Below are 56312 nucleotides of genomic sequence, written 5' to 3'. Positions count from 1 at the left end.
CTCCAGCAGATGAGCGTCAGCCTGGTCATTGCCTACCTCTTCTCCAAGAGTCCCTTGCTGCGCCCCCTGGCCAACTACTCGGTCAGACTTCCGCACAAGATACTGATATACGTCATCTTCTCCTGCTTCTGCATACTGGGCACCTATGTGGGGCTGGACATAGACGACGCCATCGCCAATACCCGCGCCGTCGGCGCCGTGCTGGGAGGGCTGCTGGGAGGCCCCCTGGTGGGCTTTCTGGTAGGGCTGACCGGGGGACTGCATCGCTATACCCTGGGGGGCTTTACCGATCTCGCCTGCGCCATCTCCACCACCTGCGAGGGGCTGCTGGGGGGCCTGGTGCACTGGCGGCTGATGCGAACGAACCGGGTGGATGCCCTGTTCACTCCCCGGATTGCCTTCTTCACCACCCTCTACGCCGAGATCCTGCAGATGGTGATCATACTGCTGGTCGCCACCCCGTTCGATCAGGCCCTGCAGCTGGTGCGCACCATAGCCACCCCCATGATCCTCGCCAACTCCTGCGGGGCGGCGCTCTTCATCAGCATGATCCGCGACCAGCAGCGGATGTACGAGAAGTTCTCCCGGGTCTTCTCCGCCAAGGCGCTCACCATAGCCAACCGCACCCTGGGGATCATGGCCCAGGGCTTCACTCCGGAGGCGAGCCGCAAGATAGCCCACATAGTGCAGGAGGAGACCGGGGTCGGCGCCGTCGCCATCACGGACACCGACAAGATCCTCGCCTTCACCGGCACCGGGGAGGATCACCACAAGCCGGGCACCCCCATCACCTCCGCCATCACCCTGCAGGCCATAGCCCAAAACAAGGTGCTGTTTGCCGACGGCAACAGCCAGCCCTATCGCTGCAGCCTCTCCCCCCAGTGCCAGCTCGGCTCCGTGCTGGTGATCCCGCTGCAGGGAGACAGAGGAGTAATAGGCACCATCAAGCTCTACGAGCCCAAGAAGCGGCTCTTCCTCAAGATCAATCACACCCTGGGGGAAGGGATCGCCAACCTGTTGTCGCAACAGCTGCTGGCCGGCCGGCTGGAGCAGCAGCAGCGCCTGCTGGTGCAGTCCGAGCTCAAGCTGGTGCAGGCACAGATCAATCCCCATTTTCTGTTCAACACCCTCAATACCATCAGTGCCATCACCCGCCGTGATCCAGGCCGGGCGCGGGAGCTGCTGCTGCACCTCTCCCGCTTCTTTCGCAACAACCTCAAGCGTCAGAGCGGCTTGACCACGCTGCGGGAGGAGCAGGAGCACTGCCAGTCCTATCTGGAGATAGAGCAGGCTCGCTTTGGCGAGCGCCTGACCGTCATCAACGAGATACCGCCACACCTGGCCGACATGCAACTGCCAAGCTTCACCCTGCAGCCCCTCATCGAGAATGCCATCAAGCACGGGATCTGCTCCCTGCTGGAGCAGGGGCGGATCCGGCTCTTCGCCGAGGAGGGGCAAGAGAGTGTCACCCTCTGCGTGGAGGACAATGCCGGAGCCTGGCAGCCGGGCCCCCAGGGGGACGGCCTTGGCATGAGCATTGTGGACAGGCGGCTCAAGAGTGCCTTCGGCGAGCGCTTTGGCATCCAGGTGCAGTGTGAGCCGGAGCACTGGACCCGGGTCTCTTTCACCCTGCCCAGACAGCCGGATTCCCCTTCCAAGGAGATGACATGATCCGCACCCTGATAGTCGACGACGAACCCTATGCCCGCGAGGAGCTAGCCGAGCTGCTCGGCAGCGACCCCGACATCGAGATCCTCGGCTCGGCCGCCAATGCCATAGAGGCGCTCTCCCTCATTGCACGACTCAAGCCGGAGGTGGTGTTTCTCGACATCCAGATGCCCAAGCTCAGCGGCATGGAGCTGGTGGCCATGCTGGACCCCCTGCCCCGCATCGTCTTTGTCACGGCGTTTGATGACTATGCCATCCAGGCCTTCGAGGAGAACGCCTTCGACTACCTGCTCAAACCGGTGGAACCTGCCCGCCTCGCCAAGACGCTGGCGCGCCTCAAGCAGGATCTCAGCCCTCAGCCGGTGGCGGCGCTGACACCGGCCATTCGCCACATTCCCGGCTATCTGCACAACCGGGTGCGGCTGCTGCCCATAGAGCAGGTGGAGTATGCCTTCTCGGATCTCGGCGGGGTGCACGTCGCCTGCCAGGGGGAGCTGTTTCACACCCAGCTCACCTTGAAATCCCTGGAGGAGAAGACCCCGCTGCTGCGCTGCCACCGCCAGTACCTGGTGGCCCCGACCGCCATCTTCGAGATCCAGTTGCTGGAAAACCAGCTGGCCCAGATAGTCACCCCGAGCGGTGCCCGGGTGCCGGTCAGCCGACGCTATCTCAAGGAGCTGAAAGACGAGCTGGGGCTGGAATAAGGTCGCCCGCTGTGCGCCGGATCACAACGGGCGACCGCTCGGGTCGCCATGTCGCCGCTCACCCTCATTTACCTGCCGTTAACAGAAGCCCCCACCTAGACTGGCTGCGCACACCAAACAATAACAAAGCAGGAGCGTAGCAATGATCTGGTTCTTCCTCTGTGTCGGCTTACTTGTCGCCGGCTACTTCATCTATGGCAAATTCGTCGAGCGCATATTCGGGCCCAAACCCGAATTGAAGACCCCCGCCATCACCATGGCGGACGGGGTGGACTATGTCCCCATGTCGGACAAGAAGGTCTACCTGGTGCAACTGCTCAACATCGCCGGCGTCGGCCCCATCTTCGGCCCCATACTTGGTGCCCTCTATGGCCCGGTCGCCATGCTCTGGATAGTGTTCGGCTGCATCTTCGCCGGCGCGGTCCACGACTACTTCTCCGGCATGCTGTCGGTACGCGCCAAGGGTGCCTCGGTGCCAACCGTGGTGGGTGAGCATCTGGGCACCGCCGCCAAGCACTTCATGAACCTGTTTGCCGTGGTGCTGCTGATGCTGGTAGGTGTGGTCTTCGTGCTGAGCCCGGCGGGTCTGCTGGCCAACCTCACCTCCACCGATCTGGTCTACTGGATAGTGGCGATCTTCGCCTACTACATCCTCGCCACCATAGTCCCCATCGACAAGATCATCGGCCGCTTCTACCCCATCTTCGGCGCCCTGCTGGTGTTCATGTCGGTCGGCCTCATCATCGGCCTCATCGTCTCAGGCAAGGGCTTCTACAACACCGGGATGGATTTTTCCAACCTGCACCCGACCGAGCTGCCGCTCTGGCCGCTGCTGTTCATCACCATCGCCTGCGGCGCGGTATCGGGCTTCCACGCCACCCAGTCACCGCTGATGGCGCGCTGCATGCAGAACGAAAAATCCGGCCGCTTCATCTTCTACGGCGCCATGATAGGTGAAGGGATCATCGCCCTCATCTGGTGCACCCTGGGTCTCTCCTTCTACGACAGCACGGAGGCGCTCAACGCCACCATGGCCAACGGCGGCCCGGCGGCCGTGGTACACGAGGTCTCCACCAGCCTGCTCGGCACAGTGGGCGGCATCCTGGCCATCCTCGGCGTGGTGATCCTGCCCATCACCTCCGGTGACACCGCGTTTCGCAGCGCTCGCCTCATAGTGGCGGACTTCCTGAAGATGACCCAGAAGCCGCTGGCCAAGCGTCTGCTGATCGCCATCCCCATGTTCATCCTCGGTTTCATCATCTCCAAGGCCGAGTTCGGGGTGATCTGGCGCTACTTCGGCTGGGCCAACCAGACCACAGCCGTCATCATGCTGTGGGCCGCTGCCGCCTACCTCATCAAGGAGGGCAAGCTGCACTGGATCTGCACCATACCCGCCATCTTCATGACCGCCGTGGTGATCACCTACCTGGCCAACGCCCCCATCGGCTTCGGGCTGGCGATGAACGTCTCCACCATCATAGGCCTGGTGAGCACCGCCCTCATCACCCTGGCCTTCCTGGTGAAGTTCAGACCCTCCCAGCTGAGGGAAGCCAAGGAGGGCTGAGTCCCGAGACTGCATTTTCCCCATGACAAGAGGCCCGGCATTGCTGCCGGGCCTCTTCATTTTCCGGGGAGCTACCCTTTGCTGGTCGTCCCTGGCGCCTCGGCGGGCGCCTGGTACCAATGTTCCCTCGCCACCAGTACCGCCTGCTCCGGCTGGGCGATGAAGTTGGGGGACATGATCTGCACCCCGAACTCGTTGAACACGTCCTGGATATGGCCGTGAAGCTCGGTCTTGACCACGGCGGGGAGCAGGTCCGCCTTCATCCGTACCTGCAGCTCGTATTCCACATACCAGTCCTGCAGATTCAGCTGGCGCACCAGGGGCGGCTCGGACTGGTTGAGCAGGGTGCAGCGCCGAGCCGCCAGCTCCAGCATGGCGTGCACCTGACGCCAGGGCGCATCGTAGCCGATAGTCACCTTGGTCAGCAGTGCGACCCCCTTCTCCCCCGCCAGCCGCGTCAGGTTCACCACCTTGCCCCCCACCACCACGGCATTGGGCAGGGTCACCTCGTGATCCTGGCGGGTCACCAGCTTGGTGGAGAGGGCATTGAGCTCGCTCACCATCCCCTCAACTTCACCAATCTGCACCAGATCGCCGGGCCGCAGGGCGCGGGAGTAGATGAGCACCAGGCCGCTCATGGCATGGTTCATGATGCCCGCCGACCCCAGGGTCACCATGAGGCCGAAGAAGACGCTGATCCCCTTGAAGGCGTCGGAGTTGGCACCGGGCAGATAGGGGTAGGCCACGGTCAGGGCAAACAGCCAGATCACCACCGAGAGCAGCCGCCGGGTGGCCCCTATGGTCTCGGCATGCAGCCCCTGCACGCGAAACTGTCCCCGCTCGATGCGATCGAAGAGGATGGCCAGCATCCGGATGAAGAAGCGGGTGATGATGGCGATCAGCAGCACTGTCACCAGGCCCGGCATGGCCGCAATCATGCCCTCCAGCATGTCGCCGCACAGGGCAAACAGGGAGTCTCCCAGCCGCTCGCTCCAGGCACGGGTCTGGGGGAAGAGGCCAAGCACAAAGGTGAGCCAGCCATAGGTGAGCATGAAGACCAGCAACAGGGTCAGCAGGCCGAGCAAGCGGACTTCCACGTTGCCCGCCACCTGACGCCACTGGTGGGGGATCAATCCCTTCTGCAGCAGGAGGCGATTGGCGAGCCACTTCCTGAGCCGTCTATGTCCCCATTGCAGAACCCATATGAGGCCGAAGAAGGTCAGGCTGGCCAGGATCGCCATGCCGCTGGCCTTGACCAGATAGGGGGTAGAGTGCAGCTCAAGATACTTGAGCCGTACCTTGTCGAGCCGCTGGCGGACCCGCTCGCTCGCCTGATCCAGGCTCAGCTCGTCGAGGGCTTCCAGATCCCCCTCCACCAGCACCAGGATCCGCTTGCCATTGACCAGAAACTCCCGGCTGTCCTGCCCGAAGCGCCTGGCGCCCACCAGGGTCACCGGCTGTTCAAGGTCGGAGGCCTGCATCTGCTTGATCCGCTCCTGCACCAGCCGGACCCTGCCCGCCCCGTCCAGACTGCCAAACTTGGCCTGGAGCATGACGATGGGTTCATGGAGCAGCACCAGGGTCTGCGCCTGCTCCTGCACGGTCGGCTCCAGCCTGGGTTCGGCGGCCCATGCCATCGTGGTCTGGGCAAGCATGAGCAGCAGCCCCAGCCAGAGGTTCATCCTGTATCGCCTTTCCATCGCGCATCCTTTCTGTTACGAGACATACGAATCTCTTTCCTGCTTGATTTTATAGAAATAATTAGACGGTGCATGTTAAATAACCAACCGGTTAACCTAGCCTGTACTGACAAGCTAACTCCCCGATTGCACTCTTGCGATCTGCTAATATGCTGTCATCATGAGCCGATTATTGTGAATGCCAGGCTCCGGGTATGGCCTCGCGACTTAGATGGGAGAAATCGATGGTACTTGACTACATTGCCCTGGGAATATTGGTGTTCGTCGTCTTGATCATGTTCTATGGAGTCATCGTCATCCACGACATTCCGTATGAAATCGCCAAGCATCGCAATCACCCCCACCAGGATGCCATTCATGTGGCCGGCTGGGTCAGCCTGTTCACCCTGCACGTACTCTGGCCTTTCCTCTGGATCTGGGCCACGCTCTATCGCCCCGATCGCGGCTGGGGGTTCAGTCAGCGTCTTGAAAAAGACGAAGACGAAATCAACGCTCTCAAGCAGGAACTTGCCGCCCTGCAGGCCCGTATGACCACGCTCGAACAGACTGAAAAATAGGTAACCCTCCATGGATTTGCTACTTATTCTCACCTATACGGCCATCTGTGTAGGGATTTTCAAGATCTTCAAGATCCCGCTCAACAAGTGGACCGTACCGACCGCCGTGCTGGGTGGCGTCATCATCATAGGGGCCCTGATCACCCTGATGAACTACAACCACCCCTATGCCCAGACGGCCCGGAATTACTACGTTTCCACCCCCGTCGTGCCCCTGGTGAAGGGACGAGTGACCGAGGTCCCCGTCCAGCCCAACCAGGCAGTGAAGCAAGGCGACGTGCTGTTCAAGATAGATCCGGTGCGCTTCGAGCAGAAGGTCAACAGTCTGGCCGCACGTCTCACCGCCAGCAAGGAGAGCCTCAACTCCATCAACGCCAGGCTGCGCTCTGCGGTGCTTGACCGGGATCGGGCGAAAGAGCTGATGCGCCGTGGTATCGGCAAGCAGCGCGATCTGGATGTGACACAGGCCAACGTCGATGACATCACGGCGCAGATAGATCAGCAGAAGGCGGCCATCGACGATCTGCAGGCCCAACTGGGCGAAGCGCAGTACAACCTGGAGCAGACAGTGGTCTATGCCCCCTCGGATGGCTATGTGCTGCAAATGGCCCTGCGCCCCGGCATGGTGGCCACCCCCTACCTCTATCGCCCCGTGATGACCTTCGTTCACAAGGACGAGAACTTCTATGTGGGCTGGTTCTGGCAGAACAGCATGCAACGCCTCAAGGCGGGTGACGAAGCGGAAGTGGTCATCGATGGTGCCCCGGGCCGCATCTTCAAGGGCAAGGTCGAGGCCATCATCCCGGCCATGGCACCCGGCAACATACAGGCCAACGCCCCCTTGCTGGACCAGAACTCGGCGCAGCAACCGGGTCGCCTGCCGGTGCTCATCCGCATCACGGATCCGGACTGGGCCCAGTATCAGGTGATCGCCGGCTCCAGCGGCCAGGCCGCCATCTATACCGAATACATGCACCACGTGGCCATCATGCGCAAGATCCTGCTGCGCATGGGCAGCTGGCTCAACTACCTGTTCCCCTTCCACTAAGCACCTTGGTGGTACCTGCGGGCCGGCATCATGCCGGCCCGCTGTTTTTGTGGCCCCAAGATCCCTATAATGGCGCCATCCTGCGCCGCACCATGTCCACACGCCACGCCCTCATGTTCGTTCTCAGACCCTATCAAACCGACGCCGTCAACGCCGTGATCAGCCACTTTCGCAAGCACCCGGATCCCGCCGTGGTGGTGCTGCCCACAGGGGCGGGCAAGAGCCTGGTGATCGCCGAACTGGCCCGCAAGGCCCGCGGCCGGGTGCTGGTGCTGGCCCATGTCAAGGAGCTGGTGGAGCAGAACCACGCCAAGTACGAGGCCTGGGGACTCAAGGCCGACATCTTTGCCGCCGGGCTCGCACGCAAGGAGGCGAGCGCCCAGGTGGTGTTCGGCTCGGTGCAGTCGGTGGCGCGCAATCTGGATGCCTTCGACGGCGCCTTCTCGCTGCTCATCATCGACGAGTGTCACCGGGTCTCGCTCGATGACGACAGCCAGTACCATCAGGTGTTAGGCCACCTCAAGGCCGCCAATCCCGCCCTCAAGATCCTTGGCCTCACCGCCACGCCTTATCGGCTGGGGCTGGGCTGGATCTACCGGCGCCACTACCACGGCATGGTGAAGAGCCACGGGGAGCGGCTGTTCGGTGACTGCGTGTTCGAGCTGCCCCTGCGCTTCATGGTGAAAAACGGCTACCTGACGCCGCCGCGCATGATCGATGCCCCCATAGTCCATTACGACTTCAGCAAGCTGGTAGCGCGGGAGAACGGCCTTTTCAGCGAGGCGGATCTCAACGGCGAGCTCAAGCGCCAGCAGCGGGTCACCCCCCATATCCTGAACCAGGTGCTGGAGTATGCGGCCGAGCGCCAGGGGGTGATGATCTTCGCCGCCACCGTCGAGCACGCCCGGGAAATTCAAGGACTGCTGCTCGCCAAATCCCAGAGCGCGGCCCTCGTCACCGGCGAGACGCCGGGGCCGGAGCGCGACGCCCTCATCAACGCCTTCAAGGGGCGGGAGATCAAGTTTCTGGTCAACGTGGCGGTGCTCACCACCGGCTTCGATGCCCCCCACGTGGATCTCATCGTGATGCTGCGGCCGACAGAGTCGGTGTCGCTCTATCAGCAGATTGTGGGCAGGGGCCTGCGGCTCTCGCCGGGCAAGGAGGATTGCCTGGTGCTCGACTATGCCGGCAACAACTTCAACCTGTTTGCCCCCGAGGTGGGAGAGCCTCGCCCCCACGCCGGCACGGAGCCGGTGCAGGTGCCCTGCCCCGCCTGCGGTTTTGCCAACACCTTCTGGGGCAAGACAGACGAGGAGGGCAAGGTAGTCGAGCACTACGGCCGCCGCTGTCAGGGTCTGTTTGAAGATGACGAGGGCCACCGCGAGGAGTGCGACTACCGCTTTCGCGCCAAGATCTGTCCCGGTTGCGGCGCCGAAAACGACATCGCCGCCCGCCGCTGCCAGAGCTGCGATCAGCTGCTGGTAGATCCTGACGACAAGCTCAAGGAGGCGCTCAATCTCAAGGACTGCATGGTGATCCGCTGCGCGGGGCTGACCCTCACCGCAGGGTGCGGCAAACAGGGGGAGCGGCTGGAGGTGACCTATCACGATGAGGACGGCCTCACCCTGACGGAGTACTTCGCCTTTCACACCAGCGGTGCACGGCGCTTGTTTCAACAACGCTTTGTGCGTCATCATTGGCCCGCCCCGGGCCTGGAGCCCGAATTCACCACCATGGCGAGCGTGCTGGCTGCGCAAAGCCAGTTCCGTCACCCGGATTTCGTCATCGCCCGCAAGTCGGGGCGTTTCTGGCAGGTGAAGGAGAAAATTTTTGATTATGAAGGGCGGTACCGGACTGCCAACGCCTTTGCCTAGCCACGCCGTCTGGCGGGCAAATGACAGACACCAGGTTTGATTATCAGGGGCGCATCGCACTGCCGGCGCCCTTCGTTCAGTTAGAGGATCTTATGCAGCGGTTGTTGATTGGTTTTTGTGCTCTCTTTTCCCTGGTGGCCCAGGCCACCCCGCTGACCCCGCCCAAGGGGGGCCAGTACGCCGTCATCGTCCAGGGCAACAACGGGGTGGAGTTTGCCCGTCACGCCGACGACATGATAGCCCCCGCCTCCACCATGAAGGTGCTGACCGCCCTGGCCGCCCGCCTCGAGCTCGGCGCCGACTTCCGTTTCGCCACCGATATCCAGGCCCAGGCTGGCGCCAGGCAGGGCAACACCATCAACGGCGACATCTGGATCAACTTCGTCGGCGACCCCACGTTGTCGCGGATGGATCTGGTGGCCCTGTTCAAGCAGCTCGGGGTCACCCGCATTCAGGGCAATGTCTATGTCAACACCGGCGCCTACAACGGCTATGAGCGCGGCAATGGCTGGTCCTGGGGGGATCAGACCCTCTGCTTCGCGGCCCCCGTCTCCTCCGTCATCATCGACAAGAACTGTGCCTACGGCACCATCACCGCCACCCAGATTGGCAAACCCGCCACCGGCAACGTCGCCACCGGCGTCCCCATCGGCATAGGTGCCGACAACGTGGAGGTGATGAGCTATGGCGACATGGCGCGTCAGTTCTGCGCCCTGGAAGTGGACATGGCCAAGGGCAACTTCTACGAGCTCAAGGGCTGCATCACCCCGAACAAGGAGCCGCAGGGGCTGCGCTTCGCCATCCACGACGTGGAGGCCTGGGGCTGGGACAACATCCGCTGGGCCATGAACCGAGCCGGCATCAGCCACGACGGCCTGCTGCGTGTCACCCATCAGGCCCCTGTGGGTGCACAGACCCTGGCCACCCACTACTCCGTCTCCCTGCCGGTGATGCTCTCCAAGATGCTGAAGAAATCCGACAACCTCTACGCCGACACCTTCCTCAAAACCGTGGGTCGTCACTACTACAACAAGCCGGGCAGCTATCGCAGCGGCACCATGGCGGTGCGCGCCATCCTGACCAAGAACGGCATCGATCTGGGTAACGCCACCCTGGCCGACGGCTCCGGTCTCTCCGCCCACAATCTCATCAGCGCCCGCCAGATGCTGTCGGTGCTGAACTTCATCCAGAAAAATGATGCCCAGCTCGACTTCATCAAGCTGCTGCCGAGCTCACAGGTGGACGGCACCCTGGCCTGGCGACGCAGCGTCACCGCCCCCATGATGAAGAACAAGGTGCACGCCAAGACGGGCACCATCACCGGCACCTCCAACCTGGCTGGCTTCATCGACACCGCCGGTGGCCAGCGCAAGGCCTTCGTGATGTTCCAGCGCGGCCTCTCCCAGGATCCGGCGACCCACGAGCGCTATCGCGCCAGCAAGGCCGCCTGGCCCTGGACCGTCTTCGAGAAGGGGGTGCTGGAGAGCATCTATCAGCAGCAACCCATCCAGATTGCCGAGCAGTAAGGCTGGCTTGAGTGGCGTGGCGCGGAGCGCATCGCTCGGCAGCCACGAATCCAGAGTGCCGAGATTGCCGAGTTATCGGGCTGGAATAGTTCGCCGCCGCCAATCCAGAATGCCGCGCCAGGTGCCGACCCCTTTCCGGGGTGCAATCGAGCACGGCGAATGGGCGTATCGGAATTTTCAGCTTTGACTGGCCAGGAGCCGAGGCTATGCTGTCGCCAGCCTCGTCTCAACGGCCTTATCTAACGGAGAGAAAAGATGTTTGTAGAAATTTTTGGTCGCCCGGGTTGCCCCTATTGCGTTCGTGCCAAGCAGATTGCCGAGCAGCTGACCGAGGATCGCGATGACTTCGAGTTCCGCTATGTGGACATCAACGTCGCCGGGCTCACCAAGGACGATCTCGCCGCCAAGGCGGGCAAGCCCGTCACCACGGTGCCGCAGATCTTCCTGGACGAGCAGCACATCGGTGGTTGCACCGATTTCGAAGCCTATGCCAGAGCCAATCTGGGTCTGTAAGACAGATTACCAATGCAAAAGGCGCCTCAGGCGCCTTTTTTCATGTCGCTTTACCAGGCTCATGCCACCGGCGTGAAGCGGCTCACCACCTGCCCCTGATGCTCAATCCACTCCATGAACATGGCGACGGGGCGGGCATAGACCTGTCCATCCTGCTCGGATTGGTAGATAACCAGCTGTTCCTGGGTTTCGGTGTGCAGGGCCAGGGCAAGCACTTGGTAGTAACCCCCCTTGAAGTGGCGGTAGCGACCGGTGGCGGGTGCGTGCATGAAGAGCCTCGACGACAGGATGAAAGGACGCCCTGGGCTGCGCGCGCCCTTGGTCGGCAGCAGGGGTTGGAGCAGATTTTTACCCCAGCCAATCGTGCCAGATGGGGTGGATAATTCAATACACTCTTGCTGCTTTATGAACCTCCCCCTCATCTTTCACTAGTCTCTCGCGAGAGAGGCAAACGATCCTGCTGAATTTAACAGACTGGCAACCCTGTTTCAGGGGTAAATATCAGGGATTTATTCCATAAATTAGATTGTTCTAGCATTCAATTCTGTGAAGAATAGGGGTAGAGAAATTTGATACTAAAAAAAGCTTTTCTGCCAACGCGCCCCCAGGGGAAGGAATCACGCTCACCATGTTCACTATCGACAAGTCGCACAAGCTCGACGATGTCTGCTATGACATTCGCGGCCCGGTGCATAAAGAGGCCCGCCGTCTCGAGGACGAAGGCCACCGCATCATCAAGCTCAACATCGGCAATCCGGCCCCGTTCGGCTTCGATGCGCCTGAAGAGATCATCAAGGATGTGATCCTCAACATGCCCCAGAGCCAGGGCTACTGCGACTCCAAGGGGCTCTTCTCGGCCCGCAAGGCGGTGATGCAGTACTACCAGCAAAAGGGGATGCGCAAGGTCGACATCGACGACATCTACATCGGCAACGGCGCCAGCGAGCTCATCGTGATGGCGATGCAGGCGCTGCTCAACAACGGCGACGAGATGCTGGTGCCCTCCCCCGACTACCCGCTCTGGACCGCCGCCGTCACCCTCTCCGGTGGTCATGCGGTGCACTACCGCTGCGATGAAGGGGCCGACTGGTATCCGGATCTGGACGACATCCGCGCCCGCATCACCCCGCGCACCCGCGGCTTGGTGCTGATCAACCCCAACAACCCGACCGGCGCCGTCTACGGCAGCGAGTTCCTGCTGGAGGTGATCGAGATCGCCCGCCAGCACAACCTCATCATCTTCGCCGACGAGATCTACGACAAGATCCTCTACGACGACATCTCCCACACCAGCGTCTGCACCCTGTGCGACGACGTCATGGTGGTAACCTTCAACGGCCTCTCCAAGGCCTACCGTGCCTGCGGCTTCCGTCAGGGCTGGATGGTCATCACAGGGCCCAAGGGCCGTGCCAAGGGCTACATCGAGGGGCTGGAGATGCTGGCCTCCATGCGCCTCTGTGCCAACGTGCCCATGCAGCACGCCATCCAGACTGCGCTTGGTGGCTATCAGAGCATCAACGAGCTGATCCTGCCGGGCGGCCGCCTGCGCCGCCAGCGGGACAAGGCCTGGGAGCTTTTGAACGAGATCCCCGGGGTCTCCTGCGTCAAGCCCAAGGGGGCGCTCTACATGTTCCCGCGCCTCGACCCCAAGGTGTACGACATCCGCGACGACCAGAAGATGGTGTTCGATCTGCTGCAGCAGGAAAAATTGCTGCTGGTGCAGGGCACCGGCTTCAACTGGCCCGCACCGGATCACTTCCGCCTGGTGTTCCTGCCCCGGGAAGAGGAGCTGGAAGAGGCCATCGGCCGCCTCGCCCGCTTCCTCAAGGGCTACAAGCAGTAAGCTCCGCCCATGATAAAGGCTCCCTCGGGAGCCTTTTTGTTATCTGTCGTCTTTATCCGTGCCATCAGCCGTGGAGCAGGGCCCCGGCCACCAGCACCCCCATGGTGATGAGGGCAACGCCGATGATGAAGGGCAGCACCCAGCGCACGAAGCGATCGTAGGGGATCCTGGCGAGCGCCAGACCGGCCACCAGGTGGGCGGCGGTGGGGGCGAACAAGTTGATCCAGCCGGAGGCGGACTGATAGGCGGTGATCACCAGATCCCGGGAGATACCTGAGAAGTCCGCGAGCGGCCCCATCAGCGGCATGGAGACGGTCGCCAGCCCCGAGGTGGAGGGAATGAAGAAGCTCAGGATGATGTGCACCAGATAGGCCATCAGGATGAAGACCGACGAGGAGAGTCCGGTCACCAGCCCTTCGGCCCAGTGCAGAATGGTGTCGATGATGACGCCCTGCTCCATCACCACATAGATGCCCCGCGCCACCGCGACCACCAGGGCCACCCCGATGAGATCCCGCGCGCCGTTGAGGAAGGTCGCCACATAGTTGGATTCGGGCATCCGATTGATCAGCGCAATCAGGATGGAGGCGCTGAAGAACAGGGTGGAGAGCTCGTCGAACCACCAGCCAAGGGTGGGCAATAGATCGATCCCCAGATCGGACCAGGGCACCACCGCATAGATCATCAGCAGGAAGGTGCCGAAGAAGACCAGCATGGTGAGCTTCTGCTTGCCGCTGAAGGCGAGGTTGCCGCTCTTCATCTGGGAGAACTCGTCGTCATAGGCGATGTCGGCCAGCACGGAGCGGGACTTGTCCTGCTGCACCTGTTTGGCGTAGCGCATCACGAACCAGGAGGCGAAGATCACCAGCAGCAGCCACTGGATGACCCGCAAACCAATCCCCTCACCGATGGGTATGCCGGCAAAACCGGAGGCGATGCCGGTGGCAAAGGGGTTGACGGTGGAGGCCAGCACCCCGACCCCGGAGCCGAGCAAGATGATCCCCGCCGCCACCATACGATCGAAGCCAGCGGCCATCATCACAGGCACGATGAGCGCCCAGAAGGCCACCGTCTCCTCCGCCATACCGAAGGTGGAGCCGCCAAGGGCAAAGAGCGCGATCAGCACCGGGATCAGCAGCCGCTCGCGGCCGGCGAAGGCGCGCACTATGGCCCCCACCCCGGCATCGAGCGCCCCGCTCTGCATGGTCACCGCCAGAAAGCCGCCGATGATGAGCACGAAGAGCGCCACGTCGGCCGCCTTGTGAAAGCCCTGGATCGGCGCCTTGAGCACCTCGAACACCCCCTGCGGGTGGGCGGGCAGCTCGGTGTAGCTGCCGGGCACCGGCAGCAGCCGCTCGTCGCCGCTGTAGTCGGCCACGGCCGCCGCCGCAACCGGCTGCTGGGTCTTGGCGGTCACATAGTTGTACTTGCCCGCCGGCAGCACCCAGGTGAGGGCCGCCATCAGGGCGATGATGATGAAAAGCAGGGTATAAACGGTGGGGAGTTGGCGCTTCTTGGGCGCCTCGGTTGATGTGGTCATGGCTTCCGTTCCTCGGCAATGCCGTCATGTGATCCAAACAGCGCAAGACTAGCGGGTTTGTTCGGGGAAAAAGGTGATCACGGATAATAAACCTGCGGCAACCGCTTGAATGAGCGGCAAAAAAACAGGGCCCCGCAGGGCCCTGTCGTCACATGGTCAGGCTCAGAGCTCGACCACGTCGAATGTCACGTCCGGATTCACATCCGCATCGTAATCCACCTCGTCCAGACCGAAACCGAACAGGCGCAGGAACTCCTGCTTGTAGCCGGCGTAGTCGGTGAGCTCACAGAGGTTCTCGGTGGTGATGGAGGGCCAGAGATCGCGGCAGGTCTGCTGCACGTCTTCACGCAGCTCCCAGTCATCCATGCGGATGCGGGCCTGCTCGTCCAGTGCCAGCTCCTCGCCATAGAGACGGGTGCGCAGCATGCGATCCACCTGCTCCATGCAACCCTCGTGAATGCCCTTCTCCTTCATGATCTTGAAGGCCATGGAGATATAGAGCGGCATCACTGGAATGGCGGAGGAGGCCTGGGTCACCACGGATTTGAGCACGGCCACGTGGGCGGTGCCGCCCTTGGCGGCCAGATCGCCACGGATGGCGGCGGCGGCGCGGTCCAGATCTTCCTTGGCGCGGCCCAGGGTGCCATGCCAGTAGATGGGCCAGGTCAGATCGGTGCCGATGTAGGAGTAGGCCACGGACTTGGCACCGTCGGCCAGCACGCCCGCATCACGCAGGGCAGCCATCCACAGCTCCCAGTCCTGACCGCCCATGACGGTGATGGTGCTCTGGATCTCTTCCTCGTTCGCCGGCTCGACGGTGGCGGTGATGATCTGATCCTTGTTGGTGTCGATGGCGGTGGAGGTGTAGACCTCGCCGATGGGCTTGAGGGCGGAGCGCACCACTTCGCCGGTGTCCGGCATCTTGCGCACCGGGGAAGCCAGGGAGTAGACCACCAGATCGATTTGACCCAGATCCTGCTTGATGAGCTCGATCACCTTGGCACGGCACTCGTGGGAGAAGGCATCGCCGTTGACGCTCTTGGCGTAGAGGCCGGCCTCTTTGGCGGCCTTGTCGAAGGCGGCGGAGTTGTACCAGCCGGCGGAGCCCGTCTTGGTCTCGGAGCTCGGCTTTTCGAAGAAGACGCCAATGGTGGCGGCGCCGCTACCGAAGGCAGTGGCAATCCGGGAGGCCAGACCATAACCGGTGGAGGCGCCGATCACCAGTACCTTCTTGGGACCATTCTCGATGGTGCCCTTGGCCTGGGTGTAAGCGATCTGGCGACGAACATTGGCTTCACAACCGACCGGGTGAGTGGTGGTGCAGATAAAGCCGCGAACCTTGGGTTTGATAATCATAGGGGTCTCGGATCCGTTAAATGGATGAAATCGGGGCATAAGATACCTCATTGTGGCCCGCTATGGTGCTCTGATGTGTTGAACTGCCGGGAAAACCGGCCAACATCCCGCCGTTTGGCACGACAACCGAGCACCCAGCGTGCAGGAAATGAGGACAGGGCGACACGGGCAACCCCTCGCTTTCATTGCGGGTGTCGGGGCGATTGTCTGACCCGGCGCCATGTACTAGTGTGCAAGGGGAGGATTCAAGGAGGAGCCTATGTCACGCACCCTGGTCATCTGCCTCACCCTGCTGGTGGCAGCCACCCCGCTCTCTGCCGAGGTCTACAAATGCACCGTCAACGGCAACATCACCTTCAGCGACATTCCCTGTACCGGTGACAGCGAGCCGGTACGGATGAACATCTTCACCCCCTCGCCCGAAGAGGTCGAGCGGGCGAACAAGCGAACCCGGGATATAGAGGAGAACCTGGCCAGCGGTCGGAAGCAACGCCAGCTTGAGGCCCTGCGCACCGGGATGGGCGCCAGGGATCAGAAGATGCCCCCTGAGATAGCCGGTGAGCGCAATGACCAGAGGGCGACGACCGAGACAAGCGATCTTGAGGACAGAGTACGCTCTTCCGGGATGCAGGGCGTGGCGCACCAATACCAGGACGAGATGGAGACGCTGAACAAGCAGATCTCGACCCTGCAGCAGAAGAAATAGACTCAGGTTCCTGGCTGACCAGAGTACCGGGACGGTGAAGCGGACATGAAAAGGGGGAGCCAAGACTCCCCCACACTTTTTCGCTCAATACTGCGTTTCGAAAGAGGCCTCCGTCACCCCGGCCGGCAAGGCCAGAGCCCCCGGCGTGGTCTTGCTGACCACCAGTTTGCTGCTCACCGTGAAGGTCTGCGGCGTGACGCTCCCCACCTCGGAGGAGGGTGCGACATAGACCTTGTAGACCCCGGGTTCGATGATCCACTCGCTGTTGGCGTTGTCGAAGCTGGCGAGCCAGCTGGCCGGGATCTCGAAGTTCAGGGTTTCGCTCGCCCCCGCGGCCAACAGCTGGGTCTTGGCAAACGCCTTGAGCTCGATGGCCGGCTTGCTGAGGGTCCCAGCCGGGGCTGCCACATAGACTTGAGCCACCTCCCGACCAGAGACACTGCCGCTGTTGTAGACGGTAGTGGTCAGGGTCACCTTGCCACCGGCCTCGGATAGAGAATTGCTCTGTACAGATGTATTTTTGTAGTTGAATTGCGTGTAAGAAAGACCGTGGCCGAAGGGATAATTCACCTCCTTGCCGAAGGTCGCGTAATAGCGATACCCCACATAGATGCCTTCGTTGTAGTAGTGGGTGTCGATCTTGCCATCCCCGTCGGTATCCGTGCCCGGGAAGCCCCCAGACGAAGGCACATCCTGATAGCGCATGGGGAAGGTCTGGGTCAGCTTGCCGCTCGGATTGACAGTCCCCGACAACAGGTCGGCGATGGCATTGCCCGCCTCCTGCCCCGGCATGTAAGCCAGCAGGATGGCATCGACCTTGTCCTGCCAGGCGCTGGTGTCCATGACGCCGCCGATGTTGAGCAACACCACTACCTTCTTGCCAAGGCTGTGGAAAGCACTGCTGACGTCGTCGATGAGCGTCTGTTCCACATCGGAGAGCAGATAATCCCCCTTCCCGCTCAGGCGATCCTCCCCTTGCGCCGAGTTGCGACCAAGGGTGATGACGGCGACATCATTGCTGGCGGCATAAATCGCTATCTCGGCCTGGCTCAGGGATGGCTCAGGGCAGCTAACTATGGTCGAGATGCCGCCAAAGTCGCTCGTGCTCTTGTTCTGCTCGAAAAAGGTGCGATAGAAGTCCGCGAGCCCGGTGTCGACGCTGAACTGCCGGGCCAGCCCGTCCACCACATTGACGGTATAGGCCGCGTTCACGTCGCCGCTGCCGGCGCCGCCCTTGAGAGTATTGACCTGAGTGATCCCGAAGGAGGCCAACTTGATCCCCTTCGCCAGGGGCAGGCTGCCCAGCTCGTTTTTCAGCAACACCATGCCATCACTGGCAGCCTGGCGCGATAACCTGGCATGGCCAGCCAGATCCGGCGCATTGCTGGCGATAACCCCCTGGTTCGATGGCATCTTCAGTACCTGGGTCAGGATTCGCACCGCCCCCTGCCTGATGTCATCCGCGCTCAGATCGCCGGCGGCATAGGCCTCCTGCAAGCCGGTCAGGGCATCGCCGTAGCCATAGGGCAGCGCCGGGCCACCGGGTTCGATAAGATCGTTGCCGGACTTGATCATGTCCGCATAGTGGCCATCACCCGACCACCAGTCACTCACGACGAAGCCTTCAAACCCCCATTCATCCCGCAGCACCCGGGTATTGAGATCCGCCCACTGGCCCGTGTAGGTGCCATTGACCTTGTTCATGGCGGTCATCACGGCCCAGGGATTGGCGTGCTCCTCGGCGTACTGGAAGCCCCGCAGGTAGATCTCCCGGATGGCCCTTGGGGAGATGATATTGTCGACGATGGATCGGGAGGTCTCGGCGTTGTTGGCGATGAAGTGCTTGATGGTGGTGCCCACCCCCTGGGCCTGGGCTCCGTTCACCTCGGCAGCCCCCATCACCCCGGACACCAGGGGATCTTCGGAGAAGTATTCGAAGCTGCGCCCATTGAGAGGGTCACGCTGAATGTTCATACCGGGGGCAAGCCAGACATCCAGCCCGTACTCTTTGACCTCGTTGCCGATGGCGGCCCCCACCTGCTTGACCAGGCTCGCATCCCAGGTCGACGCCAACAGAGTGCCCACCGGGAAGGCGGTGCCGTAGAAGGTACCGGTTTCCCCCTCCCGGGTCGGCGTGATGCGCACCCCGGCGGCGCCATCGGCCAGCTTGCTGGCGGCGATGTCGAGCCCGGAGTCGGCGTTGAACACGCCGCTGATGTAGCCCACGCTGCCCGGCACGTCACCCTTGAGGTTGTTGATCGCCTCCTTGTTCACCTCAAGGCCGCGGCTGGTAAACACGTAACCCGGTCCCACCAGCATGCCCAGCTGTTCGTCGTGGGTCATTTTGGCCACCATGCCTTCCGCCAGGGTCCGATAATAGGCATTGTCCTTGACCACCTCTTGCGGCGCCGACGAGCTGTTGTCGTTGCACCCCTGAGCCCCAAGGATCAGCGCGACGGCGATGGCAAGGGCGCTCCATTGATACCCTTTATTGTTATGCTGCATATAATTCCCTTTCATTCCATTATTCAGGTGAATAAACAAACCGAACTAGCCAGCGCAGCTTAACGCGAGGGCCAGGGTGCCTGCTTTGCATGGGGGAGCAGCCATTTTGCATTGGGGAGTGGGACGCCAATATCACCACGGCGGTCACAACGTTACCTTTGGTTACAGTTACCGACACTCGGTTGCACTGCATTTGATCTGACTCTCAGTTATCCCTTGCATAACATGCCTTAATTTTCCCGAACAGCAGGATGCTGCGGGGCCACGACAGGCATGTTTCCGGCATGAGGAAATAAAGATGGGAAAGAGCGTTTCAAATATCATCGCCAGATCGACGCTCTATCTATTAGAAGAGGGTGGCGTCAATACCGACGCCATAAAAACACTGTGCCAACTCAGCCAATATGAGCTGGATAGAGCGGATGGCCGGCTCTCACAAAGGCAGCATCTGCGTTTTATCAAGGCGACATCGGCATATGACTTCTTATGGCAGGAGCGCCTGTCGCAAAGCCATTCCCCCGCATCGCTCATCGACGGTGCCTATGAGATGTTTCCCGATCTCGTCGGTTATTGCCTCAACCAGCCGACGGCCGAGGAGGCTGTGCTCGGTTATATCCACAACCGGATCATCATCGGCAATTGCGACCATTTCACCATCGCCCAAGCGGACGACCAACTCGCCATAACCTATGTCGAAGACCAGGAGCTGGTGCAGCGCAACCACTCCGCCATCGGTAATTTCATGTTGCTGAAGGAGTTGGTGCGCCTCTATGCTCCCGGGGTGGAGACCACCGTCAGCTTGCGCGGGGCAGCGGAGCCCGGCCGCAAGCAACTCGACGAGGGCTTCGGCTGCCATTGCCAGTTTGATCAGACGGCCAACGTCATCCACTTCAAGAGCGCCGCCCTGACGAGCCGGGCCGAGCACTATCTTCCGCTGCTCAACCGGAATCAGCACCAGCAGATCAGCCGCAGAGTCGCTGCGCTGGAATATGAGCAAGGATTCTCGACCCTTGTCATGTCATTGCTAGAAAAGGCCATCGAAAATAACTGTCTCAATGATGAAGCCAGCTTCATGGAATATATTTGTGGCCTGATCGGCATGAGTCGTTGGACCATAAATGCCAGACTCAAGCAGGAAAATAGCCATCTCAGCATGTTATTAAAAAATGTACGCATTAAAAAAGCCTGCGCCTGGTTGGCCGAAACCGACATGAGTATTCAGGATATCAGTGAGCGACTTCGCTTCTCTTCCCTCTCGGTATTTTCACGCTTCTTCTCCACCCACATGGGCACCCCGCCATTGCATTATCGGCGTCGGCTCGGTCAAGGTGGTTAACGACTCGCAATAGTCGGCGCTCTGCCAATAAACACCCTAGTGGACATGGCGCCAAATGCAGCGTGGCCGCCCCATCGTCAGTGCCAATTGATACATATTTATGACAAAACTGGCTCGAAGTTGAGCGCCGTGGATAATGGCACCCGTCTGGAGCCCGCCTGAGAAGCAGGGATGCAGAAGAAAACAATTAATCGAGATTAAAAATTAAAAAACTTCAAAAAGTTAAGCCGGAGTCGATTAAGGTTCATGGGGCAGCAATGTTATTGTTAATTCACTCAGATTACTGTCGGTCTGTCATTCAAGGGTCTCATGGAGGAGCTCCGTATGTTCTGGAATCACAAAGCAAGCAAGGAAGCGAGTGAACAGGTGGTGAAGATGGCGGAGCTGGGGGCTTTCGAGCAGGCCATCCAGTCCCAGGTGCCTTTCATCCAGTTCACTCCGGCCGGCACGGTCACCTTCGTCAACGACCTCTTTCTGAAGATCGTGGGCTTTCAGCGGGAAGAGGTGATTGGCAAGCACCACAGTGCGCTCTGCTTCCCGGAGGACGTCAAGACCCGTGACTACGAGAGCCTGTGGCAGGATCTGCGCGGCGGCATCTCCCGCAACGGCCGCTTCATCCGCCAGTCGAAATCGGGCAAGGCTGTCTGGCTGGAGGCCACCTATTTCCCCATCATGATCGATGGCAAGGTGGCACGCGTCGCCAAGGTCGCCTCGGACGTGACCCAGCAGCAGTCTTCCCTCGAGCGCACCCAGGCCCTGCTGGCGGCGCTCGACAAGTCGCTGGCGGTGATCGACTTCCAGCCGGACGGCACCGTCATCACCGCCAACCAGAACTTCCTCCACTGCTTCGGCTACCGGCTGGAGGAGGTGGTCGGCAAACACCACCGCCAGTTCTGCGACCCCGAGTTCTACCAGAAAAACCCCAACTTCTGGCGCGATCTCGGCTCGGGGGACATCAAGTCCGGGCTCTTCATGCGCCTCGGTCACCGCGGGGAGAAGATCTGGCTGGAGGCGACCTACAATCCCATCTTCAACCACGAGGGCAAGGTGGTCAAAATCATCAAGCTGGCGAGCGACATCACGGAGCGGGTCGAGAAATCCATCTCCACCCGGGAGGCGGCCCAGAAGGCCTGCGCCATCGCCAGCGAAACCGTCACCAGTGCCGCCAAGGGGCGCGAGGTGATCGACAAGGTGCTGGAGACCTCCTCCCACATCAACACCTCGGTCAACGAGGTGAGCAAGCAGATAGATCTGCTCAATCAGCAATCCAAGAGCATAGAGTCCATCATCTCCACCATCAGCGGCATCGCGGATCAGACCAACCTGCTGGCACTCAATGCCGCCATCGAAGCTGCCAGGGCCGGCGAGCAGGGCCGGGGGTTTGCGGTGGTCGCCGACGAGGTGAGGCAGCTGGCGGCCAGAACCTCGACCTCCACCAACGAGATCGTCTCCGTCATCAAGCACAACTCCGACATCACCTCCAAGATCACCCAGACCGTCTCCGTCGTCTCAGGCAAGGCGGTGGCGGGGCAGGATCAGGCCAACATCATCGCCGACGTCATCAAGGAGATCATCGAGGACGCCAACTCGGTCTCGGACACCGTCAAGAGCCTCTCCATCTGAGCTCGGTGCGCACCATCCAAAAACAACGCGGGGCCAGGCCCCGCGTTGTTTTTTGCTCATCCAAGACACGCCAAGAGCCGTCAATCCCCTCCCTGCAGATAATGCCTCGCCTCCTCGTCGGCCTGACCCAGGGCCAGCTCCCACAACTCGGCGATGCAGAGCCCCTCCTCCCCCACCGCCGCTTCCTCCAGGGCCTCCAGGGCTCTGGCATCGGCCAGGGTAAAAGGGTGGTGGCTCAACAAGGTCTTGGCCTCGGCCAGCAACTTCATGTCGCTCATGGTGTGGCTCCTTCATGGCCAGCATAGGCCCCTGTCCAGACTGTAGCCGATCGGGGGAAAGTCAACTCTGGGCGGCGGCGCTGCGCACCCGGTTTTTGCCCGCTGGCAACTGACCGACCCCGATGCCGGCCAGCACGGCGGCGCAGGCAACCCATTGCAGGGCACCCAGCGTCTCCCCCAGCAGCAGATAGGCGAGCAGCAGGGTAAAGACCGGGATGAGGTTCACATAGGCGGCCGCCAGGGTCACTTTCACCTGAGTGACCGACCAGTTGTAGAGCAGATAAGCACCGAGCGTCACGAAGGCGCCGAGGAAGAGGATGACCCCCATGTCCTGCCAGTCCCATTCCGCGGGCCAGGGGGCACTGAAGGCGAAGGGGGCGAAGAAGAGGGTACCGACGAAGGCCTGCAGGGCGGTCAGGGTCAGCACGCCGTAGCGGCTGGAGAGCTTCTTGAACACCACCGAGTAGGTGGCGGCGCAGAGCATGGCCCCCATCTCCAGACTGTTGCCGAGCAGGGCGTTGGGAGCGAACTCTTCCGCCCCCTCGGCCAGCCCCAGCAGGGCGATGCCGCAGATGGCGATGGCAAAACCCAGCAGCTGGCGGCGGCTCACCCGCTCTCTCAGCAGCACGAAGGCCACCAGGGCCACCATCAGGGGCAGCAGCGCACAGACCATGCCCGCCTGCCCGGCGCTGGTGTAGCGCAGGGCATTGACCTCCAGCAGGAAATAGAGGCAGGGCTCCAGGGCGCCCATCAGGGCCAGCCAGCACCAATCCCCTTTTTGATAGTGGAAGTTGCCGAGGTGACGGTAACACAGCAGCCAGCAACAGGAGGCCACCGCCATGCGCATAAACAGCACCTGACCGAAGGACCAGACCTCCAGCACATGTTTGAGGGCGATAAAGGAGCTGGACCAGAGCAGCATGGCCAGGGTGAGGGTCAGTATGGGTAACGGGCGCACAATGCCTCCATGAATTGGGCCCCCGAATAATAACCATACGGCCTTGCGGTTGTCTAAAGGCACCTAACATCAGATAATACTGCCGCCTTCACACCGGAAAACCCATCGTCAATGACTGAGTACCTGCTTTTACTGGTCAGTACCGTGCTGATCAACAACTTCGTGCTGGTGAAGTTTCTCGGCCTCTGCCCCTTCATGGGCGTCTCCGGCAAGCTGGAAACCGCCATCGGCATGGGACTGGCCACCACCTTCGTGATGACGCTCGCCAGCGCCTGCTCCTATCTGATGGAGCACTATATCCTGATCCCGCTGGACATCGCCTATCTGCGCACCCTGGGCTTCATCCTGGTGATCGCCGTGGTGGTGCAGTTCACCGAGATGGTGATCCGCAAGAGCAGCCCGACCCTCTATCGCCTGCTCGGCATCTTCCTGCCCCTCATCACCACCAACTGCGCCGTGCTGGGCGTCGCGCTGCTGAGCATCAACGAGCGTCACAACTTCATCCAGAGCATCATCTACGGCTTCGGGGCTGCCTGCGGTTTCTCGCTGGTGCTGATCCTGTTTGCCGCCATGCGTGAGCGTCTGGTGGCCGCCGACGTGCCAGCCCCCTTTCGCGGCGTCTCCATCGCCATGGTCACCGCCGGCCTGATGTCCCTGGCCTTCATGGGCTTTACCGGCCTCATCAAGATATAGCGCTATGACTCACATACTCTTTGCCATCCTGGTGCTGGCCCTGCTGGCCCTGGCCTTCGGCATCATTCTGGGCTATGCCGCCGTCAAGTTTCATGTGCAGGCCGACCCCATCGTCGACCAGCTCGATGCCCTGCTGCCCCAGACCCAGTGCGGCCAGTGCGGCTACCCGGGCTGCAAGCCCTATGCCGAGGCCCTGGCCAACGGCGACAAGATCAACAAGTGCGTGCCCGGTGGCGATGCCACCATGCGCAAGATAGCGGATCTCATGGGGGTCGAGCCCCAGCCGCTGGACGGTGGCGACGAAGCGGCCGTCCCCGTCAAGAAGGTCGCCTTCATTCACGAGGACATGTGCATAGGTTGCACCAAGTGCATCCAGGCCTGCCCGGTCGATGCCATTCTCGGCGCCACCAAGGCGATGCACACCGTCATCGCGGCCGAGTGCACCGGGTGCGATCTCTGCGTCGACCCCTGCCCGACCGACTGTATCGAGATGATCCCGGTGCCGACCACGGTCGACAACTGGAAATGGGATCTGGCCAAGGTCGCCATTCCGGTCAAGATAGTGGAATAAACAGCGGAGTAACCATGCAGCATCTGCTAGAACGCATCAAAGCCGGCACCCTCTGGGATTTTCACGGTGGCATTCATCCTCCCGAGAACAAGCACCAGTCCAGCCTGACCCCCGTCGTGGACGCGGGTCTCCCCCCCCAGCTCATCATACCGGTGCGCCAGCACGCGGGCCCGGCCGGCGAACTGCTGGTGCAGGTGGGTGACAGGGTCAAGAAGGGCCAACCGCTGACCCGTCATGACAAGGGCCGCATAGTGCCGGTGCACGCCTCCACCTCGGGCACCATCACCGCCATCGAACAACACACGGTGGCGCACCCCTCGGGCCTGGACGATCTCTGCGTCATCCTGACCCCGGACGGGGAAGATGCCTGGGGTGAGCGCAACCCCCAACCCGACTACTGGAATCTGGAGCGGGGCGAACTGCTCGAGCGCATCCAGCAGGCGGGCGTCGCCGGGCTCGGTGGCGCCGTCTTCCCGACCCACAGCAAGCTCGATGGCCGCGGCCAGCTCACCGAGATCCTGATCGTCAACGGCCTGGAGTGCGAACCCTACATCACTACAGACGATCGCCTGATGCAGGAGTATGCCGACGAGATCATGGACGGCATCCGGGTGCTCAAGCACCTGCTCAAGCCCAAGCTCACCCTGATCGGGGTGGAAGACAACAAGCCGGCGGCCATCGACGCCCTGACCCGCCATGCCACAGACGAGGATGTGCTGGTCAAGTCGGTGCCGACCAAGTACCCCTCCGGCGGTGCCAAGCAGACCATAGAGCTGCTCACCGGACGCCAGGTGCCCAAGGGAGGCCGGGCGGTCGACATGGGCATCATGGTGCTCAACGTCGCCACCGTGTTCGCCATCAAGCGCGCCATCATCGACGGCGAGCCGCTCATCTCGCGCATCGTCACCCTCACCGGCGACGCCTTCAAAAAGCCCGGCAATGCCTGGGTGCGCCTTGGCACCCCGGTGCGCTGGCTGCTGCAGCGTTTCGAGCTGCAACCGGAGGCGGATCAGCGGGTCATCATGGGGGGCCCCATGATGGGCTTCACCCTGCCCCATGCCATGGTGCCCGTGGTCAAGGCCACCAACTGCCTGCTCTCCCCAGCGCCGAGCTGCCGCCCCCGGCCCCGAACAGGCCTGCCATCCGTTGCAGCGCCTGTGCCGACCTGCCCCGCCAACCTGCTGCCCCAGGAGCTCTACTGGTACAGCCGGGTCAAGGAGTATGACAAGGCCGAGAAGCTCAACCTGTTCGACTGCATAGAGTGCGGGGCCTGTGCCTGGGTCTGCCCGAGCGAGATCCCCCTGGTGCAGTACTACAAGATTGCCAAGGATGACATCCGCGAGGTCCGTGCCGAGCACGAGAAGGCGGAGCGCGCCAAGCAGCGCTTCGAGGCCAAGCAGGCCCGCTTCGAGCGGGACAAGGCCGCGCGGGAGGCTCGCCACGCCGAGGCCGCCGCCCAGCGTCGCCAGGCCATGGCCGCGGCCGGGGGGGATGATCCCGTCGCTGCCGCCCTGGCCCGCCTCAAGGCCAAGCAGGAGGCCGCCAGCGCAGAGACTCCGCCGGACAACGCCACCATGATGGCAGCCCGCGAGGCGCGCAAGCAGGAGGCGCTGGCGCGCCGCGCCGCCAAGGCGGTCGAGACCGCACAGCCGGATGATGCCGGCACGGCTGTCGTTGCCGAAGCCGATCCCAAGAAAGCGGCCATCGCCGCTGCCATCGCCCGCGCCAAGGCCAAAAAAGTGGCCCAGACTGCCGGTGACGAGGCCAGCAACACGGCTGCCACTTCGGGCGAGCCGGTGGCCGAGCCCACTGCCGAGGTCGATCCCAAGAAGGCGGCCATTGCCGCTGCCATCGCCCGCGCCAAGGCCAAGAAACTGGCGGCCGCCGCCGAGGTCGCGCCCGAGGCGCCAGTCCCCTCAAGGGACGCCGTGAGCGACACGCTGGCCGCCCCGGGCGAGCCGGTGGCCGAGCCCGCTGCCGAGGTCGACCCCAAGAAGGCGGCCATCGCCGCTGCCATCGCCCGTGCCAAGGCCAGGAAGCTGGCGGCCGACGCCGCGGCACACACCCCTTCCCCTTCGACCGACAAGAGCCACTGATCCATGTTCAATCTCGCGAGTGCGCCCTTCGCCCATAACCGCAGACAGACCCAGACCCTGATGCTGCTGGTGATCCTGGCCTGTCTGCCCGGTTTCCTGGCCCAGACCTGGTTCTTCGGCTGGGGGACCCTGATCCAGATCCTGCTGGCCCTGGTGACGGCCCTGGGCTGCGAGGCCCTGGTCCTGCGCCTGCGCGGCCGCCCTGTCAAACCGGCCCTGCTGGATGGCAGCGCGGCCCTCACCGCCGTGCTGATCGGCCTCTCCCTGCCCCCCCTGCTGCCCTGGTGGATGCTGGTGCTGGGCACCGCCTTTGCCATCATCATCGCCAAGCACCTCTATGGCGGGCTCGGTCAGAACCTGTTCAACCCGGCCATGGTGGCCTATGTGCTGCTGCTGGTCTCCTTCCCGGTCCAGATGACCAGCTGGCTGCCCCCCTCCAGCATCGCCGCCTACGGGGTCGACTTTGGGGACGCCGTCTCGGTGATCTTCACCGGCTTCAGCCTGGACGGCTACAGCCTGGCGCAGCTCAAGCAGGGGGTGGATGGCCTGACCATGGCCACTCCCCTCGACACCCTGAAGACGGGCCTGACCCAGGGGCTCACCGCCAGCGAAGTGATGACTCACGCCGTGTTCGAGGGTTGGGGCGGGATTGGCTGGAGCTGGGTCAACCTCGGCTACCTGCTGGGTGGCCTCTTCCTGTTGCAGCAGAAGGTGATCAACTGGCGCATTCCCACCGCCGTGCTGGGGGCCCTGCTGCTCTCTGCCACCCTGGGTTATCTGGCCACGCCGGACGCTACCGCCACCCCCATGCTGCACCTGTTCAGCGGCGCCACCATGCTGGGGGCCTTCTTCATCGCCACCGATCCGGTGAGCGCCAGCACCACGGCCAGGGGTCGCCTCATCTACGGCGTGCTGATCGGCGTGCTGGTCTACCTCATCCGTCGCTTCGGCGGCTACCCGGATGCCTTCGCCTTCGCCGTGTTGCTGGCCAACCTCTGCGTGCCGCTCATCGACAGCCTGACCCGTCCCAAGGTCTATGGGGATCGCCGCAAATGAGCCAGCCTCTTGCCGACAGCCAACCTCTACGTAGCCACCCCCATCGACAGCCTGACTCGTCCCAAGGTCTATGGGGATCGCCGCAAATGATCATCGCGCACATCTCACTCTCAGGAGCCTTCCCATGTTAAAGAGCATGCGCAAAAACGGCGTCACCCTGGCCCTGTTCGCCCTCGGCTGCACCGCCATGGTGGTGCTGACCAACGAGTTGACCCGGGATCGCATCGCCCACCAGCAACAGCTGGAGAAGCTGCGCACCCTGGAGGCCCTGCTGCCGGCGGGGAGCTATGACAACGATCTGGTGGCCAGCTGCAGGCTGGTCACCAGCCGCGAGTACCTGGGCAGCGATCAGCCCATGCCGCTCTACACCGCGACCCTCAAGGGGGAGCACACCGGCTATGCGCTGGAAACCGTGGCCCCCGACGGCTACAGTGGGGCCATTCGCATGGTGGTCGGCACAGATGCCAGCGGCGCCATCAGCGCGGTGCGGGTGCTGGCTCACAAGGAGACCCCGGGTCTTGGCGACAAGATCGAGCTGAAAAAATCGAGCTGGATAGAGAGCTTCGTCGGCAAGTTCCTCACCAAGGAGAACGCGGCAAGCTGGGCGGTGAAGAAGGATGGCGGCGAATTTGACGCCTTCACCGGCGCCACCATCACCCCCCGCGCCGTGGTCAAGGCGGTGAAGAATCTGCTGCTGCTGCAACAGGAGCACCCTGAGCTGCTGCAACAGGCCCCCTCCTGTGACGCCACCCCCTGACAGTGGAGCCCCGTATGGCGCATACAACGGAACAAGCAATGGAACAAGTTGATGTGATTGACGGCCAGAGCCCGGCCGATGAGGGCAACAGCCGCCGCGAGGAGCTCAAGGAGCTGATGCTGCAGGGGCTGTGGAAGAACAACCCCTCCCTGGTGCAGGTGCTGGGGCTCTGCCCGACCCTGGCGGTCTCCTCCACCTTTACCAATGCTCTGGGGCTGGGTCTTGCGACCATGGTGGTACTGGTCTGCTCCAACCTGGCCGTCTCCCTGGTGCGCAACTGGGTGCCCAAGGACATCCGCATCCCGGTCTACGTGATGATCATCGCGGCCCTGGTGACCAGCGTGCAGCTGTTGATGAACGCCTACACCTATGGCCTCTATCAGGCGCTCGGTATCTTCATCGCCCTCATCGTCACCAACTGCGTCATCATAGGCCGGGCCGAGGCCTATGCCTCCAAGAACCCGCCCCTGCTGGCGGCCATCGACGGCTTCATGATGGGGCTGGGCTTCACCCTGGTGCTGCTGTTGCTGGGGGGCCTGCGTGAGATCATCGGCATGGGCACCCTGTTCGACGGTGCCGACCTGCTGCTGGGGGAGTGGGCCAGGTCACTGCGCATCGAGCTGTTCCACGCCGATGCCAGCCTGCTGCTGGCCATTTTGCCGCCGGGGGGCTTCATCGGCCTGGGGCTGCTCATCGCCGGCAAGAACGCCATCAACGACTGGATGGGCCGCAAGCAGGCCGCCGACAAGGCGCACTGCAGCCTGCCCGCAGCCGGTGCCCGCACCACCCAGCTCTGAGGGCTGGCACCAAGACAGACATGAGACGCGATGAATAACCAAAAACGCAGAGAGATACTGGAGCGGCTGCGGGAGAACAACCCGCACCCCACCACCGAACTCAACTTCAGCTCGCCGTTCGAGCTGCTGATCGCCGTGCTGCTGTCGGCCCAGGCGACCGATGTCAGCGTCAACAAGGCCACCGACAAGCTCTATCCGGTGGCCAATACCCCGGCCGCCATGCTGGCGCTCGGGGTGGACGGCGTGAAGGAGTACATCAAGACCATAGGCCTGTTCAACACCAAGGCCGAGAACGTCATCAAGACCTGCGCCATCCTGCTGGAGCGCCACGGCGGCGAGGTGCCGGAAAATCGCGAGGCACTGGAAGCCCTGCCGGGGGTGGGCCGCAAGACCGCCAACGTGGTGCTCAACACCGCCTTCGGCTGGCCCACCATAGCGGTCGATACCCATATCTTCCGGGTGTCGAATCGCACCGGCTTCGCGGTGGGCAAGAACGTGGATCAGGTCGAAGAGAAGCTGCTGAAGGTGGTGCCCGCCGAGTTCAAGCTGGATGTGCACCACTGGCTCATCCTGCACGGGCGCTACACCTGTCTGGCGCGCAAGCCACGCTGCGGCTCCTGTATCATCGAAGACCTGTGCGAGTACAAAGAAAAGGTCTACCCGGAGAGCTGAGCAATGGGGTGCCGCCACAGCCACCCGCCTGGCTCGCACACGTCTACGGCCGTGGCTTCTGTATCCTCGAAGAGTTGTGCGAATACAAAGAAAAGGTCTGCCCGCAGAGCTGAACGACCTCCTGTCCGTTCACTGCCCGACCTCAAGACCTAGATTGAAAGCAGTCCCAATCACCAACCCGGAGAATTGAGCAATGAGAATTCTGCATACCATGCTGCGCGTCGGCGACCTGCAACGCTCCATCGACTTCTACACCCGCGTGCTGGGCATGACACTGCTGCGCAAGAGCGAAAACAGCGAATACAAGTACACCCTGGCCTTCGTCGGTTACGGTGACGAGAAGGACGAGGCCGTCATCGAACTCACCTACAACTGGGGCGTTAGCGAGTACGAGCTGGGTTCTGCCTACGGCCACATCGCCCTGGAAGCGGACGACATCTATGGCACCTGCGACGCCCTGCGCGCCGCCGGCGCCAAGATCACCCGCGAGCCGGGCCCGGTCAAGGGGGGCACCACTGTCATTGCCTTCGTGGAAGACCCGGACGGTTACAAGATTGAGTTGATCGCCAAGAAAGACACAGGAACCGGCCTCGGCGTCTGAGCCAGACCGGCACCCTCGCGGTGACGGTGACATAGCAAACGGGGCCCTGGGGCCCCGTTTTTGTTGCTACTCTGCCAGCCGCCCACCATCAGGCGAGGCGGAAGCGGCCTATGGTCTGGCGCAGGCTAGCCGCCAGCTGGCTCAGCTCCAGACAGGCGCGGGCGGTGTGATCGGCACCGGTCGCCACCTCGTTGGAAGAGTCGTTGATCCGCTCCACGTTGCGGCTCAGCTCGTCGGAAACCGCATCCTGCTCGCCGCAGGCGCTGGCGATCTGGATCGCCATGTCGGCAATCTGGCCGACCGCCTCCTCGATCTGCTGGATCCCCGAGCTGGTCTGCTCGCTCTGGCTCACGCACTGGCGGATCATCTCGCAGCTCTGGCTGGTCACCGCCTTCGCCTGGTTGGCACGGGCCTGCAGGGTTTCGATGATGGCGACGATCTCGCCGGTCGAGGCCTGGGTACGGCCCGCCAGGGTGCGCACCTCATCGGCCACCACCGCGAAGCCGCGCCCCTGCTCGCCGGCGCGGGCCGCCTCTATGGCGGCATTGAGCGCCAGCAGGTTGGTCTGATCGGCGATGCCGCGAATGACGTCCACCACCAGGTTGATCTGGGCGGATTCGCGCTCCAGCTCCGCCACCAGGGTGCCCGCCTGCTCCATCTCCTCGGCAACCCGGGTGATGGCCACCAGGGCGCCCTGCACATCCTGATTGCCGCGACGGGCCAGGGCATTGGCCGAGCTGGCGGATTCCGAGGCGACCTCGGTGTTGCCCGCCACATCGGCCACCGTCGCCTTCATCTGGGCCATGGCGGTCGCCACCAGGGAGATCTCCTGCTGCTGGCTCTGGATCCCCTGGGCCGACTGCTCGGAGACGGCGCTCACCTCCTCGATGGCGGCCCCCAGCTGGGTCACGGCGGCGACCACCTCCTCGATGAGACCGCGCAGGTTGTCCTGCATCTTGAGGGAGGCACTGGCCAGCATGCCCAGCTCATCCTGCCCTATGTGCTGGCGATCCAGCCTGTGGGTCAAGTTCCCCTGCGCGATGGCATTGGCCTGGGCGACCACGGCCTGCAACGGCAGGCAGATCTGGCGCGTGAGGAACCAGGTCATCACCCCCATGAACAGCAGCAGGGCGCCGATGCTCACAGTGGCGAAGCTCGTCACCATGTTGACGCTGCCAAGCAGGCTGCCGCGGTTCTCCTTGACGAAGCCGAGGTTCACATCCACCAGGGCGTTGACCCCCTGCTCCAGCTCGGTGTAGCTCCCGTTGGACTGGAACAGCGCGTCCCTGGCCTCCTCCTTGAGCCCCTGCACCAGCAGGCTGTCGACCCGGTTGACCGCGCTCAGGTAGTGCAGCCACTGCTGCTTGGCCCGGTTGAACACCTGGCGCTCATGCTCGGCCCCGACGGTGGCCTCATAGGCGCTAAGGGCGCGCTCCACCTTGGCCACGCTCTCCTGGATGCGGCCGCGACGGGCCTGCACATCGGCGGTGTCCTCGACCATCAGCAGGGCAAACTGGGCGCGGCGCACATAGGAGACGTCGTAGAGCAGGTTCTCCACCGAGATCACGCTCGGCAGGGTGGAGTCGGTGAAATTGAGTACCCGATCCCGTACTCCGCGCAGTTCGCTGGCGAGAAAAAGACCGAATATCACGTTGATGGCGGCGATAACCGCAAAGACCACGGCAATCTTCTTGCCGATGGAGAGGTTCTTGTAAGACATGTTGACTGGTGATCCTCGACTGCTGATAAGCAGGTGCACTGTGGCGATCACATCCGTGTAAACGGTGACCCGAGACTCCTGACGGGAAAATGAAACAACACGAACAAGCGGGGAAGAGCGTTCGCAGGCGCGCACCCTATCACAGCTGCCGCCCTCGCTCACCCTCTCGTGTTGTACAGGCCACGCCGTTTGGCATGTGCCCGGGATACAAGATCGACCGGATGACCACAAACTTGAGCCGATTGCCCCAATCGTCCCGCCATCATGGACAAACGGGAGGCCAGGTTATGTAATGACCGTCTCGTCTCTCCCAACCACAATCCCCCGAGGCCCCATGGATAATGCGTCGACCCTCAGTCCCTCCTGGTCAGTCCAACTGCGCGAGCAGATAGCGGATCGCCCCCTCATCGCCCTGGGACTGCTGCTCGCCCTGGCCGCCGTGCTGCTGCTCCTGTTGCAGAGTCTCATCCTGCTGGCGGCCGGTGACATCAGCCCCGGGGTGCGTTATGGCCTCATCGGCGGCGTCGCCGGGTTTGCCGCCACGGCACTGGGCGCCCTGCCCGCCCTGTTTCTGCGATCCGTTCCCCAGCGGGTGGAAGACGCCATGCTGGGCTTTGCCGCCGGCATGATGCTGGCGGCCAGCGCCTTCTCCCTGCTGCTGCCGGGGCTGGAGGCGGCCGAGGGGATCACAGGTGACGGTTTTCTCGCCGCCGCCGTGGTGGTGGCCGGCATGACCCTCGGGGTCTTGCTGATGCTGGGGCTGGATCAGTTCACCCCCCACGAGCACGACAAGACAGGCCCCTGCGGCCCCGGCCACGAGAGCTGCTCCCGGGTCTGGCTGTTCGTGTTTGCCATCGCCCTGCACAACCTGCCGGAAGGCATGGCCATCGGGGTCAGCTTCTCCCAGGGGGACATGGCGGTGGGGCTGCCGCTCACCACCGCCATCGCCCTGCAGGACATCCCCGAGGGGCTGGCGGTGGCGCTCGCCATGGGCGCCGCCGGCTTTCGTCCCTCGGTCGCCGTCATGGTGGCCATCGGCAGCGGCCTGCTGGAACCGCTCGGCGCCCTGCTCGGGGTCGGACTCGCCAGCGGCATGGCCATCGCCTACCCCATAGGTCTCGGGCTCGCGGCCGGCGCCATGTTGTTCGTGGTCTCCCACGAGGTGATCCCCGAGACCCACCGCAACGGTCACCAGACCCACGCCACCCTTGGCCTGATGGCCGGCTTTGCCCTGATGATGACGCTGGATACGGCCTTGGGTTGATATGGGCTTGAGAGAAGGGGCAGGATGCAAGCCGTTTTTTCCCACGCGGTGATCCCCGAGCCAATCGCTACGGCCATCAGACCCATCTCCTCCCGGGGCCGATGGCCGGCTTTGCTTTGATGATGACGCTGGATACGGCCTTGGGTTGATATGGGCTTGAGAGGCGGGGCAGGATGCGACCCGTTTTTTCCCACCCAGAGATCCCCGGGCCTGATGGTCGGTTCGCCCTGATGATGAAGCAAGATTCGGCCTTGGATTGATAACACGCTGATAAATAGCCTAATGTCTAGTTCCTTGCGTTCCTGATCCGGCTGATGATGGGTGCGCGCCCCCCTATCGAGACCCTGCATGAGATGATCGTCCGGATGGCTCTGCTGCTTTGCCTGCTTGCCCCAGCCAGTGGGGCCGTCGGTGCCACCGAGGTTTACCACACTGCGGCGCAAGCCAAGTCGGCCCCCAAGTACCTGACCCTCGCGGGAGGGAAAACAGGCGGGATCTGCGTCGATCTGTTCCGGCGGATGGAGGTGCGGGAGCCGGCCCTGCGCATCGAGGGGGATCAGACCACCCTGCCCCTCAAGCGTCTGGAGAAGAAGGTGCGGCACGGCCAGCTGGATTTCATCTGCGGCGTGGGGGACAGCCCGGAGCGCCGCAGCCAGTTCGTCTACCTGCAACCCGCCATCTTCACGGTGCGCTACCACCTGGCGGTGCGCCACGACGATCCGGTCGAGATACACCGCTGGGAGGACGTCAGGGCACTCGGTCGGCAGGGGAGCATCCTCATCAATCACGGCAGCGGCGCCATCGCACGGCTCCAGGCCATCGGCGGCCTCATCATCGACAGCGGCGGGATCGGCAGCAAGGCCAACTACGACAAGCTGTTGATGAAGCGAGGGCGCTTCGTCTACTACCGCTCCCCGGGGTTTGAATCCGATCTGCGCGAGCACGGGCTGGAAGAGCGGATCCGCATTCTCCCCACAGTGATGGAAGAGACCCCCTTCTACATACTGTTCCACCGCCGCAGCCCCCCAGAGCGGCTGGCCCTGTTTGCCAACACCTTGCAGCAGCTGGCCTCGAGCGGCGAGCTGGCCACCCTGGTCGAGCACTACCACTGACGCAGGAGATGCCCCGGCAGCCCCACAGGAATGCTCGGCGCCATCGCCAAGTTTTGTTATCATCCCCGCCAACTTTTCCGGCCCAGCGGCCATCGAGACGAGGTAGATGATGAAAGTAGGTATTATCGGCGCCATGGAGCAGGAAGTTGCCCTGCTGCGCAGCCAGCTGAGTGAACCCACCACCCTGCAACTGGGCGGCTGCGAGTTCTATCAGGGCCGTCTGGCCGGTAAAGAGGTGATCCTGACCCGCTCCGGCATCGGCAAGGTTGCCGCCAGCGTCGCCACCAGCCTGCTGCTGGAGAAATTTGCCCCCGATTGCGTCATCAACACCGGCTCCGCCGGTGGCTTCGCCCAGGATCTGCACATCGGAGACGTGGTCATCGCCAGCGAGATGCGTTTCCACGACGTGGACGTGACCGCCTTCGGTTACGAGATGGGTCAGATGGCCCAGCAGCCCGCCGCCTTCCCCTGCGATGACAAGCTCATTGCCCTGGCCCAGGCCTGCATCGCCGAGCAAGGCAAGCACCAGACCAAGGTCGGCCTCATCTGCACCGGTGATCAGTTTATGTGCAAGCCGGACGCCATCGCCAAAGCCCGCGCCGACTTCCCGCAGATGCTGGCAGTCGAGATGGAAGGGGCCGCCATCGGCCAGGTATGTCACATGTTCAAGGTGCCCTATCTGGTGGTGCGCGCCATGTCCGACATCGCCGGCAAGGAGCAGGTGGAATCCTTCGATGCCTTCATCGAGGTGGCGGGTCAACACTCCGCCGAGGTGATCATCGCGCTGCTCGGCAAGCTGTGATCGATACCCTCTCCTGGGACGCCCTGATGACCGCCCTCGCCTCGACGACGGCGGCCATCATGGTGGGTGCCGCCCTGCTGGAGGCCCTGCTGCCCTGGCCCGCGCGTTTCAGGCCCGGCGCCACAGTGCCGCTGCTGACCCGCCTCGGCCACAAGGTGTATCGCCCGGACGGTTCCCCCAGTCAGCAACGCCAGGCGGGGCTGCTGGCCCTGCTGGTGGTCTGGGTCCCCTGCGCCGCCGGCCTCTGGGCGGTGCGCAACCTCTCCCTCTCCGAACCCCTGTTCGACCTGCTGTTCCTGCTGCTGATGCTGGAATCACGCCCCCTGCGGGAGCTTGCCCAGGGGAGCCGCGCCCTGGCAACCCAGGAGACCCTGGTGGTGGCGAGGTTGCAGGCCGCGCCCTGGCTCAGACGAGAGACGGGTGCCCTGTCGGTGATGGGATTGAACAAGGCGGTGAGCGAGACCTGCGTGCTGCGCCTCGTGGGGCAGTGGGCCGGCCCCCTGCTGGGCTTTGCCCTGGCCGGGGTGCAGGGGGCCCTGCTCTGGCGCCTCGCCCAGCTGATGAATCAGGCCTGGAGCCCGAAGCAGGCGGAGTTCGTCCACTTCGGCCGCGCCGCCAGTGCGCTCTATCAGGGGCTCTGCGCCCCCGCCATACTGCTGCTGGCGCTCCCCCTCGCGCTGACCCGGTTGCGCCAGCTTGGGGGCAAGCTGCGCCTTGCCCTGCGCTGGCCCTATCCGGCCATGGGCGCCCTGCTCGGCCTGCTGGCACAGAGCACCGGCAGCCGCCTCGGGGGCCCCCGCTACTATCAGGGCCAGCTGGTGCGCCTCCCGGTGTTGGGCGATGGGAGCGAGCCCGACGCCACCCTGCCCCGGCGCCTGCTCCATCGCCTGCTGCTGATCGGCTGGGGCTGGCTTGGGCTCTCGCTGATCCTGACCCTGATGGCACTGACTCATGGCTGACCGCTTCCCCCTTCGCACCCTCTGCCTGCTGCTGTGCCTGCTCGGCTGGCCCCTGTCAGGCGCGGCGGCCACCCCGCAACGCATCATCAGCCTCACCCCCCACCTGACCGAGCTGCTGTACGACATAGGGGCCGGGGATCGCATAGTGGCCACCGACGATGCCTCCGATTTTCCCCCCGAGGTGACGCCCCTGCTACGGGTCGCCAACTATCGCAGCATCAACCTGGAGGCCCTGCTGGCCCAGAAGCCGGATCTGGTGGTGGCCTGGCGCTCGGCCCAGTCCCGCATGCTGGCCCCCGTCGAGAAGCTCGGCATTCCCGTCTTCTACTCGGAGCCCACCGACTTTGCCTCCCTGGCCGACGAGATGCGCAGCCTGGGGCGCCTGCTCGGCACCCGGCAGAAGGCCGACCAGCAGGCCGACGCCTATCTGGCCAGACTCGATGCCCTGAAACAGCGCTACGGCAAGCCCAAGCCGGTCTCGGTCTTCTATCAGCTCTGGTATCCGCCGCTCACCAGCGTCAACGACTCGACCTGGCCGGGCCACGCCATCAGGCTCTGCGGTGGCCGCAATATCATGGCGGATGCCAGCTCCCCCTACCCCCAGGTAGGGCTGGAGCAGGTGATCAAGGCCAACCCCGGGCTCATCCTGGCCGGCAGCCGGGATCCCGCCGTGCTGGCCCACTGGCGCCAGTGGTCCATGCTGGATGCCGTCAAGCAGCAGCGGCTCGTTCTCATCAACCCGGATGAGCTGCACCGTTTCACCCCGCGAGCCCTCAACGCGGTGGAGCAGGTATGCGAGGCGATCGCCGGCAGCAGCCCGCCTTCGGCCTGATCCCGGGCGTCGCAGCGGGTTGGCCCTCCGATGGCTCGCTACAAGATATGGCATAGAATATGCTTTCCACTCTGACAGATACTCACTCCATAACGGGACTATGACATGTTCAACGGCAAAACGATCCTGATCACCGGGGGTACCGGCTCCTTTGGCAAGAAATTCATCGAGACGGTCCTCTCCCTGTACTCGCCGAGCCGTTTGATCGTCTATTCCCGTGATGAACTCAAGCAATTCGAGATGCAGCAGCGCTTCAACCACCCCTGCATGCGCTACTTCATCGGCGATGTGCGCGATGCCGAGCGGCTCAACATGGCCATGCACGGCGTGGACTTCGTGGTCCATGCCGCCGCCCTCAAGCAGGTGCCGGCCGCCGAGTACAACCCCATGGAGTGCATCAAGACCAATATCTATGGGGCGGAGAATGTCATCAAGGCGGCCCTCAACAACGGGGTCGAGAAGGTAATCGCCCTCTCCACCGACAAGGCTGCCAACCCGGTCAACCTCTATGGCGCCACCAAGCTCTGCTCCGACAAGCTGTTCGTCGCCGCCAATAATATGGCGGGCAGGCACCCGACCATCTTCTCCGTAGTGCGCTACGGCAACGTGGTGGGATCCCGCGGCTCAGTGGTGCCCTTCTTCGACCGGTTGATCAAGGAAGGGGCCAGCCGCCTGCCCATCACCCATGCCGAGATGACCCGCTTCTGGCTCACTCTGCAACAGGGGGTGGAGTTCGTGCTGACCAACTTTGTCCGCATGAAGGGGGGGGAAGTGTTCGTTCCCAAGATCCCGTCCGTGCGCATCACGGATCTCGCCAGCGCCATGGCCCCCGAGCTGCCCCAGGAGATCATCGGCATACGCCCGGGCGAGAAGCTGCACGAGGTGATGTGCCCGGCCGATGACTCCTACCACACCTATGAGTTCAAGGATTACTACGTCATCGCCCCCAGCATCACCTTCACGAGTCGCAACAATGACTTCGCGATCAATGCCCTGAAGGAGCAGGCGACCCTGGTCGAGCCCGGCTTCGAATACAATTCCCTCAATAATCGCCATTTCCTGTCGATAGAGGAATTGAAAACGATGAACCAGCAGGTGCTAGCCGAATGATCCCCTATGGACGCCAATCCATCACAGATGAAGATATCGAAGCCGTCGTTGCCGTCCTGAAGTCGGACTATCTGACACAGGGCGAGGCGGTCCCCGCCTTTGAACAGGGGCTGGCCGACTATTGCCATGCCCCCCATGTGATCGCCTGCAGCAACGGCACCACGGCCCTGCATCTCGCCTGTGCCGCGCTGGAACTGGGAGCGGATGACTGGGTCTGGGTCTCGGCCATCAGTTTCGTCGCCTCCGCCAACTGTGCCCGCTATTGCGGCGCCCAGGTGGACTTCGTCGATGTGGAACCCGATACCGGCAACCTCTGCGTGGCGGCGCTGCGCGAGAAGCTGCAAGGTGTTCAGGGCAGCGCTCGTCAGCCCAGGGCCCTGGTCGCCGTGCACCTGGCAGGCCAGCCCTGCGATCTTGCCGAGATTGGCGCCCTGTGCCGGCAATATGGCGTTCACCTCATCGAGGATGCCTGCCATGCCCTGGGGGCCAGCTATCAGGGGGACCCCATCGGCAGCTGTGCCCACAGCGACATGACCGTCTTCAGCTTCCACCCCGTGAAACCCATCACCACGGGGGAAGGGGGCGCGGTGACCACCCGCAGTGCCGAGCTGGCCGCCAGGCTTCGCCTCTATCGCAGCCATGGCATCACCCGGGACCCAGAGCGACTGAGCGTCGCCAGTCCGGGTGGCTGGTACTACGAGCAGCAGGTGCTCGGCTTCAACTACCGCCTGACCGACATCCAGGCGGCGCTGGGGTTAAGCCAGCTCGCTCGCCTGCCGCAGTTCATCGACAGGCGTCGGCAGTTGGCCGCCCGCTACGACGAGCTGCTGACCCGACTGCCGGTGCAGCCCCTGCGCCAGATGGATGACTGCAGCAGCGGCTATCACCTCTATGTGGTCCGGGTTCACGACCGGGACCGGATGTTTGCACAACTGAGGGAGGCCGGTATCGGCGTCAACGTCCACTACATGCCCATTCCGGCCCAACCCTATTACCGTGATCTCGGCCATGACCCCGCCGATTATCCCGGTGCCCAGGCCTATTACCGACAAGCCATCAGCCTTCCTCTGTTCCCTGCCCTCTCATCGGCCGAGCAGGACAAGGTCGTCGAAGCCCTGGAGTCGGTGCTATGCGCCTAGCCCTTGGCACTGTCCAGTTCGGCATCGATTACGGCATCAGCAACCGCACTGGCGAGGTTGCTGATGCCGAGCTAAACGCCATCCTGACTCTGGCCCGCAAGCTGGGGATGGATACCCTGGACACAGCCCGGGCCTACGGCAAGGCCGAGACAAGGCTAGGGCTTTGCAACACCGCCGACTTTCAAGTCATCACCAAGCTGTCACCGAACATCGACGCCGCGAACCTAGCCTCCTCTTTGGAGTCCAGTCTGCAACGACTGGCCCGAGCCAGCGTCGAGGGCCTGCTGCTGCACCGCAGCCAGGACGCCAGCCCTGCCCTGTTCGAGCAGTTGGCGGATTTTCAGCATCAGGGCAAGGTGGGCAAGGTGGGGGTCTCAGTCTACGCCCCCGAGGAGCTGGCACTCTGGCTGGATCAGGGTTATCCCCTGGAGCTGGTGCAGCTCCCCGCCAACCTGCTCGATCAACGCTTCCTGCGCTCGGGCTGGCTCGACCGGTTGCAGGCCATGGGGTGTGAAATCCATGTGCGATCCCTCTTCCTGCAAGGCCTGCTGCTGATGCAGCCGGCCCTTCGTCCCACTTATTTCGACGCCTTCAATGAACCGCTCGCGCGGCTGGATGGGTGGCATCCCCACCTCTCCCCCCTCCACAAGGCGCTCGCCCTGATCCCGGCCCTGCCCCAGGTCAGCCGCTTCGTGGTGGGGGTCTGTCATGCCCACGAGCTGGCGGCCATCGCCTCGGCTTATGCCCATCTGCATCCGTGCCATGACGACGACCTGGCCGCCCTCACCTGCAACGAGCCGACCCTCATCAACCCAGCCTTGTGGAGAACATCATGATCCTCGGGATCCTGCAGGCCAGAGCCAGCTCCAGCCGACTGCCTGGCAAGGTGCTCAAGCCCCTGCTCGGCGAGCCCATGCTCGCCCGCCAGATTGAACGGCTCAAGCGTTCGACCAGGCTGGAGCAGCTAGTGGTCGCCACCAGCGACCAGCGCGAGGATGAGGCCATTGCAGCGCTCTGCACCCAGCTGGGGGTACCCTGTTTCCGCGGTCCGCTTGACGATGTGTTGCAGCGTTTCCATCTGGCCGCACAACCCTTCGGGGCCAGCCAGATAGTGCGGCTCACCGGGGATTGCCCCCTCGCCGATCCCGCTCTCATCGACGAGCTTATCGAGCTGCATCTGACCGGCGGTTACGACTACAGCAGCAACTGCTGGGATCCCAGCTACCCGGACGGCCTGGACGCCGAGATCCTGAGTGCCGCCACCCTGGACTTGCTCGCCGAGCGCGCACACACCCCGGCCCAGCGCGAGCACGTGACCTACTACATCCGCCAGCATGAGGATCAGTTCAAGATAGGGACATTGAGCCGTATCCCCAGCCTGGCCCACCTGCGCTGGACGGTGGACGAGCCCGCCGACTTTGCCTTGGTCGAGCAGATTTATCAGCGGCTTTATCCGTCAAACCCGGCATTTGCCACCGGCGACATTCTCGCCTTGCTGGCGCGGGAGCCGGCGCTTGCGACCCTGAACACTCAACATCAACGCAATGAGGGGCTGGCAAGCTCGCTGGCCAAGGAGAACCACTCATGACCTCACGTTATCAGCATTCACTGGCGCTCTCCGCCCGGGCCGAGCAGAGCATTCCTTTAGGCTCCCAGACCTTCTCCAAGAGCCGCCTCTGCTTCCCCTATGGCGCCGCCCCGCTCTTTATCGAGCGCGGCCAGGGCGCCAGGGTATGGGACGTGGATGGCAACGACTATCTCGACTTTGCCAGCGGTCTGCTGGCCATCAGCCTGGGTTACTGCGACCCGGATGTGAACCAGGCCGTGCTGGAGCAGCTCAATCTGGGCTCCATCTTCTCACTTCCCCATCGGCTGGAAACCGAGGTTGCCGAACAGCTGATCGAGCTTATCCCCTGTGCCGAGATGGTGCGCTTTGGCAAGAACGGCACCGATGCCACCTCCGCCTGCATCCGCCTCTCCCGCGCCGTCACCGGTCGGGAGCGGGTCGCCGTCTGCGGCTACCACGGCTGGCAGGACTGGTACATCGGCTCCACCACTCGCCACCTGGGGGTGCCCGAGTGCGTACGCGAACTGACCCATCGCTTCGACTACAACGATCTGGGCTCCCTCAAGGCCCAGCTGGAGGCCCATCCCGGCGAGTTTGCCGCCGTGATCCTGGAGCCCATGAACGTCGCCTGGCCCACCCCTGAGTTCCTTCCCGGCCTGCGCCAGCTCTGCGACGAGCACGGCGCCCTGCTCATCTTCGATGAGACCATCACCGGTTTTCGCTTCCACCTCGGCGGCGCCCAGACCCTGTTCGGGGTCACTCCGGATCTGGCCGCCTTTGGCAAGGGCATGGCCAACGGCTTCCCCATCTCCGCCGTGGTGGGTCGCCGCCACTACATGGGCCGCATGGAGGATATCTTCTTCTCCGGCACCTTCGGCGGTGATGCCATCGCCCTGGCGGCGGCCAACGCCGTCATCAGGAAGATGCGCCGGCTCGACGTGCCCGCCAGACTGGCCGAGCGGGGCCAGCAACTGCTGAGTGGACTCGATACCCTGCTCCAGCAGTTGAACGCCCCGAGCTGGCTGCAAAGCGCTGGCCACCCGAGCTGGAGCTTCCTGCTCATCGGCGACTCGGCCAACCACTCCAGCTGGCTGCTGAAAAGCTACTTCATCCAGGAGTTGTGCAAGCGGGGCATTCTCAGCCTCGGCAGCCACAACCTCAATCTCGCCCACAGCGAACAGGACGTTCAAACTCTGCTGGCCGTCTATGCCGAAGTCCTGCCACAGCTTATCCGTCTGGATGCGGACAAGGCCATTCATCAGGCCCTGGATGGCGAACCCATCCAGCCGGTGTTCAAGGTGCGTTGAGTGCTGCCCCTGTGGATCTTCAGTGAAGGGGACAGAGTCCGGGGCCTGGGGCACCTCAGCCGTTGCAGCGCCTATGCGCAGGCCTGGCGGCAACAGGGCGGCGCCGTCCACTGGGTGGTCGAGGGCGATGATCTTGCCAGCGCCCTGCTCAAGGAGGAGTCCGTCAGTTGGGGATACTGGCAGCAACAACCCATCTCCCCACGGCAGGCGGTCGCCATCGTTGACTCCTACTCGGCCAGCCTGGCCACGCTTGAGAGCATCGCAGCCGGTTTCCTGCGGGTGATATATCTCGATGACACCGAGCGCATGGACTATCCAGAGGGGTTGGTGATCCACGCCAGTCCGGGCGCACCTGGCAACAAGTCCGGCCCCGCGCTATGGCAGTGGGGGCCCGGCTGGCAACCTCTACGCCCCCCGTTCTGGTCTGTTCCAGCCCGAAACCGGGTTCCCGAGCGTATCGAGCGCATCCTGATCATCATGGGGGGAACCGATGTGCGCGATCTCACTCCCGGGTTGGTCATCTGGCTACGCCAGCACTGTCCTGAGGTGGAGCTGGACGTCATCATCCGGGAGCACGATCCGCGGCTGTCGGGATGCAGGCAACATCACCGTCTCGATGCCAGCCAGATGGCCGCTCTCATGTGTCGCTGCGATGTGGCCATCGGCAGTGCCGGACAGGTGACCTATGAGCTGGCGCGCTGCGGTCTGCCGGGCATCCTTGTCGGTGTTGCCGACAATCAGGCAAGCCAGCTGGCTGGCTGGTGCGGCCCGGACGCCTTCCTCTCGGGCGGCTGGTGGCATGATGCCGACTTGCTCTCCCGGCTGGAACAAGGGCTGGCAAGACTGGCGGCTCCGGACGAACGCACCAGACGAGCACACAAGCTGCAAGCGCTGATGGCAGGAAACGGCACCCTGGAGGCCCTCTCATGGCTCAACCAGAGATAAACCTGCAGCGCCGCTTCGAGCTGGCCGGTGTCACCCTCATCCCTTTCGCCATGCTGGACGAGCAGCAGATAGTGGCGGTCTGGCAGATGCGCACACATCCAGACATTGCGCACTGGATGAACAGTGGCGGCGACATCAGCCTGGAATCACATCGCACCTTCATGGCTCGCCAGCATCAGGACACCCGCAACATCAACTATCTCTGCCAGGACAACGCGGGTCCTGTCGGCGTCATCTCCCTGCACCGGCTTGACTGGCACAATCGCCTGGCCTGGCTCGGGATCTATCGCAATCCCTGGCGCAGCGAGAAACGGCTGGGCGCGCGCCTGCTGACCGCCGTCAACCAGCTCGCCTTCGAGATCGCCCGCCTGCACACTCTTAAGCTGGAGGTCGTCGCGGACAATGAAAGAGCCATTCAAGCCTATCTGAGAGCAGGCTTTCGCCATGAAGGCGCCTGGCGGGAGGCCGTCTATCGCCCCCATACAACAAACCATGTGGATCTCGTGCTGATGGGGATCACTGAACAGGAGTGGACACATTCATGACCCAAACCATGGCGAGTGCCATCAATCCGGATCGGTGTTTCATCATCGCCGAGCTGTCTGCCAACCACGGCCACTCCCTGGAGACGGCGCTGGCGACGGTACGGGCGGCCAAGGCGTGCGGCGCCGATGCCATCAAGATCCAGACCTACACGGCCGACACCATCACCCTGGATTGCGACAACGAGTATTTCCAGATCAATCAGGGCACCATCTGGGATGGCACCACGCTCTACAAGCTCTACCAAGAGGCCTATACCCCCTGGGAGTGGCATGCTGCCATACAGGCCGAGGCGCACAAAGAGGGGCTGATCTTCTTCTCCACCCCCTTTGATGTTACCGCGGTCGATTTTCTGGAAGAGCTCAAGGTTCCCCTCTACAAGATCGCCTCGTTCGAAATCACCGACATTCCCCTGATCGAATACGCGGCCAGCAAGGGCAAGCCGATGATCATCTCGACCGGCATCGCGACCCTGGCCGATATCGATGCGGCCGTGCAGGCCTGCCGCCGCATGGGCAATCAGGATATTACCCTGCTCAAGTGCACCTCCTCCTACCCCGCCCCGGTAGAGGAGGCCAACCTGCTCACCATGCCCAATATGCGACAGACATTCGGGGTGAAGGTGGGCTTGTCGGATCATACCCTGGGCGAGGCCGTGGCCATGGCCGCCACCGCACTGGGGGCTCGCGTGATTGAAAAACACTTCATTCTGGATCGCGCCCTCGGTGGGCCGGATGCCTCCTTCTCCATGACACCGGACGAGTTTTCCCATATGGTCGACGGGATCAGGCAGGTTGAGGCCGCCCTGGGCGAGGTCTGCTACAGCCTCAATGACAAGGCGATGGCAAACCGGCACTTCTCCCGCTCACTCTTCGTCTGTGAGCCGATGAAAGCAGGAGAGGTCTTTACCCCCCGCAATGTGCGCTCCGTCCGCCCTGCGGATGGATTACCCCCGGTTCACCTGCCCTCCCTGCTGGGTCGCCGTGCAAGCCAGGATATTCAGGCTGGCACACCGCTGGCATGGTCATTGATTGCCCAAGTTGCCGAGGAGCAGTAGATGCAACAGAAAAACGTCTTTATGGCCCAGGAAGGGAACGAGTGGTACGAGCGCAACAAGGCCGCCATCCTCGAGAAATCTCTGGCGAGTGACCCCATCTTCAAGGCGCTGGAATACCTGGGCAGCAAACCTGCCAGGATCCTGGAGATAGGCTGTGCCAACGGCTGGCGGCTGGCGCAGCTGGCCGAACACTACGGCGCCCGCTGCTATGGGGTGGATCCGTCCGCCAGCGCCATCCAGGATGGGCTCTCCCGCTACCCAGGGTTGCACCTCACCGTGGGGACGGCCGACAGCCTGCCCGAGATAGAGCCGGTCGATCTCATCATCTTCGGCTTCTGTCTCTATCTGTGCGACCCCCAGGATCTGTTCAGGATTGCCGCCGGCAGTGATGCCCTGCTGGCTGATCGGGGCCTCATGACCATACTGGATTTCAATCCGCCGGCCGGACACTATCGTAACGACTATCAGCATCACGCCAATCTCTTCAGCTACAAGATGAATTACGGAGAGTTGTTTGGCTGGCACCCGGGCTACCATCGCCTGTTTGAACACGTGCAGCATCACGACGGTGGTGCCGAACTGGAGCCAGATGCGCTGATCTCGGTGCAGATCCTGCGAAAAGATGTCCGCCTGCTCGCGGCGCAGAATCCTTATCCCAAGGGATAAAAAAACACCGACCCAAGGGTCGGTGTTTTTATTTGCTTAAATTTTTTCCTTTATTTCCTGAACAACGCCATCACTTCGTTATCTATCATATCGACGCTGTCGAGTGCCCTCGGATACATCTCTCTGACTTTCGCCAAGAACTCCAACCAGAGTTCGATGGCCGGTTTCATCAGCACCAGCGTCTCCTCCTCCCCCTTGAAAGAGTAGAGAATGGAGCTCAGCAGGGTAAATACATAATTCATCGACCCTATCATAGTCTGTGAAATATGCTGCTGGCGTGTGGAAGAAATCTGGGCAAGATAGCCAAAGTTGCGCAGCATCAACTGATTTACCTCATTGCGAGACGCGAAATCCTGTTGCCATTCGGCCACCATCTTGTCGATGAAAATATTGAAAAACTCGACGTCAAGCAGCGAAGATAAATCTTCCTTGCACAAAGGAATCGGGGCACAGAGCGCCACTATCTCCCCCAGCAGGGCGGACTTGTTAACCGGCATAGAGAGGCTTATCTCGGTACTTGGCAGGGCCCTCGCCTTCTCTATCCTGGCACCATCACTGCTATTGAAGCAGCGAACATCTTCATTGGCAGCCAGCACCTGCTCGATCACCCGTCGCGAGGTATCAAACATGGCATTGCTGATCACCATGCCACCGAAATTCCCTTCGCGCCACCACTGGCTATCGCCATACATCATGTCGCCCAGCGCCCCAGCACTCTCCTCATTGTTATAATACGAGCTGAGCTTGGAATGATGGTGCCCCTTGTGCTTGTAGCCGTTATCCAGACCGAACAGATACAGGTTTTTAAAACCAAGGTGGATGGGGGCACTGACACCTATATTGCCCACCAGGGGATTCACCCCACCAAGGGCGGCGCAGGCGTTCAAATGGGGGAAGTAATTATGGTAAAGAGCAGCCCCGGGCTCACTGAGTTTGAATGCAAGCGCCGAACGGTTGAATAGCGAGGCGCAGTCGGGATGAATGACATCCGTACTCAGGAACAGGACATCGCGCAGGTAATCAGGATCGTTCAGATTGATCAGAAAGTCATAGACTATCTTGGTCCGCTCCGTCTCAACGTGAATATCCGGCTTGATGCCGACCTTGTGCAAGGCTGAAATAGCGCTGCCACAGGATATGATGATGGCCTTGTCTTTGTTTTTCTCGATGACAGAGATGGCATCATCCAGCGAAGGACCATTGGCAATAATAAAGACAGGCGTCCGAGAATAACCAGATGGGATCCGCCCCCCCTTTTTCAAAAAGGGTACAGCACGCTCGATATTATTGATGGTGTGAGACAGAGCTATCAGATTGTCATCGAAGAAGCCCCACCCCATGACCAGCAAATAATATTCCTGCTGCAGCTTCTCTATCAACTTTCTTAGCTTCTCGTTCTGATAGCCCCACATGATGAAAGCGTTGGCGATCAGGAAAGAGCCACGGCTGTGAATGGCAGCAGAAAAATCTCTTACTATGGTTTCTTCATCCTGCCCCAGCAGAATATGCAACCCCAGATTCTCCTGATGCAGGTAAGTCAGCAATGGCGCCCAGTCGAAGCAGAACAGGGAGGCGTAGAAGAGATCCAAGTCCGGTTCGAACAGAAAGAGAGTACCGATCTTACACCTTTCATAGAGATAACCGAGGTGATACCCCAGGCCGACTCCGAAGACCAGGGCACTCGGTACCTCATGGGGTACCTGGCCGAGCATCTCTTTCCTCGCAGAAATGTCGTCAAGATAGGCATTGAGCTTGTTGAGGTACTCGACATGCATAAAGCCGAGGGGGTTGGCCTCCTGGCTGAAGGAGAACCTGGACAATTCCCCCTTCTCCATAAACTCCTTCACCAGCGTCTCACAGATGAGATATGGTTCGGCACCGTACACGGCGACATCATCATCCAACCAGGCCAGATTGGGTTGACCGTTTTCAGTGCAGAAGAACTTGAATGGACGGGCGGGCTTATAGTCCTCATACATGTCGGCGATATGAGGAATATATTGGCGAAACGCCGCCATATTTTGTGCGAAGCGAAGGGGCAATGCCACCTTCATGGCCTCTTCCTGCTCTGCTTGCTGCTGAAGTCGCAGTGCATCCTGCTCCGCTTTTATCAGGATTGCATCAATATTGCCTGGCATCAGAACTCCTTGCTGTTTGCACGATACGCTTGCCCAGCTCTGTTGGCTTTCCCAACATGAGTCAGCTGTTCGAGAATGGCGTGATGATGGCTGGCTGCCAGGGCTTTCGTGCTCTCTTCTTGAATTGACAGTTCGCCAGCCAGGGCTGCAACAGCTTGTTGTTGCTCAGGTTCATCTTGAGCAAGCTGCATCAGACGACCTATCAGCGCCAGCCGCTCATCCATGCACAACAGGGCCTCATCATATTGCTGCTGCTGCAATAGTGCGTTCATCAAGCGGGTATTTTCCCGCAGTGCGTCATCGAGCTCGGTGAGAATGGCTCTCACAGCTCACCCAACTGTTGTCTCATCTGATAGCCCTGCTGTTTTTCAGCCTCGGGCAATTGATCCCAACCGGATTTGATGGTCAGCATCAGTCCCATGACCTCTTCAAGAGGGGCGATATCGCGTGCCAGACTGGCATCCCAGATACGTTCGTCCATATAGGCGTAAAGCCCATAAAGGTCTTCTGCCATGGCGCCCTGACTCATATCCAGCGCATCCTGCAAACCATGCAGTAATCCCTGCGCCTTGGAGATGGCTATCGACTTGGCTTCCATGTCCTGGCGTTCGATGGCCCCCTTGGCTTGTGCCAGACGTTCCAGGCACCCCTGCATCATCAGTTGAATGACACGGTGAGGATCCGCCGTGGCCAGATCGGCTGCTAGGTTGCCTGAGGTATAGGCTTTGATGTTGCGCTTGTACATATTTCAATACTCTCGATCTATCAAGATTTCTGATAATTCGTCTGCAGAGTGGATAATGCAGAGGCCGAGTTGTTCATCTTGACCAGCAAGGCATCCAGGCTGCCATATTGGGCACGCAGTGAGGCTTCATATTTTGCCAATTGTGCACTGGCCGTTGCGGTTTTCTGGGTAAGAGCACGCAAGTCCGAGTTCAAGACATCTTCTCGTTGTGCCAGCATGCCACCGCTCTTGGTATATTCTTTCAAGCCGGTATTCAAGGTGCCCGCCAGGCCCTTCTCTCCGCCAAACAGGGCCACAACCTGATCGAAGTTCTTGTCGACGGCTTCGCCAAACTTCGTCTTGTCGAGAGAGAGCTTGCCCTTGTTGTCCATCTTGATACCGACCTCGAAGATGGTGGAGTAGGTACCGCTGTTCTGGGAAGGGCTGACCAGCAGATTGCTCATGAATGATTCGATGGCTCTTGTAGTTGAGTCACCGGCCAGGGCGCCGCCATCGTCCTGCTTCACGCCACCCACGAAGGTGTTACGCTTGCCCAGGGTATTCATCTTGTCTTGCAGGGTGTTGTAACCATCCACGAACTGCTGGACAAGCTCCTGAATAGAGGTCTTGTCGGTCGTAATATCGACCTTGTTTGCCTTGAGATCCCCCACACTGTCTTTATCCGACACGCGCAACACAGTCACCTTGAGGTCCTGGATAGAGTCATCAAAGGTGTTGGTGTCGCTCTTGAGGACGTTGCCATCCACGGAGATCTCTGCACTGCTGGCAGCCCGGGTCTGGTTCATGACACCGCCCCCCGACTCGAAGATGGCGAGCTCCGCCGTATCCCCGGTGATGGTCAGGTCCTTGCTATCGCCCGAAATGCCGGAATCGATCACCAGCTTGGCCTTGCCATCCGCCGTGTTCACTATGTTGGCGCTGAGGCCGAAGTTGTCGCCATTGCTGTTGATGCTCTTGCGAATGTCTTGCAGGGTATCGCCCGCTTTCACATCCACCTTGAACGTCTTGTCGCCGGCCTTGAACGTCAGTTGCCCATCCTGGGTGGCCAGAGAGGTGGTGGAACTATCGAAGATCCCTTCCTGACGGCTCGTTTGTGCCAACTTATTGACGATGATGTTGTATTGCCCATTGGAGGCGCCAGATTTGCTCTCCACCTTCAGTACGGGGTCGTCTTTGCTCTGGGTAATGTTGATGGCGCGCTTGTTGAAAGCACCGGGGGCACTCAGCTTGTCGAGGATGTCGGTGAAGGCAGAGATGGAGGATTTCAACTGACCTATGCCAGACAAGGTGATCTGGGTGCTGTTTTGTTTGGTGACGATCGGTTGTTGCAACTGGGCTTTTTTCGCTGCCACACTCGCCGAGATCACACTTTCAAGATCGAGCCCGGATCCCGCCCCCGCAGAGGTAATTGCCATACATCCTCCTGTCTATCGACTTAAAATTGGGTCACACCTGACCATCGAACAGCAGCCCAGAGAGACCGGCTCCATTGCCATTCGCCTGATCCATGGATTGCAACCTCTTGCTTATCAAGAGCATTTCCTCGCTCGGGATCTGACGGATAACCTGCTTGGTCTCCGCATCTATCACCTTGATCACCGGCTGGTCAAATTCGGGGACCAGACTGAAATTGATGGTCCATCCCTTCAACTTGCTCAAATTGTCCAATCTTTCTTGCAATTCTTGGGCCTGTTTTTCCATATAGGCCTTGTCCATACGCGACTCTGACGCCTTGACCTGTGCCTGTGATGCCTTGGCTGTCGGCTCGACACTGGTCTGCTCGACCACATCCTCTCCATTGGATACCGATGGAGAAACAGCCATGGCGGCCTGGGGGCCGCCATGTTGAGTCAGCGTCGAAGTAACAGAAGGCATGGCTATCGATTCATTGGCCATCTGCTGCTCCTCATGTCAATTGACGGTTGAACCGACTTAGCCCAGCAGCGACAAAGCCGACTGCGGACGCTGGTTGGCCTGGGCCAGGATGCTGGACGCGGCCTGCTGCAGAATGTTCTGCTTGGTCATGTTGGCGGTTTCGGTCGCAAAGTCCGCATCACGGATACGGGAGCGCGCGGCGCTGACGTTCTCGGAGATATTGGCCTGGTTGCGAATGGTCGAATCCAGACGGTTTTGCACCGCACCCAGTTCGGCACGCTTGCCGTCCACCACCCCCAGCATGGCATCAACAGTCGCAAGAACATCTTGAGCCTGAGACTGCGTACCGATATTGATCCCACTCGCGGTCGCGAAAACGGTCGCAGCCGTACTACCTGCTGCTGCAGCGATACCAGAAATACTGAATCCATCAGCTTGGCTAAGGCTGAAACCGATAGTCTGATTGGCATCCGCCCCTACCGGGAAGTTACCACCATAACTACCGTCCAGCAGCTTGGTCCCAGCAAAAGTTGTATCCTTGGAAATACGGTTGATTTCGGACCCCAATTGATCCACTTCCTTCTGCAGTGCTTCACGATCCTTGGCGGAGTTGGAGCCGTTGGCAGATTGCTGGGCCAGGGTGCGCATGCGCTGCAGCATGCCGGTCACTTCATCCATGGCCCCTTCAGCGGTCTGCGCCAGGGAGATAGCGTCGTTGGCATTGCGGTTACCCTGATCCAAACCGTTGATCTGGGAGGTCAGACGGTTGGAGATCTGCAGACCGGCCGCATCGTCCTTGGCGCTGTTGATGCGCAGGCCGGAGGCCAGGCGGGTGTAAGAGGTATCCAACGACTTGGTGGTGTTCATCAAGTTACGCTGGGCGTTCAATGATGAAGTGTTGGTATTGATAAACATGGCCATAAAAGATTTCTCCTGATGAACAAGAAACTGCGGGCTCTGTTTGCATCTATGCAGTCAGGATCCCACCGTTCAGATGGACAGATTGAACGGTCTGTGCCATCTGGCGGGTCCCTTGTTTGAACGGACATAGGACCCGCAGTTGCGCAAATGCTGGTTTTCCGAACACCCCACAATTTGCTTCATCCTTTGTAGCGGCAGTCCCATCAGAAGCTTTAGGACATTTATTGCCGCTCTCATCAACAAAGAGGCAAATGCCTTCCGCTCAGAGACTGATGACGGTTAACCAGACCGTTGGCCGATCCCGTTTGGACCAGAAGGTTTTGTTCATATTGGATTCAGTCCAGAAAGTTCAACTGGCATAGTTTATGCTGGATACTTCTCGTCGCCACTTTTCTGGCGCCAATAAAAAGGCCGACAATAGTCGGCCATTGAAGAGTTTATGCTCAGGAGAGCCGCTTCGAGAGTGGCAGAGTGAACGACTGCACAACACTCGAGAAGATGCACCAACAAGATAATCTCTCTTTCGATAGGACAAGGCGTAAATCCGAACACCCCATTGTTCCATCTTTTCTTACCAGGGCGGCCTGAACAACCGCCCTGTTCTTTTTGCTGATTAGCCCAGCAGTGACAGGGCAGACTGCGGACGCTGGTTGGCCTGGGCCAGGATGCTGGAAGCAGCCTGTTGCAGGATGTTCTGCTTGGTCATGTTGGCGGTTTCGGTGGCGAAGTCCGCATCACGGATACGGGAGCGGGCGGCACTGACGTTTTCCGAGATATTGGACTGGTTGCGAATGGTCGAATCCAGTCGGTTCTGCACCGCACCCAGCTCGGCACGTTTGCCATCCACAACCCCCAACATGGCATCTGCTGCAGCCAACACAGCTTGAGCCTTACTCTGAGAACTAATACTTATACCACCGGCAGTTGAGCCACTTACGAACACACCGGCAACTGTTGCATCAGTCGCTGCTGCGGCAATCCCTGAAATACTGAATCCGCCAGCCTGGCTCAAGCTAAAGCCAATAGTCTGGTTCGCATCCGCCCCCACTTGGAAAGTACCACCATAACTACCGTCTAGCAGCTTAGTGCCAGCGAAGGTAGTATCTTTGGAAATACGGTTGATTTCGGATCCCAGTTGATCCACTTCCTTCTGCAGGGCCTCACGATCCTTATCTGAGTTGGAGCCGTTGGCAGATTGTTGCGCCAGGGTACGCATACGCTGCAGCATGCCGGTCACTTCATCCATGGCCCCTTCAGCGGTCTGCGCCAGAGAGATACCGTCGTTGGCGTTGCGGTTGCCCTGATCCAGACCATTGATCTGGGAGGTCAGACGGTTGGAGATCTGCAGCCCCGCAGCATCATCCTTGGCGCTGTTGATGCGCAGGCCGGATGCCAAACGGGTGTATGAGGTATCCAACGACTTGGTGGTGTTCATCAAGTTACGCTGGGCGTTCAATGATGAAGTGTTGGTATTGATAAACATGGCCATAAAAGATTTCTCCTGATGAACAAGAAACTGCGGGCTCTGTTTGCATCTATGCAGCCAGGGTCCCACCGTTCAGATGGACAGCTTGAACGGTCTGTGCCATCTGGCGGATCCCCTGTTTGAACGGACACTGGACCCGCAGTTGCGCAAATGTTGGTTTTCCGAACACCCCTCGATTTGCTTCACCCTCTGTAACGGCAGTCCCATCAGAAGCTTTAAGCAATTTATTCAACCTCCCCACGTAAAAAACTGGCAACAGCCCTACTCCAGGCGACGTGGCCTCAAAGCCCTGTCGTCACGAGACACTCCGACGCCACTCATGAATGTCTACGCAATAGAAATTGGCATGTTTTATGCTGAGGTTTATGTGTCGCCAGTTTATCGGCGCCATAAAAAAGGCCGACAATGTCGGCCAAAGAAGAGCTTACGCTCAGGAGAACAACCTCGAGGGTGACAGAGTGAACGATCTGCGCAACACTCGAGGGGTAATACCAATAAGAGAAACTCTCTTTCGATAGGACAAGGCGTAAATCCGAACACCCCATTGTTCCATCTTGCTTACCAGGGCGGCCTGAACAACCGCCCTTTTCTTTTTCTCGGCATCAGAGCCCTTAGTTTTGCAGCAGGGAGAGCGCAGACTGCGGACGCTGGTTGGCCTGAGCCAGAATGCTGGAGGCCGCCTGTTGCAGGATATTCTGCTTGGTCATATTGGCCGTTTCAGTGGCAAAGTCTGCATCACGGATACGGGAGCGCGCAGCACTGACATTTTCCGAGATATTGGCCTGGTTGCGAATAGTGGAATCCAGGCGATTCTGCACTGCCCCCAATTCGGCACGCTTTCCATCCACGATTTCCAGCATAGCATCCACAGCTCCCAGCACGCTCTGAGCATTGCTCTGACTGCTGACGCTAATACCTCCAGCTGTTGAGCCACTGACAAAAACCGTGGTTACAGATGCTGCTGTCGCAATACCAGAAATACTGAATCCCCCACCCTGAGTCAGGCTGAAACTGATAGTCTGGTTGGCATCCGCACCGACCTGGAAGGTACCGCTAAAAGAACCATCCAGCAGCTTGGTTCCTGCGAAGGTGGTTGCGCTGGAGATACGGTTGATCTCGGCGCCCAGTTGATCCACCTCTTTTTGCAGGGCTTCACGATCCTTGGCAGAGTTGGAGCCGTTGGCAGATTGCTGAGCCAGAGTACGCATGCGCTGCAGCATACCGGTCACTTCGTCCATGGCGCCTTCTGCGGTCTGCGCCAGGGAGATGCCGTCGTTGGCGTTGCGGTTGCCTTGATCCAAGCCGTTGACCTGGGAGGTCAGACGGTTGGAGATCTGCAGACCCGCCGCATCGTCCTTGGCGCTGTTGATGCGCAGGCCGGAGGCCAGACGAGTGTAGGAGGTGTCCAGAGATTTGGTGCTGTTCATCATGTTACGCTGAGCGTTGAGCGATGAAACGTTGGTATTGATATACAGACTCATAATTTTTCTCCTAAGCTATTAAATTTTATCTTTAATTCACTCAGGCTTTATTTTGTTTTGTGCCTGATATGTTTAGTTAACGGCGCTGTTTGGTAAGACTTTAATTTCTTTTTTCTGCCTTTTTGGCAGTAATCGCCGCCTAATCTATATATCGGCCTCTATTTCCCAGCCTTGAGAAAAAAATCAGAATTTTTGTCGCTGACCCCCAACCGACCCGCAGATAGGTGGCCAGATCCCGCACCCGCTGGGTCTGTGCTGCCAGTCACCCGTCCTCTCCTGCCCCCCAGAAACCCGCTCTAGCTCCCACTTTTGCATACCGGCATTGCTCACACGCGCCCCTTGCCCCTAAAATCGCCGCCCCATCATTTATTGGACGTGAGTTGTTCTCCATGCAGACACTGGTTGAGCAGATTGTTTACATCAGCGACATGTTTGGTACTGCGGTATTCGCGTTTTCGGGGGTATTGGTGGCAGGGCGCCTTCGAATGGACGGCTTCGGCGTCATGGTGCTGGCCGCGGTGACCGCCATCGGTGGTGGCACCATACGTGACATGATCCTGGGCGCCACCCCGGTATTCTGGGTACGCGACCCCCTCTATATCTGGGTGGTGATCGCCACGGCCCTCATCGGCATGTGGATGGTCAAGCTGCCCCGCCGCATGCCCTGGTATGTGCTGCCGGTGGCCGACGCCTTCGGGCTGGCGCTCTTTACCGTGATAGGCGCCCAGAAGGCGCTCAACTTCGGCACCTCAGGGCTGATTGCGGTGCTCATGGGCACCATGACAGGGGTTGCTGGCGGCATGATCCGGGACGTGCTGGCCCGGGAAGTGCCCATGGTGCTGCAAAAGGAGATCTACGCCACCGCCTGCATCCTGGGGGGCATCCTCTATACCCTGGCGTTGGAGGTCAACATGGACAGGGTCACCGCCATGCTCATCTGCATGACGGCCGTTTTTGGCCTGCGCGTGGCCGCCATCTACTGGCACCTCTCCCTGCCGACCTTCTCGTTGCAGCGCAACTGAACCTGGGCTGGGTGGGCGAGATCCCACCCTTGCAGGGGCAAGATTGAACCAAGCCCGCTTTTCTGTTGTCATAGAGTGGTCGTTTCAAGCCGGATTACCTCATGCAAAAACTTGGGCTCATTACCACGCTGATTCTGATGATGGTGGCAGCGGCTCATGCGGGGGCACAGGCCCTGTTCGGGCGCCTGGCATCCACCCCGGTGCAGCAGTTCAACCAGCAGATCCGTCAGGCGAGCAGCAGTCAGCAGGGCTGGGTCAACGACTATCGCGAAGTGGCCCGCCGCTTCGTGGGTCATGAAGACGTGCCCACCCGCATCCATGCCCAGCAACTGGACAACGATCTGGTGCTCTCGGTGGCCCTCGATGGCCAGAAGAGCGACATGATCTACATCCTGACCCTGTTTCGCAGCAACAACCTGTGGCAGATGCGTCAGGCCGAGATGGGCTGGCGCTGCCATGGTCAGGAGACCTTTACCCCCGTCCCCTGCCCCTGATCATCACCGAACATGTGAAATAAAAAAATCCGGCACCTTGGCCGGATTTTTTTATGGGCGCATGGGCACCGCTATCAGGGGCGGTACACCTTGACGTTGTCAAAGCCCTGCTCTTTCAGATAGAGCGCCTGCAGCTTGCTCATCACGCCGCGATCGCAATAGAGCAGGTAGGTCTGCTCTTTCGGCAGATCGCCAAAGGCGGTTGCCAGCTTGAAGAAGGGGATGTGCAGCACTGCGCGCCCTTCCACCACCAGCGGCTTCTCGTCGCGCTCATCACTGGAGCGGATGTCCAGGATGACTTCGTTGGCGGCCAGCACCTGGGTGGTCTCCACCTCCTGCACCTGGGCGGCAGTCTCCTCGCCGATGCGGCGGATGTCGAGATAGCGCGCTTCGCTCACCACCTTGTCCAGGATGGCGAAGTCGAAGTTGGCTTCTTCCGCCTCGATGCGGGAGAGCTCGGCCTTCACGGTCGGCTTCTTGGAGATGACGCCGCAATACTCCGGCATGGTCTCGGCGAACTCCAGGGTGCCGATGCGACGGGCCTCGCTGATGATGTCCGGCTTGTCCCAGGTGATGAGCGGGCGC

Annotated in this window: 53 protein-coding genes and 2 pseudogenes (2 of these 55 only partly in view); 38 read left to right on the top strand and 17 right to left on the bottom strand. The window is 61.2% G+C overall.

Going from position 1 to position 56312, the window contains the following annotated elements; genetic code table 11:
- From ACWPWQ_RS11735 to ACWPWQ_RS11725, 3 genes are all read left to right on the top strand, one after another.
- Positions 1 to 1671, top strand: the 3' portion of a protein-coding gene (locus ACWPWQ_RS11735) for a LytS/YhcK type 5TM receptor domain-containing protein (RefSeq protein ID WP_454009840.1). Its footprint begins 21 nt before the window's first position; only the last 1671 of its 1692 coding nucleotides appear in the window; its start codon lies off the left edge, out of view; the stop codon is at positions 1669 to 1671.
- Positions 1668 to 2372 (top strand): two-component system response regulator BtsR, encoded by a 705-nt coding sequence (gene btsR / locus ACWPWQ_RS11730; protein WP_247626731.1) that lies wholly within the window; start codon positions 1668 to 1670, stop codon positions 2370 to 2372. Before ACWPWQ_RS11735 ends, btsR begins: the two co-directional genes overlap by 4 nt.
- 142 nt (positions 2373 to 2514) lie before the next feature.
- On the top strand, positions 2515 to 3936 hold the full coding sequence (locus ACWPWQ_RS11725; RefSeq protein WP_454009839.1) for a carbon starvation CstA family protein: 1422 nt from the start codon (positions 2515 to 2517) through the stop codon (positions 3934 to 3936).
- 71 nt (positions 3937 to 4007) lie between these two features.
- Here ACWPWQ_RS11725 and ACWPWQ_RS11720 read toward each other — a convergent pair whose 3' ends face one another.
- Positions 4008 to 5636, bottom strand: coding sequence for a mechanosensitive ion channel family protein (locus ACWPWQ_RS11720; RefSeq protein ID WP_454009838.1), 1629 nt, complete (start codon positions 5634 to 5636; stop codon positions 4008 to 4010).
- 224 nt (positions 5637 to 5860) lie between these two features.
- Here ACWPWQ_RS11720 and ACWPWQ_RS11715 point away from each other — a divergent pair, with 224 nt between their 5' ends.
- The 5 genes from ACWPWQ_RS11715 to ACWPWQ_RS11695 all read left to right on the top strand — a co-directional run bounded on the left by ACWPWQ_RS11715 (position 5861) and on the right by ACWPWQ_RS11695 (position 11154).
- Complete coding sequence (locus ACWPWQ_RS11715; protein ID WP_202045145.1) at positions 5861 to 6193, top strand: DUF3302 domain-containing protein; 333 nt, start codon at positions 5861 to 5863, stop codon at positions 6191 to 6193.
- Positions 6194 to 6203: 10 nt separating this feature from the next.
- The gene (locus ACWPWQ_RS11710; protein WP_454009837.1) at positions 6204 to 7241 is read left to right on the top strand and encodes an HlyD family secretion protein; all 1038 of its coding nucleotides are present in this window, start codon (positions 6204 to 6206) and stop codon (positions 7239 to 7241) included.
- A gap of 113 nt (positions 7242 to 7354) precedes the next feature.
- Positions 7355 to 9115 (top strand): DEAD/DEAH box helicase, encoded by a 1761-nt coding sequence (locus ACWPWQ_RS11705; RefSeq protein WP_454009836.1) that lies wholly within the window; start codon positions 7355 to 7357, stop codon positions 9113 to 9115.
- 92 nt (positions 9116 to 9207) lie between these two features.
- Positions 9208 to 10641: a D-alanyl-D-alanine carboxypeptidase/D-alanyl-D-alanine endopeptidase gene (gene dacB / locus ACWPWQ_RS11700; protein WP_454009835.1), complete on the top strand. Its 1434-nt coding sequence runs from the start codon at positions 9208 to 9210 to the stop codon at positions 10639 to 10641.
- 255 nt (positions 10642 to 10896) lie between these two features.
- On the top strand, positions 10897 to 11154 hold the full coding sequence (locus ACWPWQ_RS11695) for a GrxA family glutaredoxin (RefSeq protein ID WP_202045141.1): 258 nt from the start codon (positions 10897 to 10899) through the stop codon (positions 11152 to 11154).
- 59 nt (positions 11155 to 11213) lie between these two features.
- On the opposite strand, the gene ACWPWQ_RS11690 is transcribed toward ACWPWQ_RS11695, so the two are convergent.
- Entirely contained in the window at positions 11214 to 11423 is a 210-nt protein-coding gene (locus tag ACWPWQ_RS11690) for a DUF1653 domain-containing protein (RefSeq protein ID WP_265435935.1), read from the bottom strand.
- A gap of 359 nt (positions 11424 to 11782) precedes the next feature.
- On the opposite strand from ACWPWQ_RS11690, the gene ACWPWQ_RS11685 reads away from it, so the two are divergent.
- Positions 11783 to 12997 (top strand): pyridoxal phosphate-dependent aminotransferase, encoded by a 1215-nt coding sequence (locus tag ACWPWQ_RS11685; protein ID WP_117403192.1) that lies wholly within the window; start codon positions 11783 to 11785, stop codon positions 12995 to 12997.
- A gap of 64 nt (positions 12998 to 13061) precedes the next feature.
- Here the strand turns inward: ACWPWQ_RS11685 and ACWPWQ_RS11680 are convergent, their stop codons facing one another.
- Together ACWPWQ_RS11680 and fabV are read right to left on the bottom strand one after the other, a co-directional pair.
- Positions 13062 to 14537: a YfcC family protein gene (locus ACWPWQ_RS11680; protein ID WP_454009834.1), complete on the bottom strand. Its 1476-nt coding sequence runs from the start codon at positions 14535 to 14537 to the stop codon at positions 13062 to 13064.
- Positions 14538 to 14699: 162 nt separating this feature from the next.
- Positions 14700 to 15893 carry an enoyl-ACP reductase FabV gene (gene fabV / locus ACWPWQ_RS11675; RefSeq protein WP_202045139.1) on the bottom strand — a complete coding sequence of 398 codons (1194 nt, stop codon included), beginning with the start codon at positions 15891 to 15893 and terminating at the stop codon, positions 14700 to 14702.
- Positions 15894 to 16152: 259 nt separating this feature from the next.
- On the opposite strand from fabV, the gene ACWPWQ_RS11670 reads away from it, so the two are divergent.
- Positions 16153 to 16599 (top strand): DUF4124 domain-containing protein, encoded by a 447-nt coding sequence (locus ACWPWQ_RS11670; RefSeq protein ID WP_454009833.1) that lies wholly within the window; start codon positions 16153 to 16155, stop codon positions 16597 to 16599.
- Between the two features lie 84 nt (positions 16600 to 16683).
- Here ACWPWQ_RS11670 and ACWPWQ_RS11665 read toward each other — a convergent pair whose 3' ends face one another.
- Positions 16684 to 19104, bottom strand: a complete 2421-nt coding sequence (locus tag ACWPWQ_RS11665) for a beta-glucosidase (RefSeq protein WP_454009832.1) — start codon at positions 19102 to 19104, stop codon at positions 16684 to 16686.
- Between the two features lie 298 nt (positions 19105 to 19402).
- On the opposite strand from ACWPWQ_RS11665, the gene ACWPWQ_RS11660 reads away from it, so the two are divergent.
- The 3 genes and pseudogenes from ACWPWQ_RS11660 to ACWPWQ_RS11650 all read left to right on the top strand — a co-directional run bounded on the left by ACWPWQ_RS11660 (position 19403) and on the right by ACWPWQ_RS11650 (position 22063).
- Entirely contained in the window at positions 19403 to 20440 is a 1038-nt protein-coding gene (locus ACWPWQ_RS11660; RefSeq protein WP_454009831.1) for a helix-turn-helix domain-containing protein, read from the top strand.
- Between the two features lie 309 nt (positions 20441 to 20749).
- Positions 20750 to 21523, top strand: a pseudogene (locus tag ACWPWQ_RS11655) (PAS domain-containing protein); the annotation flags it as partial.
- A 96-nt stretch (positions 21524 to 21619) separates the two neighbouring features.
- A complete protein-coding gene (locus ACWPWQ_RS11650) occupies positions 21620 to 22063 on the top strand; it encodes a methyl-accepting chemotaxis protein (protein ID WP_330847454.1) in 444 nt (147 codons plus the stop codon).
- Positions 22064 to 22143: 80 nt separating this feature from the next.
- Here the strand turns inward: ACWPWQ_RS11650 and ACWPWQ_RS11645 are convergent, their stop codons facing one another.
- Positions 22144 to 22341, bottom strand: coding sequence for a hypothetical protein (locus tag ACWPWQ_RS11645; protein ID WP_139434130.1), 198 nt, complete (start codon positions 22339 to 22341; stop codon positions 22144 to 22146).
- Between the two features lie 61 nt (positions 22342 to 22402).
- On the bottom strand, positions 22403 to 23299 hold the full coding sequence (locus ACWPWQ_RS11640; protein WP_454009830.1) for a DMT family transporter: 897 nt from the start codon (positions 23297 to 23299) through the stop codon (positions 22403 to 22405).
- Between the two features lie 111 nt (positions 23300 to 23410).
- Between ACWPWQ_RS11640 and rsxA the strand changes: the two genes are divergently transcribed.
- The 8 genes from rsxA (at position 23411) to gloA (ending at position 30542) form a co-directional block, all read left to right on the top strand.
- Entirely contained in the window at positions 23411 to 23992 is a 582-nt protein-coding gene (gene rsxA, locus ACWPWQ_RS11635; RefSeq protein WP_005326871.1) for an electron transport complex subunit RsxA, read from the top strand.
- Between the two features lie 4 nt (positions 23993 to 23996).
- Entirely contained in the window at positions 23997 to 24563 is a 567-nt protein-coding gene (gene rsxB / locus ACWPWQ_RS11630) for an electron transport complex subunit RsxB (protein ID WP_005326872.1), read from the top strand.
- 14 nt (positions 24564 to 24577) lie between these two features.
- Positions 24578 to 26659, top strand: a complete 2082-nt coding sequence (rsxC, locus tag ACWPWQ_RS11625; RefSeq protein WP_454009829.1) for an electron transport complex subunit RsxC — start codon at positions 24578 to 24580, stop codon at positions 26657 to 26659.
- A gap of 3 nt (positions 26660 to 26662) precedes the next feature.
- Complete coding sequence (gene rsxD / locus ACWPWQ_RS11620) at positions 26663 to 27715, top strand: electron transport complex subunit RsxD (RefSeq protein WP_042648615.1); 1053 nt, start codon at positions 26663 to 26665, stop codon at positions 27713 to 27715.
- Between the two features lie 124 nt (positions 27716 to 27839).
- Positions 27840 to 28472: an electron transport complex subunit RsxG gene (gene rsxG / locus ACWPWQ_RS11615; protein ID WP_202045131.1), complete on the top strand. Its 633-nt coding sequence runs from the start codon at positions 27840 to 27842 to the stop codon at positions 28470 to 28472.
- A 38-nt stretch (positions 28473 to 28510) separates the two neighbouring features.
- Positions 28511 to 29269, top strand: a complete 759-nt coding sequence (locus tag ACWPWQ_RS11610; protein WP_283941501.1) for an electron transport complex subunit E — start codon at positions 28511 to 28513, stop codon at positions 29267 to 29269.
- A 30-nt stretch (positions 29270 to 29299) separates the two neighbouring features.
- The gene (nth, locus tag ACWPWQ_RS11605; protein ID WP_139434134.1) at positions 29300 to 29941 is read left to right on the top strand and encodes an endonuclease III; all 642 of its coding nucleotides are present in this window, start codon (positions 29300 to 29302) and stop codon (positions 29939 to 29941) included.
- A gap of 193 nt (positions 29942 to 30134) precedes the next feature.
- Positions 30135 to 30542 (top strand): lactoylglutathione lyase, encoded by a 408-nt coding sequence (gene gloA, locus ACWPWQ_RS11600; protein ID WP_025326535.1) that lies wholly within the window; start codon positions 30135 to 30137, stop codon positions 30540 to 30542.
- A gap of 88 nt (positions 30543 to 30630) precedes the next feature.
- Here gloA and ACWPWQ_RS11595 read toward each other — a convergent pair whose 3' ends face one another.
- A complete protein-coding gene (locus tag ACWPWQ_RS11595; RefSeq protein ID WP_454009828.1) occupies positions 30631 to 32262 on the bottom strand; it encodes a methyl-accepting chemotaxis protein in 1632 nt (543 codons plus the stop codon).
- Positions 32263 to 32596: 334 nt separating this feature from the next.
- Here ACWPWQ_RS11595 and ACWPWQ_RS11590 point away from each other — a divergent pair, with 334 nt between their 5' ends.
- From ACWPWQ_RS11590 to ACWPWQ_RS11520, 15 genes and pseudogenes are all read left to right on the top strand, one after another.
- Positions 32597 to 33526, top strand: coding sequence for a ZIP family metal transporter (locus ACWPWQ_RS11590; protein WP_454009827.1), 930 nt, complete (start codon positions 32597 to 32599; stop codon positions 33524 to 33526).
- 18 nt (positions 33527 to 33544) lie between these two features.
- Positions 33545 to 33675 (top strand): annotated as a pseudogene (locus ACWPWQ_RS11585) (ZIP family metal transporter); the annotation flags it as partial.
- A gap of 204 nt (positions 33676 to 33879) precedes the next feature.
- Entirely contained in the window at positions 33880 to 34638 is a 759-nt protein-coding gene (locus ACWPWQ_RS11580; RefSeq protein ID WP_454009848.1) for a substrate-binding periplasmic protein, read from the top strand.
- A 109-nt stretch (positions 34639 to 34747) separates the two neighbouring features.
- Positions 34748 to 35440 (top strand): 5'-methylthioadenosine/S-adenosylhomocysteine nucleosidase, encoded by a 693-nt coding sequence (gene mtnN, locus ACWPWQ_RS11575; RefSeq protein ID WP_226173113.1) that lies wholly within the window; start codon positions 34748 to 34750, stop codon positions 35438 to 35440.
- A 26-nt stretch (positions 35441 to 35466) separates the two neighbouring features.
- Positions 35467 to 36399 carry a cobalamin biosynthesis protein CobD/CbiB gene (locus ACWPWQ_RS11570; protein ID WP_454009847.1) on the top strand — a complete coding sequence of 311 codons (933 nt, stop codon included), beginning with the start codon at positions 35467 to 35469 and terminating at the stop codon, positions 36397 to 36399.
- Positions 36392 to 37231: a cobalamin-binding protein gene (locus ACWPWQ_RS11565; protein WP_454009826.1), complete on the top strand. Its 840-nt coding sequence runs from the start codon at positions 36392 to 36394 to the stop codon at positions 37229 to 37231. The genes ACWPWQ_RS11570 and ACWPWQ_RS11565 overlap by 8 nt, the downstream gene beginning before the upstream one ends.
- Before the next feature lie 105 nt (positions 37232 to 37336).
- Positions 37337 to 38341: a UDP-N-acetylglucosamine 4,6-dehydratase (inverting) gene (pseB, locus tag ACWPWQ_RS11560; protein ID WP_454009825.1), complete on the top strand. Its 1005-nt coding sequence runs from the start codon at positions 37337 to 37339 to the stop codon at positions 38339 to 38341.
- Positions 38338 to 39480 (top strand): UDP-4-amino-4,6-dideoxy-N-acetyl-beta-L-altrosamine transaminase, encoded by a 1143-nt coding sequence (pseC, locus tag ACWPWQ_RS11555; RefSeq protein WP_454009824.1) that lies wholly within the window; start codon positions 38338 to 38340, stop codon positions 39478 to 39480. Before pseB ends, pseC begins: the two co-directional genes overlap by 4 nt.
- Complete coding sequence (locus ACWPWQ_RS11550; RefSeq protein ID WP_454009823.1) at positions 39471 to 40316, top strand: aldo/keto reductase; 846 nt, start codon at positions 39471 to 39473, stop codon at positions 40314 to 40316. The genes pseC and ACWPWQ_RS11550 overlap by 10 nt, the downstream gene beginning before the upstream one ends.
- Entirely contained in the window at positions 40313 to 41068 is a 756-nt protein-coding gene (locus ACWPWQ_RS11545; RefSeq protein WP_454009822.1) for a cytidylyltransferase domain-containing protein, read from the top strand. Before ACWPWQ_RS11550 ends, ACWPWQ_RS11545 begins: the two co-directional genes overlap by 4 nt.
- Positions 41065 to 42354 (top strand): aminotransferase class III-fold pyridoxal phosphate-dependent enzyme, encoded by a 1290-nt coding sequence (locus ACWPWQ_RS11540; protein WP_454009821.1) that lies wholly within the window; start codon positions 41065 to 41067, stop codon positions 42352 to 42354. The genes ACWPWQ_RS11545 and ACWPWQ_RS11540 overlap by 4 nt, the downstream gene beginning before the upstream one ends.
- On the top strand, positions 42355 to 43299 hold the full coding sequence (locus tag ACWPWQ_RS11535; protein ID WP_454009820.1) for a hypothetical protein: 945 nt from the start codon (positions 42355 to 42357) through the stop codon (positions 43297 to 43299).
- The gene (gene pseH / locus ACWPWQ_RS11530) at positions 43281 to 43844 is read left to right on the top strand and encodes a UDP-4-amino-4,6-dideoxy-N-acetyl-beta-L-altrosamine N-acetyltransferase (protein ID WP_454009819.1); all 564 of its coding nucleotides are present in this window, start codon (positions 43281 to 43283) and stop codon (positions 43842 to 43844) included. Before ACWPWQ_RS11535 ends, pseH begins: the two co-directional genes overlap by 19 nt.
- Complete coding sequence (gene pseI, locus ACWPWQ_RS11525; protein ID WP_454009818.1) at positions 43841 to 44899, top strand: pseudaminic acid synthase; 1059 nt, start codon at positions 43841 to 43843, stop codon at positions 44897 to 44899. The genes pseH and pseI overlap by 4 nt, the downstream gene beginning before the upstream one ends.
- Positions 44900 to 45565, top strand: coding sequence for a class I SAM-dependent methyltransferase (locus ACWPWQ_RS11520; protein ID WP_454009817.1), 666 nt, complete (start codon positions 44900 to 44902; stop codon positions 45563 to 45565). It abuts the gene before it with no gap.
- Between the two features lie 50 nt (positions 45566 to 45615).
- Here the strand turns inward: ACWPWQ_RS11520 and ACWPWQ_RS11515 are convergent, their stop codons facing one another.
- The 8 genes from ACWPWQ_RS11515 to ACWPWQ_RS11480 form a co-directional block, all read right to left on the bottom strand.
- Positions 45616 to 47703: a motility associated factor glycosyltransferase family protein gene (locus tag ACWPWQ_RS11515; RefSeq protein WP_454009816.1), complete on the bottom strand. Its 2088-nt coding sequence runs from the start codon at positions 47701 to 47703 to the stop codon at positions 45616 to 45618.
- A complete protein-coding gene (locus ACWPWQ_RS11510) occupies positions 47703 to 48029 on the bottom strand; it encodes a hypothetical protein (protein WP_330847425.1) in 327 nt (108 codons plus the stop codon). Before ACWPWQ_RS11510 ends, ACWPWQ_RS11515 begins: the two co-directional genes overlap by 1 nt.
- Positions 48026 to 48448, bottom strand: coding sequence for a flagellar export chaperone FliS (gene fliS, locus ACWPWQ_RS11505; RefSeq protein ID WP_202045116.1), 423 nt, complete (start codon positions 48446 to 48448; stop codon positions 48026 to 48028). Before fliS ends, ACWPWQ_RS11510 begins: the two co-directional genes overlap by 4 nt.
- A 20-nt stretch (positions 48449 to 48468) precedes the next feature.
- Positions 48469 to 49863, bottom strand: coding sequence for a flagellar filament capping protein FliD (fliD, locus tag ACWPWQ_RS11500; protein WP_202045115.1), 1395 nt, complete (start codon positions 49861 to 49863; stop codon positions 48469 to 48471).
- A 31-nt stretch (positions 49864 to 49894) separates the two neighbouring features.
- Positions 49895 to 50344 carry a flagellar protein FlaG gene (locus ACWPWQ_RS11495; protein ID WP_236661511.1) on the bottom strand — a complete coding sequence of 150 codons (450 nt, stop codon included), beginning with the start codon at positions 50342 to 50344 and terminating at the stop codon, positions 49895 to 49897.
- A 36-nt stretch (positions 50345 to 50380) separates the two neighbouring features.
- Entirely contained in the window at positions 50381 to 51244 is an 864-nt protein-coding gene (locus ACWPWQ_RS11490) for a flagellin N-terminal helical domain-containing protein (protein WP_454009815.1), read from the bottom strand.
- A 613-nt stretch (positions 51245 to 51857) separates the two neighbouring features.
- A complete protein-coding gene (locus ACWPWQ_RS11485; protein WP_202045113.1) occupies positions 51858 to 52733 on the bottom strand; it encodes a flagellin N-terminal helical domain-containing protein in 876 nt (291 codons plus the stop codon).
- Between the two features lie 608 nt (positions 52734 to 53341).
- A complete protein-coding gene (locus tag ACWPWQ_RS11480) occupies positions 53342 to 54211 on the bottom strand; it encodes a flagellin N-terminal helical domain-containing protein (protein WP_202045112.1) in 870 nt (289 codons plus the stop codon).
- 389 nt (positions 54212 to 54600) lie between these two features.
- Between ACWPWQ_RS11480 and ACWPWQ_RS11475 the strand changes: the two genes are divergently transcribed.
- Complete coding sequence (locus ACWPWQ_RS11475; protein ID WP_025326511.1) at positions 54601 to 55233, top strand: trimeric intracellular cation channel family protein; 633 nt, start codon at positions 54601 to 54603, stop codon at positions 55231 to 55233.
- Between the two features lie 101 nt (positions 55234 to 55334).
- Positions 55335 to 55727 carry a hypothetical protein gene (locus ACWPWQ_RS11470; RefSeq protein ID WP_139434151.1) on the top strand — a complete coding sequence of 131 codons (393 nt, stop codon included), beginning with the start codon at positions 55335 to 55337 and terminating at the stop codon, positions 55725 to 55727.
- Positions 55728 to 55801: 74 nt separating this feature from the next.
- Here the strand turns inward: ACWPWQ_RS11470 and thiI are convergent, their stop codons facing one another.
- Positions 55802 to 56312, bottom strand: partial view of a tRNA uracil 4-sulfurtransferase ThiI gene (gene thiI, locus ACWPWQ_RS11465; protein WP_408838050.1) — the end only. 938 nt of this gene lie beyond the right edge of the window; the window shows 511 of its 1449 coding nt (coding positions 939-1449); its start codon lies off the right edge, out of view; it ends in the stop codon at positions 55802 to 55804.

The organism is Aeromonas sp. Marseille-Q7275, from assembly GCF_965119515.1.
This window is presented reverse-complemented; position numbering and strand designations above follow the sequence as displayed.

Excerpts from the sequence above, each read along its gene's own strand:
- ACWPWQ_RS11645 (WP_139434130.1), bottom strand. The coding sequence starts at position 22,341 with ATGAGCGACATGAAGTTGCTGGCCGAGGCCAAGACCTTGTTGAGCCAC.
- ACWPWQ_RS11715 (WP_202045145.1), top strand. The coding sequence starts at position 5,861 with ATGGTACTTGACTACATTGCCCTGGGAATATTGGTGTTCGTCGTCTTG.
- ACWPWQ_RS11580 (WP_454009848.1), top strand. The coding sequence starts at position 33,880 with ATGATCGTCCGGATGGCTCTGCTGCTTTGCCTGCTTGCCCCAGCCAGT.
- rsxA (WP_005326871.1), top strand. The coding sequence starts at position 23,411 with ATGACTGAGTACCTGCTTTTACTGGTCAGTACCGTGCTGATCAACAAC.
- ACWPWQ_RS11540 (WP_454009821.1), top strand. The coding sequence starts at position 41,065 with ATGACCTCACGTTATCAGCATTCACTGGCGCTCTCCGCCCGGGCCGAG.
- pseB (WP_454009825.1), top strand. The coding sequence starts at position 37,337 with ATGTTCAACGGCAAAACGATCCTGATCACCGGGGGTACCGGCTCCTTT.
- gloA (WP_025326535.1), top strand. The coding sequence starts at position 30,135 with ATGAGAATTCTGCATACCATGCTGCGCGTCGGCGACCTGCAACGCTCC.
- ACWPWQ_RS11545 (WP_454009822.1), top strand. The coding sequence starts at position 40,313 with ATGATCCTCGGGATCCTGCAGGCCAGAGCCAGCTCCAGCCGACTGCCT.
- mtnN (WP_226173113.1), top strand. The coding sequence starts at position 34,748 with ATGAAAGTAGGTATTATCGGCGCCATGGAGCAGGAAGTTGCCCTGCTG.
- dacB (WP_454009835.1), top strand. The coding sequence starts at position 9,208 with ATGCAGCGGTTGTTGATTGGTTTTTGTGCTCTCTTTTCCCTGGTGGCC.
- ACWPWQ_RS11480 (WP_202045112.1), bottom strand. The coding sequence starts at position 54,211 with ATGAGTCTGTATATCAATACCAACGTTTCATCGCTCAACGCTCAGCGT.
- ACWPWQ_RS11565 (WP_454009826.1), top strand. The coding sequence starts at position 36,392 with ATGGCTGACCGCTTCCCCCTTCGCACCCTCTGCCTGCTGCTGTGCCTG.
- pseH (WP_454009819.1), top strand. The coding sequence starts at position 43,281 with ATGGCTCAACCAGAGATAAACCTGCAGCGCCGCTTCGAGCTGGCCGGT.
- ACWPWQ_RS11685 (WP_117403192.1), top strand. The coding sequence starts at position 11,783 with ATGTTCACTATCGACAAGTCGCACAAGCTCGACGATGTCTGCTATGAC.
- ACWPWQ_RS11695 (WP_202045141.1), top strand. The coding sequence starts at position 10,897 with ATGTTTGTAGAAATTTTTGGTCGCCCGGGTTGCCCCTATTGCGTTCGT.
- fabV (WP_202045139.1), bottom strand. The coding sequence starts at position 15,893 with ATGATTATCAAACCCAAGGTTCGCGGCTTTATCTGCACCACCACTCAC.
- fliD (WP_202045115.1), bottom strand. The coding sequence starts at position 49,863 with ATGGCAATTACCTCTGCGGGGGCGGGATCCGGGCTCGATCTTGAAAGT.
- rsxC (WP_454009829.1), top strand. The coding sequence starts at position 24,578 with ATGCAGCATCTGCTAGAACGCATCAAAGCCGGCACCCTCTGGGATTTT.
- ACWPWQ_RS11665 (WP_454009832.1), bottom strand. The coding sequence starts at position 19,104 with ATGCAGCATAACAATAAAGGGTATCAATGGAGCGCCCTTGCCATCGCC.
- btsR (WP_247626731.1), top strand. The coding sequence starts at position 1,668 with ATGATCCGCACCCTGATAGTCGACGACGAACCCTATGCCCGCGAGGAG.
- ACWPWQ_RS11475 (WP_025326511.1), top strand. The coding sequence starts at position 54,601 with ATGCAGACACTGGTTGAGCAGATTGTTTACATCAGCGACATGTTTGGT.
- ACWPWQ_RS11570 (WP_454009847.1), top strand. The coding sequence starts at position 35,467 with ATGACCGCCCTCGCCTCGACGACGGCGGCCATCATGGTGGGTGCCGCC.
- nth (WP_139434134.1), top strand. The coding sequence starts at position 29,300 with ATGAATAACCAAAAACGCAGAGAGATACTGGAGCGGCTGCGGGAGAAC.
- ACWPWQ_RS11670 (WP_454009833.1), top strand. The coding sequence starts at position 16,153 with ATGTCACGCACCCTGGTCATCTGCCTCACCCTGCTGGTGGCAGCCACC.
- ACWPWQ_RS11705 (WP_454009836.1), top strand. The coding sequence starts at position 7,355 with ATGTTCGTTCTCAGACCCTATCAAACCGACGCCGTCAACGCCGTGATC.
- ACWPWQ_RS11495 (WP_236661511.1), bottom strand. The coding sequence starts at position 50,344 with ATGGCCAATGAATCGATAGCCATGCCTTCTGTTACTTCGACGCTGACT.
- pseI (WP_454009818.1), top strand. The coding sequence starts at position 43,841 with ATGACCCAAACCATGGCGAGTGCCATCAATCCGGATCGGTGTTTCATC.
- ACWPWQ_RS11520 (WP_454009817.1), top strand. The coding sequence starts at position 44,900 with ATGCAACAGAAAAACGTCTTTATGGCCCAGGAAGGGAACGAGTGGTAC.
- rsxG (WP_202045131.1), top strand. The coding sequence starts at position 27,840 with ATGTTAAAGAGCATGCGCAAAAACGGCGTCACCCTGGCCCTGTTCGCC.
- ACWPWQ_RS11590 (WP_454009827.1), top strand. The coding sequence starts at position 32,597 with ATGGATAATGCGTCGACCCTCAGTCCCTCCTGGTCAGTCCAACTGCGC.
- fliS (WP_202045116.1), bottom strand. The coding sequence starts at position 48,448 with ATGTACAAGCGCAACATCAAAGCCTATACCTCAGGCAACCTAGCAGCC.
- ACWPWQ_RS11485 (WP_202045113.1), bottom strand. The coding sequence starts at position 52,733 with ATGGCCATGTTTATCAATACCAACACTTCATCATTGAACGCCCAGCGT.
- ACWPWQ_RS11490 (WP_454009815.1), bottom strand. The coding sequence starts at position 51,244 with ATGGCCATGTTTATCAATACCAACACTTCATCATTGAACGCCCAGCGT.
- ACWPWQ_RS11690 (WP_265435935.1), bottom strand. The coding sequence starts at position 11,423 with ATGCACGCACCCGCCACCGGTCGCTACCGCCACTTCAAGGGGGGTTAC.
- ACWPWQ_RS11550 (WP_454009823.1), top strand. The coding sequence starts at position 39,471 with ATGCGCCTAGCCCTTGGCACTGTCCAGTTCGGCATCGATTACGGCATC.
- ACWPWQ_RS11660 (WP_454009831.1), top strand. The coding sequence starts at position 19,403 with ATGGGAAAGAGCGTTTCAAATATCATCGCCAGATCGACGCTCTATCTA.
- ACWPWQ_RS11720 (WP_454009838.1), bottom strand. The coding sequence starts at position 5,636 with ATGGAAAGGCGATACAGGATGAACCTCTGGCTGGGGCTGCTGCTCATG.
- rsxB (WP_005326872.1), top strand. The coding sequence starts at position 23,997 with ATGACTCACATACTCTTTGCCATCCTGGTGCTGGCCCTGCTGGCCCTG.
- ACWPWQ_RS11725 (WP_454009839.1), top strand. The coding sequence starts at position 2,515 with ATGATCTGGTTCTTCCTCTGTGTCGGCTTACTTGTCGCCGGCTACTTC.
- ACWPWQ_RS11470 (WP_139434151.1), top strand. The coding sequence starts at position 55,335 with ATGCAAAAACTTGGGCTCATTACCACGCTGATTCTGATGATGGTGGCA.
- ACWPWQ_RS11610 (WP_283941501.1), top strand. The coding sequence starts at position 28,511 with ATGGAACAAGTTGATGTGATTGACGGCCAGAGCCCGGCCGATGAGGGC.
- ACWPWQ_RS11710 (WP_454009837.1), top strand. The coding sequence starts at position 6,204 with ATGGATTTGCTACTTATTCTCACCTATACGGCCATCTGTGTAGGGATT.
- rsxD (WP_042648615.1), top strand. The coding sequence starts at position 26,663 with ATGTTCAATCTCGCGAGTGCGCCCTTCGCCCATAACCGCAGACAGACC.
- ACWPWQ_RS11595 (WP_454009828.1), bottom strand. The coding sequence starts at position 32,262 with ATGTCTTACAAGAACCTCTCCATCGGCAAGAAGATTGCCGTGGTCTTT.
- ACWPWQ_RS11515 (WP_454009816.1), bottom strand. The coding sequence starts at position 47,703 with ATGCCAGGCAATATTGATGCAATCCTGATAAAAGCGGAGCAGGATGCA.
- ACWPWQ_RS11680 (WP_454009834.1), bottom strand. The coding sequence starts at position 14,537 with ATGACCACATCAACCGAGGCGCCCAAGAAGCGCCAACTCCCCACCGTT.
- pseC (WP_454009824.1), top strand. The coding sequence starts at position 38,338 with ATGATCCCCTATGGACGCCAATCCATCACAGATGAAGATATCGAAGCC.